Annotated in this window: 59 protein-coding genes and 1 pseudogene (1 of these 60 cut by a window edge); 29 read left to right on the top strand and 31 right to left on the bottom strand. The window is 61.6% G+C overall.

The features are described from left to right. Window positions 1-30: 30 nt before the first annotated feature. The 5 genes from RHE_RS23640 (at window position 31) to RHE_RS23660 (ending at window position 4,055) form a co-directional block, all read left to right on the top strand. Window positions 31-810 carry an ABC transporter ATP-binding protein gene (locus RHE_RS23640; RefSeq protein ID WP_011427785.1) on the top strand — a complete coding sequence of 260 codons (780 nt, stop codon included), beginning with the start codon at window positions 31-33 and terminating at the stop codon, window positions 808-810. Between the two features lie 47 nt (window positions 811-857). Further along, window positions 858-1,631: a transporter substrate-binding domain-containing protein gene (locus tag RHE_RS23645; RefSeq protein WP_011427786.1), complete on the top strand. Its 774-nt coding sequence runs from the start codon at window positions 858-860 to the stop codon at window positions 1,629-1,631. A 12-nt stretch (window positions 1,632-1,643) separates the two neighbouring features. After that, window positions 1,644-2,369, top strand: coding sequence for an ABC transporter permease (locus RHE_RS23650; protein ID WP_011427787.1), 726 nt, complete (start codon window positions 1,644-1,646; stop codon window positions 2,367-2,369). Window positions 2,370-2,380: 11 nt separating this feature from the next. Continuing rightward, complete coding sequence (locus RHE_RS23655) at window positions 2,381-3,070, top strand: ABC transporter permease (protein ID WP_011427788.1); 690 nt, start codon at window positions 2,381-2,383, stop codon at window positions 3,068-3,070. A 76-nt stretch (window positions 3,071-3,146) separates the two neighbouring features. Then, window positions 3,147-4,055 (top strand): homocysteine S-methyltransferase family protein, encoded by a 909-nt coding sequence (locus tag RHE_RS23660; protein ID WP_011427789.1) that lies wholly within the window; start codon window positions 3,147-3,149, stop codon window positions 4,053-4,055. A gap of 91 nt (window positions 4,056-4,146) precedes the next feature. Here the strand turns inward: RHE_RS23660 and RHE_RS23665 are convergent, their stop codons facing one another. Beyond that, window positions 4,147-4,581, bottom strand: a complete 435-nt coding sequence (locus tag RHE_RS23665) for a MarR family winged helix-turn-helix transcriptional regulator (RefSeq protein ID WP_041678964.1) — start codon at window positions 4,579-4,581, stop codon at window positions 4,147-4,149. A gap of 198 nt (window positions 4,582-4,779) precedes the next feature. Between RHE_RS23665 and RHE_RS23670 the strand changes: the two genes are divergently transcribed. Further along, entirely contained in the window at window positions 4,780-6,594 is a 1,815-nt protein-coding gene (locus RHE_RS23670; protein ID WP_011427791.1) for a chloride channel protein, read from the top strand. An 82-nt stretch (window positions 6,595-6,676) separates the two neighbouring features. Here RHE_RS23670 and RHE_RS23675 read toward each other — a convergent pair whose 3' ends face one another. The 5 genes from RHE_RS23675 to RHE_RS23695 all read right to left on the bottom strand — a co-directional run bounded on the left by RHE_RS23675 (window position 6,677) and on the right by RHE_RS23695 (window position 11,799). Continuing rightward, window positions 6,677-7,447 carry an ABC transporter ATP-binding protein gene (locus RHE_RS23675; protein WP_011427792.1) on the bottom strand — a complete coding sequence of 257 codons (771 nt, stop codon included), beginning with the start codon at window positions 7,445-7,447 and terminating at the stop codon, window positions 6,677-6,679. Window positions 7,448-7,456: 9 nt separating this feature from the next. Next, complete coding sequence (locus RHE_RS23680) at window positions 7,457-8,440, bottom strand: ABC transporter substrate-binding protein (RefSeq protein WP_011427793.1); 984 nt, start codon at window positions 8,438-8,440, stop codon at window positions 7,457-7,459. Window positions 8,441-8,478: 38 nt separating this feature from the next. Continuing rightward, window positions 8,479-9,330 (bottom strand): ABC transporter permease, encoded by an 852-nt coding sequence (locus tag RHE_RS23685; RefSeq protein WP_011427794.1) that lies wholly within the window; start codon window positions 9,328-9,330, stop codon window positions 8,479-8,481. Window positions 9,331-9,340: 10 nt separating this feature from the next. Further along, window positions 9,341-10,693: an LLM class flavin-dependent oxidoreductase gene (locus tag RHE_RS23690; RefSeq protein ID WP_011427795.1), complete on the bottom strand. Its 1,353-nt coding sequence runs from the start codon at window positions 10,691-10,693 to the stop codon at window positions 9,341-9,343. A gap of 320 nt (window positions 10,694-11,013) precedes the next feature. Next, complete coding sequence (locus RHE_RS23695; protein ID WP_042119787.1) at window positions 11,014-11,799, bottom strand: IclR family transcriptional regulator; 786 nt, start codon at window positions 11,797-11,799, stop codon at window positions 11,014-11,016. 221 nt (window positions 11,800-12,020) lie between these two features. Between RHE_RS23695 and RHE_RS23700 the strand changes: the two genes are divergently transcribed. Genes RHE_RS23700 through RHE_RS23735 form a run of 8 tightly spaced genes read left to right on the top strand, consistent with a single transcriptional unit; the run spans window position 12,021 to window position 20,207 of the window. Next, entirely contained in the window at window positions 12,021-13,091 is a 1,071-nt protein-coding gene (locus RHE_RS23700) for an ABC transporter substrate-binding protein (RefSeq protein ID WP_011427797.1), read from the top strand. Between the two features lie 22 nt (window positions 13,092-13,113). Then, a complete protein-coding gene (locus tag RHE_RS23705; protein WP_011427798.1) occupies window positions 13,114-14,628 on the top strand; it encodes a sugar ABC transporter ATP-binding protein in 1,515 nt (504 codons plus the stop codon). Then, the gene (locus tag RHE_RS23710; RefSeq protein WP_042119760.1) at window positions 14,625-15,587 is read left to right on the top strand and encodes an ABC transporter permease; all 963 of its coding nucleotides are present in this window, start codon (window positions 14,625-14,627) and stop codon (window positions 15,585-15,587) included. The genes RHE_RS23705 and RHE_RS23710 overlap by 4 nt, the downstream gene beginning before the upstream one ends. Continuing rightward, on the top strand, window positions 15,584-16,525 hold the full coding sequence (locus tag RHE_RS23715) for an ABC transporter permease (RefSeq protein WP_042119763.1): 942 nt from the start codon (window positions 15,584-15,586) through the stop codon (window positions 16,523-16,525). Before RHE_RS23710 ends, RHE_RS23715 begins: the two co-directional genes overlap by 4 nt. After that, window positions 16,522-17,478, top strand: a complete 957-nt coding sequence (locus tag RHE_RS23720) for an amidohydrolase family protein (RefSeq protein WP_011427800.1) — start codon at window positions 16,522-16,524, stop codon at window positions 17,476-17,478. Before RHE_RS23715 ends, RHE_RS23720 begins: the two co-directional genes overlap by 4 nt. Next, entirely contained in the window at window positions 17,471-18,781 is a 1,311-nt protein-coding gene (locus tag RHE_RS23725; protein WP_042119765.1) for an amino acid deaminase, read from the top strand. The genes RHE_RS23720 and RHE_RS23725 overlap by 8 nt, the downstream gene beginning before the upstream one ends. 35 nt (window positions 18,782-18,816) lie before the next feature. Beyond that, window positions 18,817-19,161, top strand: coding sequence for a RidA family protein (locus tag RHE_RS23730; protein ID WP_011427802.1), 345 nt, complete (start codon window positions 18,817-18,819; stop codon window positions 19,159-19,161). 32 nt (window positions 19,162-19,193) lie between these two features. Beyond that, a complete protein-coding gene (locus RHE_RS23735) occupies window positions 19,194-20,207 on the top strand; it encodes a succinylglutamate desuccinylase/aspartoacylase family protein (protein WP_011427803.1) in 1,014 nt (337 codons plus the stop codon). Here RHE_RS23735 and RHE_RS23740 read toward each other — a convergent pair. The 7 genes from RHE_RS23740 to RHE_RS23770 all read right to left on the bottom strand — a co-directional run bounded on the left by RHE_RS23740 (window position 20,204) and on the right by RHE_RS23770 (window position 26,109). Beyond that, a complete protein-coding gene (locus RHE_RS23740) occupies window positions 20,204-21,388 on the bottom strand; it encodes a hypothetical protein (protein ID WP_011427804.1) in 1,185 nt (394 codons plus the stop codon). The genes RHE_RS23735 and RHE_RS23740 overlap by 4 nt on opposite strands. A gap of 94 nt (window positions 21,389-21,482) precedes the next feature. Next, window positions 21,483-22,157 (bottom strand): 4-carboxy-4-hydroxy-2-oxoadipate aldolase/oxaloacetate decarboxylase, encoded by a 675-nt coding sequence (locus RHE_RS23745; RefSeq protein ID WP_011427805.1) that lies wholly within the window; start codon window positions 22,155-22,157, stop codon window positions 21,483-21,485. A gap of 93 nt (window positions 22,158-22,250) precedes the next feature. Further along, window positions 22,251-23,087 (bottom strand): ABC transporter substrate-binding protein, encoded by an 837-nt coding sequence (locus tag RHE_RS23750; RefSeq protein WP_011427806.1) that lies wholly within the window; start codon window positions 23,085-23,087, stop codon window positions 22,251-22,253. A gap of 31 nt (window positions 23,088-23,118) precedes the next feature. Continuing rightward, the gene (locus RHE_RS23755; protein WP_011427807.1) at window positions 23,119-23,883 is read right to left on the bottom strand and encodes an amino acid ABC transporter ATP-binding protein; all 765 of its coding nucleotides are present in this window, start codon (window positions 23,881-23,883) and stop codon (window positions 23,119-23,121) included. Next, a complete protein-coding gene (locus RHE_RS23760) occupies window positions 23,880-24,635 on the bottom strand; it encodes an amino acid ABC transporter permease (protein WP_011427808.1) in 756 nt (251 codons plus the stop codon). Before RHE_RS23760 ends, RHE_RS23755 begins: the two co-directional genes overlap by 4 nt. Further along, window positions 24,632-25,339, bottom strand: a complete 708-nt coding sequence (locus RHE_RS23765; RefSeq protein WP_042119768.1) for an amino acid ABC transporter permease — start codon at window positions 25,337-25,339, stop codon at window positions 24,632-24,634. Before RHE_RS23765 ends, RHE_RS23760 begins: the two co-directional genes overlap by 4 nt. After that, window positions 25,336-26,109: an SDR family oxidoreductase gene (locus tag RHE_RS23770; RefSeq protein WP_011427810.1), complete on the bottom strand. Its 774-nt coding sequence runs from the start codon at window positions 26,107-26,109 to the stop codon at window positions 25,336-25,338. The genes RHE_RS23765 and RHE_RS23770 overlap by 4 nt, the downstream gene beginning before the upstream one ends. 231 nt (window positions 26,110-26,340) lie before the next feature. Here RHE_RS23770 and nac point away from each other — a divergent pair, with 231 nt between their 5' ends. Further along, window positions 26,341-27,246 carry a nitrogen assimilation transcriptional regulator NAC gene (gene nac, locus RHE_RS23775; RefSeq protein WP_011427811.1) on the top strand — a complete coding sequence of 302 codons (906 nt, stop codon included), beginning with the start codon at window positions 26,341-26,343 and terminating at the stop codon, window positions 27,244-27,246. A gap of 12 nt (window positions 27,247-27,258) precedes the next feature. Here nac and RHE_RS23780 read toward each other — a convergent pair whose 3' ends face one another. The 12 genes from RHE_RS23780 to RHE_RS23835 form a co-directional block, all read right to left on the bottom strand. Beyond that, on the bottom strand, window positions 27,259-28,461 hold the full coding sequence (locus RHE_RS23780; RefSeq protein WP_011427812.1) for a pyridoxal phosphate-dependent aminotransferase: 1,203 nt from the start codon (window positions 28,459-28,461) through the stop codon (window positions 27,259-27,261). Between the two features lie 61 nt (window positions 28,462-28,522). Further along, entirely contained in the window at window positions 28,523-29,290 is a 768-nt protein-coding gene (locus tag RHE_RS23785) for a 5-oxoprolinase subunit PxpA (protein WP_011427813.1), read from the bottom strand. A 21-nt stretch (window positions 29,291-29,311) separates the two neighbouring features. After that, entirely contained in the window at window positions 29,312-30,301 is a 990-nt protein-coding gene (locus RHE_RS23790) for a 5-oxoprolinase subunit C family protein (RefSeq protein ID WP_011427814.1), read from the bottom strand. Further along, the gene (gene pxpB, locus RHE_RS23795) at window positions 30,298-31,005 is read right to left on the bottom strand and encodes a 5-oxoprolinase subunit PxpB (protein ID WP_011427815.1); all 708 of its coding nucleotides are present in this window, start codon (window positions 31,003-31,005) and stop codon (window positions 30,298-30,300) included. Before pxpB ends, RHE_RS23790 begins: the two co-directional genes overlap by 4 nt. Next, window positions 31,002-31,424, bottom strand: coding sequence for an acetyl-CoA carboxylase biotin carboxyl carrier protein (locus tag RHE_RS23800; protein ID WP_011427816.1), 423 nt, complete (start codon window positions 31,422-31,424; stop codon window positions 31,002-31,004). Before RHE_RS23800 ends, pxpB begins: the two co-directional genes overlap by 4 nt. Then, window positions 31,421-32,815, bottom strand: coding sequence for an acetyl-CoA carboxylase biotin carboxylase subunit (gene accC, locus RHE_RS23805; protein WP_011427817.1), 1,395 nt, complete (start codon window positions 32,813-32,815; stop codon window positions 31,421-31,423). Before accC ends, RHE_RS23800 begins: the two co-directional genes overlap by 4 nt. Beyond that, window positions 32,815-33,234, bottom strand: a complete 420-nt coding sequence (locus RHE_RS23810) for an acetyl-CoA carboxylase biotin carboxyl carrier protein (RefSeq protein ID WP_011427818.1) — start codon at window positions 33,232-33,234, stop codon at window positions 32,815-32,817. Before RHE_RS23810 ends, accC begins: the two co-directional genes overlap by 1 nt. 325 nt (window positions 33,235-33,559) lie before the next feature. Then, the gene (locus tag RHE_RS23815; protein ID WP_042119771.1) at window positions 33,560-33,898 is read right to left on the bottom strand and encodes a hypothetical protein; all 339 of its coding nucleotides are present in this window, start codon (window positions 33,896-33,898) and stop codon (window positions 33,560-33,562) included. Window positions 33,899-33,931: 33 nt separating this feature from the next. Continuing rightward, window positions 33,932-34,534 carry a hypothetical protein gene (locus RHE_RS23820; RefSeq protein WP_011427819.1) on the bottom strand — a complete coding sequence of 201 codons (603 nt, stop codon included), beginning with the start codon at window positions 34,532-34,534 and terminating at the stop codon, window positions 33,932-33,934. A gap of 8 nt (window positions 34,535-34,542) precedes the next feature. Further along, window positions 34,543-35,874: a gluzincin family metallopeptidase gene (locus RHE_RS23825; RefSeq protein WP_011427820.1), complete on the bottom strand. Its 1,332-nt coding sequence runs from the start codon at window positions 35,872-35,874 to the stop codon at window positions 34,543-34,545. 95 nt (window positions 35,875-35,969) lie between these two features. Continuing rightward, window positions 35,970-37,844 carry an adenylate/guanylate cyclase domain-containing protein gene (locus tag RHE_RS23830; RefSeq protein WP_011427821.1) on the bottom strand — a complete coding sequence of 625 codons (1,875 nt, stop codon included), beginning with the start codon at window positions 37,842-37,844 and terminating at the stop codon, window positions 35,970-35,972. Window positions 37,845-38,039: 195 nt separating this feature from the next. Continuing rightward, entirely contained in the window at window positions 38,040-39,110 is a 1,071-nt protein-coding gene (locus RHE_RS23835; protein ID WP_042119774.1) for a LacI family DNA-binding transcriptional regulator, read from the bottom strand. 221 nt (window positions 39,111-39,331) lie between these two features. Here RHE_RS23835 and RHE_RS23840 point away from each other — a divergent pair, with 221 nt between their 5' ends. From RHE_RS23840 to RHE_RS23875, 8 genes are all read left to right on the top strand, one after another. Continuing rightward, window positions 39,332-40,285: a sugar phosphate isomerase/epimerase family protein gene (locus tag RHE_RS23840; protein WP_011427823.1), complete on the top strand. Its 954-nt coding sequence runs from the start codon at window positions 39,332-39,334 to the stop codon at window positions 40,283-40,285. Between the two features lie 57 nt (window positions 40,286-40,342). Next, complete coding sequence (locus tag RHE_RS23845; protein WP_011427824.1) at window positions 40,343-41,575, top strand: ABC transporter substrate-binding protein; 1,233 nt, start codon at window positions 40,343-40,345, stop codon at window positions 41,573-41,575. Between the two features lie 102 nt (window positions 41,576-41,677). Continuing rightward, window positions 41,678-42,565 carry a carbohydrate ABC transporter permease gene (locus RHE_RS23850; protein ID WP_011427825.1) on the top strand — a complete coding sequence of 296 codons (888 nt, stop codon included), beginning with the start codon at window positions 41,678-41,680 and terminating at the stop codon, window positions 42,563-42,565. Then, window positions 42,565-43,449 carry a carbohydrate ABC transporter permease gene (locus RHE_RS23855; protein ID WP_011427826.1) on the top strand — a complete coding sequence of 295 codons (885 nt, stop codon included), beginning with the start codon at window positions 42,565-42,567 and terminating at the stop codon, window positions 43,447-43,449. Before RHE_RS23850 ends, RHE_RS23855 begins: the two co-directional genes overlap by 1 nt. Before the next feature lie 7 nt (window positions 43,450-43,456). Next, entirely contained in the window at window positions 43,457-44,539 is a 1,083-nt protein-coding gene (locus tag RHE_RS23860) for an ABC transporter ATP-binding protein (RefSeq protein ID WP_011427827.1), read from the top strand. Between the two features lie 84 nt (window positions 44,540-44,623). Continuing rightward, complete coding sequence (locus tag RHE_RS23865) at window positions 44,624-46,276, top strand: GMC oxidoreductase (RefSeq protein WP_011427828.1); 1,653 nt, start codon at window positions 44,624-44,626, stop codon at window positions 46,274-46,276. A gap of 154 nt (window positions 46,277-46,430) precedes the next feature. Further along, entirely contained in the window at window positions 46,431-47,345 is a 915-nt protein-coding gene (ppk2, locus tag RHE_RS23870) for a polyphosphate kinase 2 (RefSeq protein WP_020922899.1), read from the top strand. 158 nt (window positions 47,346-47,503) lie between these two features. Further along, window positions 47,504-47,695 carry a hypothetical protein gene (locus tag RHE_RS23875; RefSeq protein WP_020922900.1) on the top strand — a complete coding sequence of 64 codons (192 nt, stop codon included), beginning with the start codon at window positions 47,504-47,506 and terminating at the stop codon, window positions 47,693-47,695. Between the two features lie 128 nt (window positions 47,696-47,823). Here the strand turns inward: RHE_RS23875 and RHE_RS23880 are convergent, their stop codons facing one another. Next, the gene (locus RHE_RS23880) at window positions 47,824-48,699 is read right to left on the bottom strand and encodes an aldo/keto reductase family oxidoreductase (protein WP_011427830.1); all 876 of its coding nucleotides are present in this window, start codon (window positions 48,697-48,699) and stop codon (window positions 47,824-47,826) included. A gap of 95 nt (window positions 48,700-48,794) precedes the next feature. On the opposite strand from RHE_RS23880, the gene RHE_RS23885 reads away from it, so the two are divergent. Further along, on the top strand, window positions 48,795-49,706 hold the full coding sequence (locus tag RHE_RS23885; RefSeq protein WP_042119776.1) for a LysR family transcriptional regulator: 912 nt from the start codon (window positions 48,795-48,797) through the stop codon (window positions 49,704-49,706). Between the two features lie 29 nt (window positions 49,707-49,735). On the opposite strand, the gene RHE_RS23890 is transcribed toward RHE_RS23885, so the two are convergent. The 4 genes from RHE_RS23890 to rpsU all read right to left on the bottom strand — a co-directional run bounded on the left by RHE_RS23890 (window position 49,736) and on the right by rpsU (window position 51,340). Beyond that, a complete protein-coding gene (locus RHE_RS23890) occupies window positions 49,736-50,215 on the bottom strand; it encodes a pyridoxamine 5'-phosphate oxidase family protein (protein ID WP_041678968.1) in 480 nt (159 codons plus the stop codon). 61 nt (window positions 50,216-50,276) lie between these two features. Then, complete coding sequence (locus tag RHE_RS23895; RefSeq protein ID WP_011427833.1) at window positions 50,277-50,846, bottom strand: alpha-ketoglutarate-dependent dioxygenase AlkB; 570 nt, start codon at window positions 50,844-50,846, stop codon at window positions 50,277-50,279. Between the two features lie 19 nt (window positions 50,847-50,865). Beyond that, complete coding sequence (locus RHE_RS23900) at window positions 50,866-51,060, bottom strand: hypothetical protein (protein WP_020922903.1); 195 nt, start codon at window positions 51,058-51,060, stop codon at window positions 50,866-50,868. 46 nt (window positions 51,061-51,106) lie between these two features. After that, complete coding sequence (gene rpsU / locus RHE_RS23905) at window positions 51,107-51,340, bottom strand: 30S ribosomal protein S21 (RefSeq protein WP_011427834.1); 234 nt, start codon at window positions 51,338-51,340, stop codon at window positions 51,107-51,109. A 632-nt stretch (window positions 51,341-51,972) separates the two neighbouring features. Between rpsU and RHE_RS23910 the strand changes: the two genes are divergently transcribed. The 3 genes and pseudogenes from RHE_RS23910 to RHE_RS32185 all read left to right on the top strand — a co-directional run. Then, entirely contained in the window at window positions 51,973-52,692 is a 720-nt protein-coding gene (locus tag RHE_RS23910) for an Ig-like domain-containing protein (protein WP_011427835.1), read from the top strand. A 159-nt stretch (window positions 52,693-52,851) separates the two neighbouring features. Then, window positions 52,852-53,040, top strand: a complete 189-nt coding sequence (locus RHE_RS32180) for a hypothetical protein (RefSeq protein WP_073990423.1) — start codon at window positions 52,852-52,854, stop codon at window positions 53,038-53,040. Window positions 53,041-53,362: 322 nt separating this feature from the next. Beyond that, window positions 53,363-53,634: pseudogene (locus RHE_RS32185) on the top strand (ATP-binding protein); the annotation flags it as partial. A 13-nt stretch (window positions 53,635-53,647) separates the two neighbouring features. Here the strand turns inward: RHE_RS32185 and RHE_RS23915 are convergent. Beyond that, a complete protein-coding gene (locus RHE_RS23915) occupies window positions 53,648-54,286 on the bottom strand; it encodes a TetR/AcrR family transcriptional regulator (RefSeq protein ID WP_011427836.1) in 639 nt (212 codons plus the stop codon). Between the two features lie 283 nt (window positions 54,287-54,569). Between RHE_RS23915 and RHE_RS23920 the strand changes: the two genes are divergently transcribed. Both RHE_RS23920 and RHE_RS23925 read left to right on the top strand, forming a co-directional pair. Continuing rightward, window positions 54,570-55,133, top strand: a complete 564-nt coding sequence (locus tag RHE_RS23920; RefSeq protein ID WP_011427837.1) for a TRAP transporter small permease — start codon at window positions 54,570-54,572, stop codon at window positions 55,131-55,133. Between the two features lie 10 nt (window positions 55,134-55,143). After that, window positions 55,144-55,191 carry the 5' end (the start) of a TRAP transporter large permease subunit gene (locus RHE_RS23925; RefSeq protein ID WP_011427838.1) on the top strand. Its footprint extends 1,233 nt past the window's final position, so the window shows 48 of its 1,281 coding nt (coding positions 1-48); it begins with the start codon at window positions 55,144-55,146; the stop codon falls past the right edge of the window.

Raw genomic sequence — 55,191 nt, forward strand, 5'->3', positions numbered from 1 at the left:
TTCGCAAATTCAGTTCAGCCGGACCCATGCATGTCGGATCAACCCTTTCCTGCTCTTCGCGTCGAAGATCTTCATAAAAGCTTCGGCTCGCAACAGGTTCTCAAGGGTATCTCCACTGAGGCCCACAAGTCGGATGTGATCTCCATTATCGGCTCGTCAGGTTCTGGCAAGAGCACCTTCCTCAGATGCATCAATTTTCTGGAAACGCCCGATCGCGGGCGCGTCGCCGTCAACGGCGAAGAGGTCGCGCTGAAAATCGGCCGCAGCGGGCGACTGCAGCCGAAGAGCTGGCGGCAGATTGAACGGCTGCGTACGGGGCTTGGGATGGTCTTCCAGAGCTTCAATCTCTGGGCCCATCGCACCGTATTGGAAAATGTCATCGAGGCGCCGGTGCATGTCATGGGCGTTTCCAGGCGCGAAGCGACCGAAAAGGCCGAAGCGCTGCTGCACAAGGTCGGGCTCTTCGACAAGCGCGACGCCTATCCCGCCTTCCTCTCCGGTGGCCAGCAGCAGCGCGCGGCGATCGCAAGAGCGCTCTGCGTCGATCCCGCCGTCATGCTGTTCGATGAGCCGACATCGGCGCTCGATCCCGAGCTGGTTGGCGAGGTGCTGAAAGTCATCCGCGATCTGGCTGAAGAGGGCCGGACCATGCTGATCGTCACGCATGAAATGCGCTTCGCCCGCGACGTCTCGAGCCGCGTCCTCTTCCTGCACCAGGGACGGATCGAGGAGGAAGGCCCGCCGGAACAAGTCTTCGGGGCGCCCGTCAGCGCCCGCTGCCGGGAATTCACTCGTCTCACCGCCCACTGATCCCGCATCGAGCCATCACCCACACACGAACCAGGAGAACCCTGAGAATGAAACTGCTCCCCACGCTTTTCGCCGGCGTCGCATTTGCGCTTTCCGCCGTCGCGGCACAGGCCGAAGTCCGCTTCGGCGTCATGAACGAATCCTATCCGCCCTTTTTCGCCAAGAACGCTTCGGGTGAGTGGCAGGGATGGGAAATCGACCTGATGAATGCCGTCTGCGAAGAGATGAAGGAGAAATGCTCGATCGTCGAAATCTCCTGGGATGGCCTCATTCCGGCTCTCCAGAGCAAGAAGTTCGACGTGATCTGGTCGTCAATGTCGAACACGGCGGAACGCTCCAAAGTCATCGACTTCACCGATAAATATTACAACACGCCAAGCACCCTGATCGGTCCCAAGGACCAGAAGCCGGGCGCCACGGCCGAGGATGTGAAGGGCAAGACCATCGGCATCCAAGTGTCGACGATCCAGTCTGAATATTACAAGAAATACTTTGCCGAGGCTGCCGACGAAAAGACATATCAGACGCTCGACGAGGCTTTCCAGGATCTGGCCTCCGGCCGCATCGACTACGTCTTCGGCGATTCGCTGGCGCTCGACGCTTTCCTGAAAAGCGACGGCGGCAAGGATTGCTGCGCCAAGATGGGTGACGTCGCCGACGACAAGGAAGTTCTCGGCGCCGGCGTTTCCGGCGGCCTGCGCAAGGAAGACACGGAGCTGAAAGCTAAGCTGAATGCGGCAATCGCTGCCGTTCGCGCCAACGGCCAGTATGACGCCATCACCAAGAAATACTTCGACTTCGATATCTACGGCGCGAAGTAAGCAATCCCGACGATGGCGACTGCGCAACAAGGCATCCTGGACCTGCTAGCCCCCTATCCTCCGGGGTGGGGCGGCGTTCTCTTGACAGGTGCGGTCTCCACGGTCGCCATCTCGGCCTGCGCCTTCGCCATTGGACTGTTGCTCGGGACGGGAGGTGCGCTCGGGAAGCTTTCTGGCAATCGCGCGCTACGCCTCATGCTCGATCTCTATACTACGCTCATCCGCGCCGTTCCGGAGCTGATCCTGATCGTCGGCCTTTATTATGCCGGCACAGACGGCCTCAACCGGCTGCTGGCGGCACTGGAGCTGCCGCCGGTCAACGTGAACGGCTTCGTCGCCGCCGTCGCGGTGCTCGGCTTCGTGCAGGGCGCCTACATGACCGAGGTGCTCCGCGGCGCGATCCTTGCCATTCCCACCGGTCAGATCGAGGCCGCCAAGGCCTTTGGCATGGGGCCGGTGCTGCGGTTTCGCCGCGTCCTGCTGCCGGCGCTCTTGCCGAATGCGCTGCCGGGACTGGCCAATCTGTGGATGTCGGTCACCAAGGACAGTGCGCTGGTCGCAGTCGTCGGCTATCAGGAACTGGCGCTCGCCACCCGCCTCGCCGGCGCAAGCACCAAACACTATTTTATCTTTTTCCTCGCTTCGGCCCTTCTCTATCTCGCTATCACGCTCGCTTCCAATGTCGTCTTCAAGCTGATCGAAGGGCGGGTGCGGCGCGGACAGCCGCGTCTCGCCTGAGGCCGCGCCCCATGAGTTTCACCTGGATCTCTTCCTATTGGCCGCTGCTTCTGACCGGCGCCTGGCAGACCGTGGCGCTGCTGGTCATCTCAGTGGTGTTCGGTTTCATCATCGCCATAGGCCTCGCCTTCGCGCAGGTCAGCGGCGGCAGGCTGACGCGGCTGCTGGCCCGCGGCTATTGCACCTTCTTTCGCGGCACGCCGCTGCTGATCCAGCTATGGCTTCTCTATTACGGCGTCGGTTCGTTGCTGCCGATGGTCCCTGGCATCCGCCAGAGCCTGTTCTGGCCGATCCTGCGCGAAGGCTTCTTCTTTGCCGCCGTCAGCTTCACGCTGAATTATGCGGCCTATGAAGCTGAGGTCTTGCGCGGCGCCCTGCTTGCCGTTCCGAAGGGGGAGCTCGAAGCCGGCCGGGCCTTCGGTCTGTCGCCCTGGAAGCTGACCCGACGCATCTGGCTGCCGCGCGCCATCCGCATCGCCCTTCCGACCATAGCCGGAGAGATCGTCATGCAGCTGAAGGCGACGCCCCTCGCCTTCACGGTGACGGTGATGGATCTCTATGCCGTGGCCAACAAGGTTCGCCAGGACACGCTGCTGGTCTATGAGCCGCTGCTTGTCGTCACCCTCTTCTATCTCGCCCTGACCGCTGTCATCGCCCGTGTCCTTCGAGGTCTCGAAGCGCAAGTGCCGGTCCGGCGTTAGGCGGACGGACGTTCCTCACTTTGTTTTTAAAGCCCGCCGCCGGTAACAGCGCGACAGACTGAATGGAGATCTTTTCATGAGCACCACACGAATTCTCGATGGCGGCATGAGCCGCGAATTGCTGCGGCTCGGCGCCGAATTGAAGCAGCCGGAATGGTCGGCGCTGGCGCTGATCAATTCGCCGGATATCGTCCGCGAGGTGCATAAGGAATTCATCGCCGCCGGCTCCGAGATCATTACGACGAACAGCTATGCGCTGGTGCCTTTCCATATCGGCGAGGACCGGTTTCGGAAGGAGGGTGCGGCGCTGATCCGTCTTGCCGGTCGCTTAGCACGCGAGGCGGCCGATTCTGTCACCGGTCGCAAGGTGCTGGTTGCCGGTTCGCTGCCGCCGATCTTCGGCTCCTACGAGCCGCAGAATTTTCGGCCTGAGCGGGTGCAGGATTATCTCAAGGTGCTGGTCGAAAACCTCGCCCCCTTCGTCGACATATGGCTCGGAGAGACGCTGAGTCTGATCGCCGAGGGCGAGGCCGTCCGCGAGGCGGTGGCGGCATCGGGAAAACCGTTCTGGATTTCCTTCACGCTGGCCGATGACAAAGCGGATATCGAAAGCGGCGAGCCGAAGCTTCGCTCCGGCGAAAGCGTCGAGGCGGCGGCGTCCTGGGCCGCGTCATCGGGCGCCGAAGCCTTCCTGTTCAATTGCAGCAAACCGGAAGTGATGGAGGCGGCCGTCGCGACGGCAGCAGCAGTATTCCGCAAGATGGATGCCGGAATCGAAATCGGCGTCTATGCCAATGCCTTCGAGGGCGAACAGGGCGAGTCGGCTGCAAATGAAGGCCTGCACGAGACCCGCGACGATCTGAATGATGACGCCTATTCGCGTTTTGCCTGCTCCTGGGCCGAGGCCGGCGCGACTATCATCGGCGGCTGCTGCGGCATCGGTGCTGCCCATATCCATCGTCTGGGCAAGACGCTTCGAAGCTGAGGTTGAAGCTTGATCGTCCGAGAGGGAACTGCCGGCGCTCACGCAGCGGTTGGGTTCTTTCTGTGGCCTCGCCTGCGGGCGACGAAACCAATTACTCCGCCTTCGGCGCCGTCTTCTGAAGCTCGAGCAGCAGCTCGATCAGTTTCGGTGCCATCACCCGGATTTCCGACAAGTGGACGGCGCTCAGCCTCGTCAGAAGCTCGTCGGCCTTGTCGGTCAGCAGCAGCGTCTGACGGCGCCTGTCGGTTGGGTCGGCATGGCGTTCGACCAGCCCGGCATCCGAAAGCCGTCCGACGAGCTCGGTTGCCGTATGCGGCGCGATGATCAGCCGCTCGGCCAGCATGCCGATAGTCATCGCTTCGCCGCGTTGTCCCTTGATCGCCAGCAGCGCCTGATGCTGCTGGACGGGCAGTCCTTCCGACTGGGCGGCTGAGGCGCTGAAGTCCATGAACTGGCGAAGCGCGAACCTAAGGTCGGCGAGCGCCTCATAATCCTCCTGTCTCAGCGGCGGCAGGGTTTTCTTCACACTCGTTCTCCTCTGCCGCTTGGTTCGCAGGAGGCGATCCTTGCGCGCACTATTGCCGATCTCGAATAGATGGGCAGACGCAAGCCGGTCAAGTGAGGCACCCGGCGAGACATTTTCGCCTTCCCGTATTCGTCCATTGATTTATATCGTACTACGATATAATGACGCTGCACAAACCGACCCGCTTTCGAGGCTTCCATGGCGCAGCACCAACACAGCAACCGGCCGCACGATTTCACGGGCGGCCTTTCCCGGCGCGAGGCCGGAGACTTCACCACCGACAGACGGGTCCTCCTGCTTGTCGGGATGGCCGTCATCGTCGGCACCGCAGGCGCCTTTGCGGCCTGGTGTCTCGTCAGCCTGATCGCTCTGGTAACCAATGTCATCTGGTTCGGACAGATCGGCATTCAGCCGGCTTCCCTGGCCGCCGTGCCGCGCTCGCTATGGGTGGTACTGGTGCCGCCGCTCGGCGGGCTCGTCATCGGCCTGATGGCCCGTTTCGGGTCGGAAAAAATTCGCGGCCACGGCATTCCCGAGGCGATCGAAGCGATCCTGATCGGCGGCAGCCGGATGTCGCCGAAGGTCGCGGTGCTGAAGCCGCTGTCATCGGCGATCTCGATCGGCACCGGCGGCCCGTTCGGCGCCGAGGGGCCGATCATCATGACCGGCGGAGCGATCGGCTCGCTGTTTGCGCAGTTCTTTCACATGAGTGCGACCGAGCGGAAAACGCTGCTCGTTGCGGGTGCCGCTGCCGGCATGACGGCGATCTTCGGCTCGCCGATCGCCGCCGTCATGCTGGCGGTCGAACTGCTGCTATTCGAATGGAAACCGCGCAGCTTCATTCCCGTCGCGGTCGCCGCCTGCGTGTCAATCTGCTGGCGCCCGCTGCTCTTCGGCGTTGGCCCGCTGTTCCCGACCCATTTCCAGGTGACCCTGCCCTGGTGGGGGATTTTCGCCTGTGCGGCGATGGGCATCATATCGGGGCTGCAATCAGGATTGCTGACGACGCTGCTCTACCGGATCGAGGATCTGTTCGAGGCGCTCCCGATCCACTGGATGTGGTGGCCGATGCTCGGCGGTCTCGTCATCGGCCTCGGCGGCCTGATCGAACCGCGAGCGATGGGCGTCGGCTATGACATCATCGACGGCCTGCTCAACAACCGGCTATTGGCGCCGGCAGTTCTGTCGATCCTGCTGGTGAAGACCATCATCTGGCTGTTTGCCCTTTCGTCGGGCACCTCCGGTGGCGTGCTCGCTCCGCTTCTCATCTTCGGCGGCGCTCTCGGATGGCTGGTCGGCATCGTCATGCCTGGCAATGATCCCGGCTTCTGGGCGCTGCTCGGAATGGCGGCGATGATGGGCGGAACCATGCGCGCGCCGCTCACCGGCACCTTCTTTGCGATGGAGATTACCGGCGACGTCAGCACGCTGGTTCCCCTGCTCGCCGCAACGGTGGTCGCCTATGCCGTCACGGTTCTTCTCTTGCGCCGCTCGATCCTCACCGAGAAGATCGCGCGTCGCGGCCAGCACATCACCCGCGAATATGGTGTCGATCCGTTCGAGCTCTCCCGGGCAAGGGAGATCATGATCAGCGAGGTCGACACACTTCCCGTTACCATGACGGTCGGGGAAGCATGCGATTTCTTCGCCTCACGGCCGAAGACCCGCCGGATCTATCCGGTCGTCGATGCGGCAGGCAAGTTGACTGGCATCGTATCGAGGGCGGATATCCTGCTCTGGCAGGGAAAACCTGATATCGCGGCCCACACGCTTGGTGAAACCGTCACAGATGATTCCGTTCCCGTCGGGCATCCTGACGATACTGTCGCCTTCATTGCCGATTTGATGCTGTCGACGGACAATGGGCGTATTCCGATCGTCAATCCGGCATCGGGCAGACTGTGCGGCTTGATCGCGCGCAAGGATCTGCTGCGGCTGCGCAGTTCCCTGAGGTCCGCAGAACTGGACCGTCGGCCTTACCTCGCCGCAGGGCCCAGGAGCAGGTTGCAGTAGCGCGGCTTCTCCGCATCGCTGCCGCAACTGCCGCGCGTCGCATGATCAGGTCCCATGCGGCGCGCGCTTGCGTCTGCGGCCCTCAATGCAGCCCAAACAGGTTCAGCAGCTGTTCGCGATAGCGGACGAATTCCGGCGCGCTGCGGTCGCGCGGGCGCGGCAGATCGATGTCGATCAGGCGCGGCTCGGCGCCCTTTTCCCGCGGCAGAATGAGGATCCGGTCGGCGAGATAGATCGCCTCCTCGAGATCGTGCGTGACGAGAATGGTCGTCACATCCTCGTCGCGCCAGATCCGCGCGAGCTCCTGCTGCATGCCGATCTTAGTCATCGCGTCGAGCGCGCCGAGCGGTTCGTCGAGCAGCAGGATTTCCGGCTGCACGGCAAGCGCCCGGGCGATGCCGACGCGCTGTGCCATGCCGCCGGACAGTTGCCGGGGATAGGCCGCCTCGAACTGCTTCAGGCCGACGAGCTTAACGTAATGGCGCGCACGCGCCCTCGCCTGCTCGCGGGTCAGACCTCTCGTTTCCAGCCCGAAAGCGACGTTGCCGAGGACGTCAAGCCAGGGAAGAAGGCGCGGCTCCTGGAAGATGACGGCGCGTTCCGCGCCGACGCCGCGGATCGCCTTGCCGTCGACCAGCACCTCGCCGGTATCGGACTCCTCCAGGCCGGCCAGAACCCGAAGCAGGGTCGTCTTTCCCGAACCGCTGGCGCCGACGATCGCGAGGCTTTCGCCGGAGCGGATGTGAAGGTTGATATCTTTCAAAACCTGCAGATGGCTGCCGTTCAGCTTGTAGGATTTGGAGAGGTGACGGATCGTCACCTCTCCGCGGCGAATGTCCTGGGCGAGGCTCATTGCAGTTCCTCAGTTGCTTGCCGGCTTGGTATCGGCCGTATAGATGATGTCCTTGGCCGCCAGCTGCCCCTGCTTGAGCTTGCCTTCGCGAACCAAAACGTCGATCCAGAACTGGATGTCACGCTCGACCGGCAGGCCGCCGGCGCGGACGCCGTAGCCGCGGAAATACTGCGCGATATCAGGGTTCTCGCCGCGTTCGCTGAGCGCCTTTGCCAGGATCTTCTTGGTTTCCTCCGGATGTTCGCGGGCATAATCGAGCGCACGGGCCGACTGCGCGACAAAGATCTTCGCAGCCTCGGGATGCTGCTGAATGAAATCGCGGCGCAGGACCACGAAGCCGCCGGCGATGTCGCCGAGAACGTCGGTATCGTCGAAGACCGCGCGCAGGCCCCCATTCTTCAGCGCCGCACCCTCGAAGGTAGTCTGCCAGTAGCCGAAAGCGGCGATATCAACCTGCTTGGAGCGCAGCACCTGCTCGAGCTGCGGCCCGGGAACGACGACCTGGTTGGCGGAGTCGCTCGGCAGGCCGACCGAATGCAGGGCTTCACGGATGGTGTAATCGAGATGGGCGCCGAGCGTATTGACGGCGATACTCTTGCCGACAATGTCCTTGATCGTTTTGATCGGACTGTCTTCCAGCACGTAGAAAGTCGACTGCACCTCGTCATTGATGCCGTTCGATGGGTAGGCGGCGACGAAATCATTGCCGCCGATGATCGAATTCAAGACGGCTGAGGTGGCGGCGCTGCCAATCTCGACGTCCCCGGACGCAAGAGCGATGAGAGAGGCCGGGCCACCCTGGGCATAGCCGACATTCTCAAACGTGATGCCGGTGTCCTTGAAATAGCCGAGCGCGTCGGCGAGTTCATGGGCGGCAAGACCGCCTTGGCTCGCGAGGTAGCGCAGTTTCACCGTGTCGGTGGCGGCGGCCGGCGTGGCAAGACCGAGCGCGATCACGGCCGGCAGGAGAAGGTTGCGGGGATGGAAGGTCATGGAAAGTCCTTTCGGAAGGGGAAAATCTAAGGAAGAGATCAGGCGTTCGGCTGCGACCAGCGGCAGAGGCGGCGCTGCAGGAGAACGAGCAGGGCATTGGCGGCAAGCCCGAGGAAGGCGAGCAGCAGGATCGCCGCGAACATCAGCGGGATCTGGAAATTGTACTGGGCGTTCATCACCTGGAAGCCGATGCCCTTGTTGGCGCCGATCATCTCGGCAGCGATCAGCAGCAGAAGCGCAGTCGTCGCAGAAAGACGCAGGCCGACGAAGATCGCCGGGACGGATGCCGGCAGGATGACGCGGCTGAAGACGGTCAGCGGCCCGGCGCCATAGGTGCGCGCCATCTCGATGAGCTTCTTGTCCACTTCCTTGACGCCGCCGATGGTGGAGAGCAGCACCGGAAACAGAGTCGCCCAGAAGATGACGAAGATCTTGGAGGTTTCACCGAGCCCGAGCAGGAGGATGAAGACCGGATAGAGCGCCAGCGCCGAGGTCTGCCGGAAGAGCTGCAGGATCGGGTCGAGCGCCTGTTCGACCAAGCGAAACTGGCCCATGAACAGGCCGAGCGGAATGCCGACAACGACGGCAAAGGCAAAGGCGGTTCCGGATCGCTGCAGGCTGATGGCTATGTCATCGAGCAGCGCGCCATTGGCAAGATTGGTCCACAGAGCCGACAGGATCACGTTCAAGGGCGGGAAGACGGCGGGATTGATCCAGCCTCTGGTGCTCGACACCTGCCAGAGCACGAGGAAGCTGATGAGCAGACCGTAGCGCGGCAGAAACGCCGCGAGCACTCCGCGCATATGGGAGGCCAGAGGGGAACTATTGCTTTTGCTGCTTTTCAGCCGGCCGAAGCTTCTCGGGAGAGCTTGATTGATTTCGTAGGCCATGGGTTTCTCCTCACTCCGCTGCCTCAAGGACGGCGCGTCCGGCAGCCCAACGGTTTGTCGGGAAAGGCAGGCCGAGGTTTTCCCGAAGCGTCCTGCCTTCATAGACCGTGCGGAACAGGCCGCGACGCTGGAGTTCCGGGATAACGAGGTCGACGAAGTCGTCGAGCGCCGTCGGCAGCCAGGGCGGCAAAATGTTGAAGCCGTCGGCCGCTTCGTTTTCGAACCATGTCTGCAGCGTATCGGCGATCCGCTCTGCCGTGCCGACAATGGTGTAGTGCCCGCGGGCCGATGCGATCCACTGGTAGAGCTGGCGGATGGTGAAGTTGTTTTCGTCTGCGATCTGGCGGATGAGGGCCTGGCGGCTCTTCATGCCTTCGGTCGGCGGTGCAGGCGGAAGAGGCCCGTCGAGATCGTAACCGTGCAAGTCGAGCGTGCCGCCGGTGAGACCGTTGAGCAGGCCGATCCCGTCTTCTTCAAGGATGAGCGAGGTCAGGCGGTCATACTTCTCGCGTGCTTCCGCCTCGGTCCTGCCGACGAAGGCGGAGACGCCGGGCATGACCAGGATATGATCGGGATTACGGCCGAGGCCGCGGGCGCGCGCCTTGATGTCGCGGTAGAACTCCTGGGCGGTTTCGATATGCTGTTGGGCGGTGAAGATGACTTCGGCGGTTGCTGCGGCAAGTTCGCGGCCGTCCTCGGACTGTCCGGCCTGCACGATGACCGGATGGCCTTGCGGCGAGCGCGAGACGTTGAGCGGGCCGCGCACGCTGAAATGCTCGCCCCGGTGGTTGGTGTCGTGTAGCTTTGCCGGATCGAAGAAGACGCCTGTCTCCTTATCGCGGATGAACGCGTCATCCTCGAAGCTCTCCCAGAGTTTACGGACGACGTCGACATGCTCAGCGGCGCGGCGATATCGTTCGGCATGCGGCAGCTGCGTTTCACGGTTGAAGTTCTGCGCCGTGAGGTCACCCGTTGTGGTGACCACGTTCCAGCCGGCACGGCCGCCCGAGATCAGATCCAGCGAGGCGAACTTGCGGGCGGTTGTATAGGGCTCCTCATAGGTGGTCGATGAGGTCGCTATAAAGCCGAGATGCGTGGTGAGAGGCGCAAGAGCGGAGAACAAGGTGACGGGCTCGAAGCCGGCCACGCGGGCGTTGCCGCCTTCACGCGCTCCACCGAAACCGACGGCCAATCCATCGGCCAGAAAGTAGGCATCGAAGAGACCGCGTTCCGCCGTCAGGGCGAGTTGCTTGTGAAATTCGAAACTGGTCGCGCCGTCTACCGGCTGGTCGGGATGCCGCCACGATGCAACATGCTGTCCGCCGCCGGGAAGAAATGCCCCAAGCCTGATTTTCCGCGTCATTTGCGTCCTCTCCGTTCACCGGCGACAGCCCGTCTTGCCGAGGTATCTGTCGCTGAGGACATCAGAATACGTACTCTATAAATTTAATAGAGAAACTTTATTCCGTAGTTTCGGGAGAAGGGTGAATAGATTTGCGGGATTGGACTGAATCTCGAAATCAACGTCGAAGCGCGCGACAAGACATAGCCCGTCCCGCGGCGGCTCTTCGATGTGCACGAGCAGAGACTAGCGCGAGTGTATTATACTTAAGGAAGCATGTTGCTCGGCTCGAGTTCCCGCAGGAAGTGTCGCCGGCGATCAATTTGTGTCGTGTCTGAGTATCAGCCCCGCTTAGGCCGGGCCGGGGCATGCTCCAGGCCGGCGGCGGCCTTCTTCAGGCAATCGAGGTAGCGGACGCGGTTCGCGATACCGTCGTCGCGCGGGGTGACCAGGCAGAGCGTCGCGGCCGCATGGCCCTCCTCGCCCCGCACCGGCACGGCAAAACAATGGGTAAAGCTGTCGACGATGCTGTTGAACGTGAAGAGACCTTCTCGCTCGGCCTGGCGGACCTCAATGATGAAGCTTTGCGGATCGAGCCATTCGCCGTTCGGCAAACGAAAATCCTGCGATGGAATGAAGTTCAGGATTTCTTGATCCGACAGATGCGCGACGAGCAGACGTCCGGAGGCTGTCCACGGGATTGGAACCGACTGGCCGATATCCGTCGAAATACGGAATGGCCGTGCGCCTTCGCGCATGCGAACGACCGTATATTTGTTTCCGTCCAGCATGCAGAACTGCGCCGTCTCCCGTGTCTCGTCAGCGAGCTGTTCCAGCGCGGCCTCGCATTCGCGGGTGAAATCGAAATGGTTTTCATAGGCAGCGCCGAGGAAATAGAGCTTGCGGCCGAGATAGACGCGCCCCTCGCCGCCTGTGAATTCGAGAATGCCATTGCTCAGCAGCAGGTTGACGAGCTCGTAAACCGATGAGCGCGGGGCGCCGATCTGCGCTGCGATTTCATTCGGCTTCAAAGCCTGCCGTTTCTGGCGCAGGAAATCGAGGATTTCGAAGGCGCGGTCGAGCCCTCGGGCACGCTTGCCGATTGCTTCGACCTGAATTGCGTCCATTGCTGTCGATCCCAATTTCTGTTCGGCCAAGCTTTTCAAACCCTCTGCCGCATCTGTCAACCGATCCTGCTGTTCGCGGCCTGCGAAAATTTTTTTCATCCCCCTTGCGAGGCATAAAAATCGGCATAAGATCGGCGCGTCCGGTATTTAGATCACATGTACATTATATTGGACAAAAACAGATGGCAAGCGCTAACGCTGCCACACAAAAGGGGATCGACATGAAAAATTCTAAGAACAGCATTTCCGCATCGCGTCGCCGCCACCTTCTCGCCGGCGCTGCCGCTGCTGCCACCCTGCTCGTCTTTTCGCCCGGCACGGCCTCGGCCGCCGCCAATTGCATCAAAGGTGACAGGAAGGCGCCATACACGATCGGCTGGGCCAACATCTATTCGGTGCCGACCTGGATGAAACAGACCGAAGGCACGATCACGGCTGAAGTAGATGAGTTGAAGAAGGCAGGCCTGGTCAAAGACCTGAAGATTACGGATGCGCAGGGCAACGCCCAGACGCAGATCCAGCATATCCAGTCGATGATCGATGCCAATGTCGACGCCATCGTGGTGATCGCCGGTTCCTCCACCGCCCTCGACCGCGTCATCTCCGACGCCTGCGACAAGGGTATCGCGGTGGTGAATTTCGACAGCCTGGTCAATACCGACAAGGTGACGGCGAAGATCAACACCGATTCCAACGAATGGGGCGCGACGGCTGCCAAGTGGATGGTCAGCCAGCTCGGCGGCAAGGGCAAGATCATCGTCATGAACGGCCCTGCCGGCATTTCGGTGAGCGACGACCGCCGCAAGGGTGCCCAGCCGGTTCTCGATGCCAATCCAGGCATCCAGGTGATCACCGAGACCAATACGGAATATAATGTCGCGCCGGCACAGGAAGCGATGACAAGCCTGCTTTTCGCCAATCCGGAAATCGATGGCGTGCTGTCGCTCGGCGGCGCCTTGTCGGCCGGTTCCGTTCTCGCCTTCGAGCGTCAGGGCCGCGATCAGGTGCCGACGACAGGGGAAAATGCGCGCCAATTCCTCGAACTGTGGAAGGAGAAGGGGCTGAAGGGCTGGGCGACGATGCAGCCCAATTGGCTCGGCGCGCTTTCCGTCTATACCGCCGTCCAGGCGCTGCAAGGCAAGGATGTCCCTGCCTTCGTCAAGGTGCCGCTGCCGGTCATCGACGACAGCTCGATCGGCAGCTATCTCGCGCGCGCCGACAAGTTCCCGGCCGACGGCTATATCTACTCGGACTACGACAAGGCGCTCTTCGACAAGCTGCTGACCAAGTAATCCGCGTCTGGGGAACGTCGTCATGACGGAAGAAAACCCGCTGCTGGAAGCCCGGCAGGTGTTCAAGGGATTTTTCGGCAATCCGGTTTTGAGGGGCGTCGACATCACCCTTCTGCCGGGCAGGGTTCACGCCCTGCTCGGTGAAAACGGCGCCGGCAAGTCCACTCTGATCAACCTCCTGTCCGGCGCCCTCCAGCCCGACGGCGGGTCCATCCTTGTCGACGGGAAACCCGTCGGGCGTTTCAGCCCGGCGGCGGCCCGCAAAGCCGGTATCGCTGTGGTTCAGCAGGAGCTGAGCCTGACGGCCAGTCTCTCGATCGCCGAAAATATCGGGCTCGGCGCCTTTCCGCGCCGCTTCGGTCTCATCGATTACCGAGCGCTTCATCGCCTGGTGCAGGAGGTGTGCGGCATGGTGGGGCTCACCGAACCGCTCGACACGCCGGTCGCCGACCTCGCGCTCGGCCGCCGCCAGATGGTGGAGATTGCGAAGGCGCTGTTCCGCAAACCGCGCGTGCTGATCCTCGACGAGCCGACCTCGTCACTCTCGGCCCATGAAGCCGGCATCCTTGCTCGGCTGATCGAGACGCTTAAGGGTCGCGGCATCGCGCTCCTCTATATTTCCCACCGTCTCAACGAGGTGCAGGCGCTCTGCTCGCATGTCACAGTGCTGAAAGACGGCGGGGTCACTGCGGATCAGTCGCTCTCCGGCATCGACGGCGAAGGGTTGGTGCGTCTCATGGTTGGCCGCGAGACCGGCGACCTGTTCCCGCCGCGAGCGGCCACGGCGCCCGGTGTCATGCGCATCAGCGTCGAAGGTTTTTCCGCCGGCATGGTTCGCGACATCGCCTTCTCCGCCCGCGCCGGCGAGATCGTCGGCATCGGCGGGCTCGTGGGGCAAGGGCAGGAAGACCTGCTGCTTGGCCTCTACGGCGCCATTCCGGCCGCAGCCGCCCGAGCGGAAATATCCGGCAAACCTGGCCTGCCCGCTGATGTCGCCGAGGCGAATGCGGCAGGGATCGTCTATGTCCCGGCCGACCGCAAGCATGAGGGGCTGGTGCTGCCGCATTCCATCGCCTCCAATCTCATCCTGCCCTCGCTCGGGCGGCTCGCCGTCAAGGGCCTGCGCGACCGGCCGGCGGAAAACGGCTTGGTCGCCGATCTCGCGCACCGCCTGACGATCAAAGGTGATACGGCCCGCCCGGTACAGGCGCTTTCCGGCGGCAACCAGCAGAAGGTGGCGCTTGCCAAATGGCTGCCACTCGATCCTGCCGTTCTGCTGCTTAACGATCCCACCCGCGGCGTCGACATCGAGACCAAGCGGGAAATCTATCTCATGCTCCGCGCCTTCGCCGCCGAAGGGCGGCTCATCATCCTTGCCAGCTCCGATACGCCGGAACTCGTGCATCTCTGCGATCGTGTCGTGGTTCTGCGCGAAGGCCGCGTCGCGGCGGTGCTGTCGCAGGATGACATCAGCGAAGGAGCGATCGTCGGTGCGGCCATGGGCGTCACCGCCGCGGCGCAGGGAGAGGCGGCATGAACACCAATTCCTCATCCCGACTCTATCCCTCGATCCAGATGCGCCGCAATCGCGGCCTCTCCGGCCTCTATCTTGTCGTCGCGGCCTTTCTCATCCTCTATGCGATGCTCTTCCCGGGCATCCTTTCGATCGGCGGCTTCTCGAAATTCACGCAGAACTGGTTCCCGCTCGCACTCGTCACCATGGCCCAGGCGCTGCTCATGCTGAATGGCGGCATCACGCTGGCGATCGGTCCGCTCGTCAGCCTCGGCGCGGTCATCGCCGCGACGACGATGGAAGGGGCGCTCGGCGTGTCGGGCGGCATTCTCGCGGTCGCCGCCGCCGGCCTTGCGGTCGGCGCCGTCACCGGCGCCATCGTCACCTATCTGAGGCTTCCTGCGATCATCGTCACGCTCGCCGGCTCCTTCATCATCAGCGGTGTCGCACTCATTCTGCTGCCGCGGCCGGGTGGCACCGTTCCCGACTGGCTGTCGACGGTGCTGGCCGGCCACACGGCCGTTGCCTTTCTGATGCTCGTGGTGATCCTGGCGCTCTGGAAAGCCTTCCTGGCGACGCCGCTCGGTCTCGGCATCTATGCGGCCGGCGACAACCCGGTCGGGGCGTTCCGTTCCGGCGTTCCCGTCGAACGGGTGAAGGTCGCGGCTTTCGCGCTCTCCGGTCTGCTGGCTGCGCTGACCGGCCTCTTCGTCGCCGCGCAGACCGGCTCCGGCGATCCTGTCATCGGCACGCCCTTCACGCTAAACTCGATCGCTGCCGCCGTGCTCGGCGGCGTCGGCTTCCTCGGCGGCAAGGGCACGATGCGCGGTGCGATCTGCGGCAGCCTGCTGCTCTCGGTCATGATCAACGTCATGTTCTTCCTCGGCTTCCCGCCGGTGGCGCAATATGTTGCTCAAGGCTTGATCATCGTCGGCGCGGTTGCCGTTCCGGAACTTCTCGGCGCGTGGAGGGCAAGACGTTGAACATCGTCAGATCAGCATTCCGCAACCCGCCGCTCCTGACCTTTCTTCTGGTGGCGCTCGTCTGGATCGTCGCAAGCTTCACGCTGCGCGGCTTCGGCGCCTACGGCCATTTGCGCTACCTCCTCGAGCTCGCCGCCGTGATCGGCATCGTCGCCGCCGGGCAGACGCTGGTTATTCTGATGGGCGGCATCGACCTTTCCGTCGGCGCGGTCATCACGGTCACGGCGATCCTGTTGCCCCTGATTTCGCCGGCATGGGATCCGACCGGCCTTGCCGGCATCGCGGCGGCCCTCGCCATCGCCACCGGCATCGGCTTGATGAACGGCGCAGGTGCCACCTATCTCCGCGTCCCACCGATCATCATGACGCTTGCCATGGCGACCTTCCTGCAGGGCTTGCTCATCATCGTCGCCGGCGGCAGCGCCGTCACCGTCAGCAATCCCGCAGTCATCATGCTCGGGCAGGCGCGGCCGCTCGGCATTCCCTCGGGCATCATTCTGTGGGTCGCCGTCGCGGTCGTCGTCTTGCTGCTCGTCCACCGCATGCCGATCGGCGCGCGTTTCCTCGCGCTTGGAGCGAACCCGCTGGCCGCCCGGCTTTCCGGCGTCAGCGTCACGCGCAACACGGTGATCGCTCATACCCTGTCGGGCTTTTTCGCGGGGCTTACCGGCATTCTCGTGCTCGGCATGAACCGGCAAGGTTACGTCGGCATCGGCGATCCCTATCTGCTGACCTCGATCGCCGCCGTCGTGCTCGGCGGCACCTCGATTCTCGGCGGCCGCGGCACTTATGCCGGGACCATTCCGGGAGCGATCCTGCTTGTGACGGCGACGGCGCTGATCACCGTCGTCAACGCTTCGCCGGGCTGGCGGTCGATCATGTTCGGCACGCTGATCCTCGCCCTTCTGCTCGTTTCCGGCCGCGAGGCGCGCCGATGACGGGACGCTACGATGGGCCGGTGATCGACCCGCACCACCATCTCTGGGACCTCGGCCTGCAGCGTCATCCCTGGCTTCAGAAAGCGCGGGCATCAGGCGAAGAGATGGTGTTCGGGAGCTTGGCGCCGATCCTGCGCGACTATGGCATCGACGATTATCGCGCCGACGCCGCGCGCCAGAATGTGGTTGCGACCGTCCATGTCGAGGCCGGCTGGTCCGTCGCCTACCCGCTGGAGGAGAGCCGTTGGCTGGATGGGCTCGACCGCAGCTCCGGTGTGGCGCACCGTTATGTCGCTGGCATTACCCTCGACCGGCCGGACGCCCTGCGCCTGCTCGAGGCGGAAGCGGAACGTCCCAACGTCGTCGGCATCCGCGATATTCTGAGCTGGCATCCCGACGCGGCCAAGAGTTTTGCGTCGCGTCCGGATCGCATGAGCGATCCTGGCTGGCGGGCGGGTCTTGCCCATGTCACGCGGCTCGGGCTGGTCTTCGACCTGATGCTCTATCCCTGGCAGATGGCTGAAGCGCTCGAGCTCGTACAGGCTTTTCCGGCGACGCTTTTCGTACTCAACCACGGCGGAAGCCCTGCCGACAGGACGCAGGAGGGCATGGCGCTCTGGCGCTGCGGCCTGCGGGCGCTCGGCAGAGAGCCCAACGTGCGGCTCAAGATTTCCGATCTCGTCGCCTACGACAATGACTGGACACTCGAAAGCCTGCGGCCGGTGATCGAGCATTGCCTCGATTGTTTCGGGCCGGCACGCTCGATGTTTGCGAGCGATTTTCCGGTCGCCGGCTTGCACGCCTCTTTCGACGAGATCTATCAGGTGTTCCGCACGGTCGCCGCCGAGCTCTCCCTCGATGAGCAGCGCGCTTTGTTCTTTGCCACCGCCAACGACACCTATCACCTCGGCATCGCTGATCCGGCCGAGACCGGGAGAGGCGCCCATGTCTGATCTTCATGCCGCGAACGAAAACATGCTGATCGACGAGCGGATGCGCGGCTTTCCGCCAGACCATCCGCCGCTTTCGCCTGCTGCCATCGGTCAGCAGGGGTGGAAACCATATGACGGCAAGATGGCACTGCCACTGCTCTCGCTCGACCGGCAGGCCTTCGCCGGAAATGTCGAACTGATGATGGCCTTTGTGAAGAGCAATGGTGCCGAGATTGCACCGCACGCCAAAACGCCGATGTCGACGGCGCTGGCGGACATGCTTCGTTCGGCCGGCGCCTGGGGAACGACTGTCGCCGATATCCGCCAAGCCGCCGTGCTGCTTAGGGCGGGGCAGCGCCGCCTGATCCTTGCCAACGAGATTGGCGGGGCGGCCGCCGCCCGACGGCTCGCGGCGCTGCTTTCGGAATATTCCGACGCGGAAGTTCACGTCTTCGTGGATTCGACGGCGCTGGTCGAGGCTCTTGCCTCCGCCTGGCTGGAACGCGGAGATCTGCCACCGCTCGGCCTGATGGTGGAATTCGGCGCCGGCCGCGCCGGTCTTCGCAGCGCTGATGCTGGCGCGGCGATTCTCGATGCGATCCTTGCCGTGGAGACGCCGACCTTCCGGCTGACCGGCGTTGCCGCCTATGAGGGTGCGGCGGCGACCGCCGATCCGGAGGAGACCAGACTTCGCATCGACGCCCTGATGGCGATGACATCAGATTTCCTGCCGAAGCTGCGCGCCCGCATTGGAAGAGAGCGGCCGCTTCTCGTCACAGCAGGCGGTTCGGTGTTTTTCGACATCGTGGTTGCGCGGCTTTCAGCTGCCGTGGCCGCCGATCCCGCCTGCCGTCTCGTGCTGCGCAGCGGCGCGATCTTCTTTCATGATCATGGCGTCTATGAACGTGGCCTTGCCGGTCTCGATGCGCGCGGCGGCTTTCGCATCGGCGGCGAAATCGTTTCGGCGGCGGGGGGTTTCCGTCCGGCGCTCAGGGTCTGGGCCGAGGTCCTGTCGCGGCCGGAGCCAGGGCTTGCGATCTCAGGCATGGGCATGCGCGACGTGGCGATGGACCAGGACTTGCCGCGGCCCCTGGCGCTCTATCGCAATGGCGTGCACCTCGCCGATCTCGAAGGCGCGAGGGTTTTCCGCCTCAATGATCAGCACGCCTTCATGGCGCTTGCCGAGGACAGCGACGTCGCCGTGGGCGACGTCATCGAGTTCGGCATCTCACATCCCTGCACCTGCCTTGACCGGCATGCGATCCTTTATGGCCTCGATCCGGATCATTCGGTGACGGCGGCCTATCTGACCAGCTTCGGCTGAACTGTGACTGTAAAACAAAGAAAAGGAAAACCTGCATGATCCAGCGTTATCAGAAGGGCTCGCGCATGAGCCAGGCTGTCAGCTATGGCGGTCTCGTTTATATTGCCGGTCAGGTTGCGGATAATCGCAAGGCTGATATCGAGGAGCAGACCCGCGATGTGCTCGGCAAGATCGACGCCCTTTTGAAGGAAGCCGGGACCGATCGCTCGCGTCTCCTCGCCGTCAACGTCTTCCTGCCGGCGATCACCGATTTCGAGGCGATGAACGGCGTTTATGACGGCTGGATCGATGTCGAAAACCCGCCGGCCCGTGCCTGCACCGAAGCTCGCCTTGCCGACCCGGACCTGCGCGTCGAAATGACCGCGGTGGCGGCGCTGTAACTGCGCGGCGACCGCCCCGTACTGGAGGGACCATGCATAGCGGCCTCGTCAATCCGATCGACTTTTCGCGTGAGGGCCGGCAGGCAGGCCATCTCGCCATTCCCTATTCGATCGACCTTTCGCCCTATTATCAGATCCGCATTCCGATCCTTCGCCTCAAAAATGGCGAGGGGCCGTCCCTGCTCTTGATGGCCGGCAACCATGGCGACGAATATGAGGGCGAACTGCAGCTCGGACGGCTGATGCGCCTGCTTGACGTCGCTGCCATTAGTGGCGCCATCACCATCCTGCCGGTGGCGAACCTGCCTGCGGTGATGGCGGCCAAACGCTGCTCGCCCTTCGACGGCGGCAACCTCAACCGGGCCTTTCCCGGCGATCCCGCGGGGGTGCCGACGGCGCGTCTGGCGCATTTCCTCGAACACGAACTCTTCCCGCGCCATGACGTCATGCTCGACCTGCATTCGGGCGGCACGTCCATGGCGCACCTGCCCTGCACGCTGATCGAGCGGCAGGCCGATGCCGCCCGTTTCGAGCGGTCGGTCGCGCTGATGCGGGCAATGGGCGCATCGCATGCCTTCATCGCCGACAATGGCCCGGCGGCGCCGACATCGATGGGGGCTGCGGCTAGGGCCGGCATTATCGGTCTTTCCGGCGAGTTCGGCGGCGGCGGAACCGTGACGCCTGCGACGATGTCCTTCACTGCGGCGGCGATCGACCGGCTGCTTGTGGCGCTCGGCATTATCGGGCGTCCGGTCCTCTCCCGCGCTCCACTCGCGGAGCCCGGGCCGCTGCAGCTCCTGTCGCTATCCCGGCACAGCCAGGGCATCTATGCCGATCGCAGAGGCTGGTTCGAGCCGGCCGCAGCCCTTGGCGCCACCGTTTCGGTCGGCGATCTGGCCGGATGGTATCACGATTTGGAACGCCTTGAGCAGCCGGAGGAAGAGCTGCGCTTTGCCGAGGGCGGCATCGTCATTTCCCACCGGCTGCATTGCGACAGCCAGGCCGGCGATTGCCTGATCCAGGTCGCCGAACCGATTGCCGCTTAGCAAATCCCGTCGACCGCCGCCCTGACCCAGTCGAGACGTTTTGCCGGGATCAGGCCGTAATTGTAGAAGTTTACGCCGTCGGCGCCGGCTTCGACGGCCGCCTTGGTGCGGGCCGTCAGCACCGCGGCTTCACCGACCTCTGGATAGAAGACGCGCAGGCCGACGCCGAGGAATTTCTCCGTCCCGATCGCCGCCCGGCCGGCGCGGATGACATCGCCGATGGCATCCGGCGTCATGTCGTAGCAGCAGAGGATCGCCCCGTCGCAGGTCTTGCCGACGGCTGAGAGATCGACGCCGCCGAGCCAGCCGTCCTTCAGGTCGATCAGCACGATCCGGCTCGCCGGATCGGCCGCCGCCTTGATCTCGTCGATCAGGCTGATCACCGGTTCGCTGCGCCAGGCGAGATAGGCATGCAGATCGGGATGGTGGCGGAAGGCATCGATGCCGGCTGCCGGGAAATCCGGGAACTGCCGTTCCGGCACTGCCCGTTCGCAGAGTTCCGCAATGAAGCGCGCCGCCGATCGGCGCGCACCTTCGACCGGCACGGCGGCCTTCGCGGCGCGCGCTGTGCAATGGTCGCAGAAGCAGAGCGACAGCAGGAAATCGTCTTCGGCATTCAGGCCGACGCCATCCTTCTCGTGATGGTATTCATGCGCGAAGCCCATGAAGTTCGGGCTTTCGAGCTCCACCATGTCCGGCCGATAATTCACCGTGATGTCGCGGACAAGGGTGACGGCATAGGCGCGCGCCGCCGGGCTGGAGGGGCAGAGATTATAATAATTGCGATTGCCGAAGGCGTTTCGCGTCACGTGGTCAGGATGCAGCATGCCGAGACGGCTGTTGTGGAGGCAGACCGTCCAGCAGGAGACCCGCAGACCGGTTTCGTCGCGTCCCCTGGTCAGCGCCTCCAGCATGTCGCCGCGCTCGGTGACATTCCCCGCCATCAGCGGCCGGATCAGCCTGTCCTGCCACAGGCTCTCGTCTGGCCGGAAGTAGACCGTCCCGTCCTCGGGAAAATAGGCCTTCTGCTGCGGGCTGCGCGGCTGCAGGAAACGGCCGGCATGATAGGAGGTCGCCATGCTGATCGTGTTGAGACCGGCGCGATTGCGAAGCTCGGCGGCAATCACATCGAGCCCCTGGTCCTGGATATCCCAGGGGTAAGTCCACATGGAAAGGTGCATGGCGCGCTCCGCTCAAGTCTGTCCACTTTATAGAACATGTGTCCATAATAGTGTCCAGAGTGCCGTGCGCGCTCCAGCTTTTCGCCGCTCCTTGTCAAATCTCGACGACAAGGCCCTTGGCTTTCAGCACCGGCGCCAGATTGCTGACCTCGATGACCGATTTCCCCGCCTTGTAGGCGGTGATATAGCCGGCTTCGGCATCCTCGCGAGCCTGCGAAAGCCTTGCTGCTTCCTGCGCTTCCTGCCTGCGCACGACCACCAGGCCGTCAGCATCGCCGACGATGATGTCGCCGGGATTGATGGTTTCGCCGCCGACGATGATCGGGTCGTTCACCGCCGCGATGGTTTCCTTCACCGTGCCCTTGATGCAGACGCTGAGCGAGAAGACGGGGAAACCGAGTTCCCTGAGCTGCAGCGTGTCGCGCACGCCGGTATCGGTGACGAGTCCGCCGATGCCTTTGGCAAGGCAGGCATTGGCGAGCACATCGCCGAAGGACCCGGCTTCCTCGTACTCGCCCGCCGAGACGACGATGATATCGCCGGGCTTTGCGTAGTTTATGGCGAGCTGCAGCATGATGTTGTCGCGCGGCGCGCATTTGACCGTAAAGGCCGGACCACACAGTTTCATGCGGTAATCGACGGGCTTGAGGCGGGAGGAAAGCGCGCCGCGGCGGCCCTGGGCCTCGTGGATCGTTGCCGGCGAAAATTTGGAAACGGCTTCGATGGCGGCTTTGTCTGGCCGTTCGGGGATATCTTTTATATGGATCATGGATGCCTCACATCGTTGACCGACGGCGGGGCATGTCCCGCCGTCCGAATGCGTTTGGGAATGATCATCGGAGAATGCCGAGGCCGGCTGGCCTTACGGGATCGGCTCGAATTTCAGCTCGGAGAGCGGCACGACCTTGTCGGTGCGGGTCATCTTGTATTCGGTATTCGGGCCGAGCCATTTGTCCCAGATCTTGTTGATCTCGCCTGATGCGTCGAGCTTGTGCAGGATTTCGTTGATCTTGGCCGTCAGCTTCGGCTGATCCTTGGCCATGCCGATGCCGATCGGCTGATAGAGCATCGGCTCCTCGATCATCCGCATTTCCTTGCCCTTGCTCTTCGATTCATTGACGAACTTAGTCGTCGTCATGGTGTTGGCCACCATGCCGCGCGCCTTGCCCTGCTGAACGGCGAGATAGGCCGAGGCGGTATCCTGGAAGGTCAGCGGCTCGGACTTGTTGAGCTTGATCGACATTTCCGAGGTCGAGCCCTTGGTCGAGGCGATGCGCTGGCCGGCGTAATCGGCCTTCGACTTGCCGGCATCGTCGGCCGGCACGATCAGCATCTCCTTGGCGAGATAATAGGGATCGCTGAACTGGATCTGTTCGGCGCGGCTTAGCGTATAGGCAAGGTTGGCGACGGTGATGTCGACGCGGCCGAGCTTGACTTCGGGCACGCGGGCTTCGACCGAAACCGGCTTGATCTCGGCCTTGACGCCCAATTCCTTGGCGATGGCGCCGCAGAGGTCGACGTCGAAGCCGGCCATTTCGCGGGTCTTCGGATCGGGAGAGGCGAAGGGAGGAACGTCGGCGAACGTTGCGCAGCGCAAGGTCTTCGCCGACATGATGGTGTCGAGCTGATCGGCCTTTGCGGGCACGGCGGCCGCCATGCCGGCAAATGCGACCGTGAGGCTCAGGTATTTCCAGTTCATTGCTGTTCTCCTTTGTTTTTGATCGTTGGTATCAGTGCCTGAGATCAGCGAGGAAACGCTGAGCCCGGGGATGGCGCGGATTGCTGAAGAAGTCTTCGGGGGTCGCCGTTTCGATGATCTGGCCGGCATCGATGAACCAGATCCGGTCCGCGACCTCGCGCGCGAAACCCATTTCATGGGTGACGCAGAGCATGGTCATGCCTTCGGAAGCCAAACTCTTCATGACGGCGAGCACTTCGCCGACCATTTCCGGATCGAGCGCGCTCGTCGGCTCGTCGAACAGCATCACCGGCGGTTCCATCGCAAGCGCACGGGCGATCGCCACACGCTGCTGCTGGCCGCCCGACAACTGACCAGGATAGGCCCGGGCCTTGTCGGCAAGGCCGACCCGATCGAGCAGCTTGAGGGCTTTTTCATGCGCGATACCAGGCGCCACGCCTTGCACCCGGATGGGCGACATCGAGACGTTTTCGGCGACCGAAAGATGCGGAAACAGGTTGAAGTTCTGAAAAACGAAGCCGATCCGGCTGCGCATCGCGTTGAGTGCCTTCGCCCGCATCGAGGCGTGAATGTTCTGCCCGTCGAGCGTGATCGATCCGCTGTTGATCTCCTCGAGGCGATTGATCGTGCGGATCAGCGTCGATTTTCCCGAACCGGATGGACCGCAGATGACCACCACCTCGCCGCGCGCCACCTGCGCATCGATGTCCTTCAGGACGGGATAGTCGCCATAGCTCTTGCAGACTCGTGAAAGCTGGATCGTCTGCGATTCCTGCCTTGAAGCGGACATGGTCATAGCTGCTCCGATACGATTTTCGACGGCGTGACCACGGCGGCGGGGACGTTGAGGAGCCCCGCACGCCGCCGCGTGATGCGCCGCTCGAGGCGATTTGCGAAGTAGGTCAGCGTCCAGCAGATGGCGAAGTAGACGATCGCCAGGATGAGGAAGACCTGGAAAGGCTGCGTCAGCAGCTGATTGTTGACCTGGCTTGCGGCAAAGGTCAGGTCCGGCACGTTGATCACATAGCCGAGCGTTGTGTCCTTGATCGTCGAGACGAAGGTCGAGAGGATGCTCGGGATCATGTTGTAGAGCGCCTGCGGCAGGATGATGTAGCGCATGGCGCCCACGTAACTGTGGCCGAGCGCCCGCGACGCATCCATCTGGCCGGGTCCGAGGGCGACGATGCCGGCACGGACGACTTCGCTCAGGAACGCGCTCTGATAGACCACCAGCGTCGTCAGCATGGTGACGAAGCTCGGCACGTCGGCGCCGGTCAGCAGCGGCACCAGGAAATAGCTCCACAGGATGAGCATCAAGAGCGGCACGCCCCGGGTGAAATAAACAAGGGCGGTGACCGGCCAGCGCAGCAGTGGCGCTTTGGAGAGCCGCGCCATTGCAAACAGGATGCTGATCGGAAAAGCGAGAGCGATGCTGAGCGCCGAGAGGATCAGCGTATTGGCGAGCCCGCCGAGCGGTCCGTTCGGATATTGGCCGATCAGGAGCAGCAGCCAGTAGTCGCGGACGATGGCGATCATGTCGTGGATCATGCGCGCGCACTCCTGGCAGGATCCGCGCGCATCGACAGATAGGCGCCGATGCTCATGATCACGAGCGAGAAGAAGAGGTAGAGAACCGTGCCGATTAGGTAGATCTCGAAAGTGCGGAAGCTGAGGTTTTCGATTTCCTTGACGGCATGGGTCAGTTCCGACGCGCCGATGACGACGGCGAGGCTGCTGTTCTTGAACAGGGAGACACTGTGATTGATGAGCGGCGGCAGCGCGTTGCGCACGCCCTGCGGCATGATGACGAACCGCATCGCCGAGACGTAACCGTGGCCGAGAGCGCGGGCTGCCTCCATCTGGCCGGGACCAACCGAGCGCACGCCCGAACGAAGGTCTTCGCTGAAATAGGCTGCCTGGCAGAGCCCGAGCCCGATCACCGCGAAGATCGCCTCGGCATTGTGGCTTGCGAGCCAGGTCGCCACCCCGTTCGGCATCAGGGTGAAAATCCCGAAATACCACAGCATCAGCTGAACCAGGGTGGGGACGTTGCGGTGGTAGGATACGTAAGCGGCGACCAACGGATCGCCGAAGCGGAAGGGCGACAGGCGCACAGCCAGCAGCAGAAGTGCGAGCGCCATCGCCAGCGACCAGGACCCGGCATAGATGATGAAGGTCATCTCGATGCCATGCAGCAGCATGGCGGCATATTCGGGATTCCCCAGGATTGCCGAAAGGTCGAAGCCGCTCACGAGCCTGGCTCCCCGGATGGATCCGCCTTCGGCTGCGGCCTTGCGGTCTGCAGGCCGCCCATGACCTGCAGCGTGGGCGTGATCTCCATGTGTCCGATGTTGACGGCGACGGGCGCCGATATGGCGAAGGCGATCGCGTCGGCGATATCGGCCGCTTCAGGCAGTTCGAAACCGGCGATGAATTTTTCCCGGATGCTCGGATCATCGCCGTGGACGTGATTGAAAATATCAGTGGCGACCCGGCCGGGGCAGATTTCGGTGACCCGCACCCGCTTGCCGAACGCGTCGATGCGCAGCTGGTTGGACAGCATGCTCACGCCGGCCTTGGTGGCGTGATAGGAGGAGTTGCCGCCGAAATTATAAGCGCCGGCGATCGACGAGATGTTGATGACATGGCCGCGGTCGCGCGCCACCATGCCCGGCACGACGAGGCGGCAGATGTGCAGAACCGCCCGCAGATTGACGTCGACGATGAGATCGATATCGCCCTCGTCGGCTTCCAGGAACTTCTTCGGCCGGTCGACGCCGGCATTGTTGACGAGAATGTCGAACTCGACCCGACCTGCGAGTTCGGCCATCGCCTGACGGTCGGTCACATCGATAGCATGGGCAATGCAGCCCGTGCGTTCTGCCAATTGCTGCAGCGCTTTGGCGCTGCGGGCAACGGCATGGACCTCGATATTCTCCCGGCGAAGCCGCTCGACAACGGCTGCGCCGATTCCGGAGGATGCGCCGGTTACCAGTGCGGTCTTGTAGTCGGAGAATGGCATTGTCGTTCCCTTGTTGTTGATCGAGAGAGTAGCGAAGCTTTAACCCCTTGCCTAAGACCGATTATCTCTGGAGCAATAAGCAACAGTTATGGAGCAGGCGCGGCCTGCCGAAGAAGAGAAAGCGGCGATTTTGGTATCTCTCGCGGCCTCGCTTCAGGCCGTGTCGCGTTGCAAAAGCAATGCGCCTCTGCAAACATGCCATCCGCAGATCAGAATGGTACCCCGATCCCCATGGACATCAGACGCCTCAAATCTTTCATCGTGATCGTCGACAGCGGCAGCATCACGCGAGCGGCGGATCTTTTGCATATCGCCCAGCCGGCTCTGAGCCAGCAGCTCGCGGCGCTGGAGGAGCATTTCGGCCATAAGCTGCTGATCCGCAGCCAGCAGGGCGTCAGCATGACCGATGCCGGGCACGCGGTATATCGCCATGCCCAGATCATCCTTCGGCAGATGGAACAGGCGCAGGCCGATGCATCGGCGGCGGGCAATTCGCTTGCCGGGCGCGTCTCGGTCGGTCTCGTGCCGTTCAGCAGCGCGGCGACGCTTTCCGTCGACCTTTTGGCGGAAACCCGCAAACGGCATCCCGGCATTCTGCTGCACCTGACCGAAAGCGTTGGCCAGACCTACAGCCAGATGATCATGAACGGCCGGCTGGAAATGGCGCTTCTGCATGGAACCGGACCGATCAAGGGCGTGCGCTTCGAACCGATCCTCAGCGAAGAGTTTTTCCTGGTCGCCCATCGCGACTTTGCCATCGAAGCGGATGCGAAACCCGTTCCGGTCCACGCTCTCGACGGAATACCGCTGCTGCTGCCGCCGGCCTATAATTTCGTCCGCCGGGCGGTCGATACCGCCTTCAGCCGCACGCGCACCAATCTGAAGGTCGTGGCGGAAGTCGAAATCGTCCGCACGCTCGCCCGCGCGGTCGGTAGCGGCCTCGGCGCGACGATAATGCCGAAGGCGATTGCCGATCGCATCGTCTCGGAATCGAGCGAGCCGCTGATCTGCCGGCTCGTCTCGCCGCGTATCGATGAAACCCTGTCGCTCTGCGTTTCCGAGCAGAACCCGCTGTCGGAGCCGGCGCTTGCCGTTCGCGACATCCTTCTCGAGTTGACGGCGCGGCTGAAAGCTTGAGGTAGCTGCCGGTCAGCGCATATCCTTGCAGAACTGAGCGATGCGCGCGCAGCCTTCACTGAGTTTTTCCATGCTTGTCGCGTAGGAAATACGGAAGAAGGGGCTCATTCCGTAAGCCGCGCCTTGCACGGTCGCGACGCGATGTTCGTCCACCAGCGCCATGACGAAATCGATGTCGGTCTCGATCTTGCGCCCGCCCTTGCTGGTCCTGCCGATCAGCCCCGATATGTTGGGGTAGATATAGAAGGCGCCGTCGGGCCGGTGACAGCGCAGCCCTTCCACCTCCGACAATTTGTCGAGGACGAAGTCGCGTCTTTCCTTGTAGATCGCCGCACGCTCCTTCAGGAGGTCCTGAGGTCCGTCGAGTGCCGCGGTTGCCGCCGCCTGGGTAAGCGTCGCGATGCCGCCGCCATTCTGGCCGTTGACGTTGCTGACAGCCGAGATCAGCTCTTTCGGCCCGGCGCAAAAGCCGAGCCGCCAGCCGGTCATCGCGTAAGCCTTGGAGACGCCGTTCATCGTCAGGACGCGATCGTACAGTCTCGGCTCGACTTCCGCGATCGTGCAGAACTGGAAGTCGTCATAGACGAGGTGCTCGTAGATGTCGTCGGTCATGATCCAGACGTTGGGGTGTCGCAGCATGACCTCGGCGATGGCGGCCATCTCCGCCCGGGAGCAGGCTGCTCCGGTCGGATTGTTCGGGAAATTTAGGAAGAGCCATTTGGTGCGCGGCGTGATCGCCGCCTCCAGATCCTCCGGGCGAAGCTTGAAGCCGGTCTGCTCGTGGCAGGGGACGGCAACCGGCACGCCGCCGGCGAATTTGACGATGTCGGCATAGCTGACCCAGGAGGGCGTCGGGATGACGACCTCGTCGCCCGGATTGCAGGTCGCCAGCATGGAGTTAAAGATCACCTGCTTGCCGCCGCCGGAGACGACGATCTGGCTGGCATCATAGTCGAGATTGTTGTCGCGCTTGAACTTTTTGATGATGGCGGATTTGAGCGCCGGCGTGCCGTCCATCGGTGGATATTTCGTATCGCCGGTAAGCGCTGCCGCATGGGCCGCCTCGATCGCGTGCGCCGGAGTGGGGAAATCCGGCTCGCCGGAGGAGAGGCTGACGACCTTGATCCCTTTGGCGGCCAACTCGCGGGCGCGCTGGGTCATGGCGGCGGATGCTGAAATGGAGACGTTTTTCAGGCGGTCGGCGATGACGGACATCGGTATGGTCCTTCGATGAGGGATTGAGACGAGAGACCGCCCGCAGGCGATCGGGATTGCGTTATTCAGCGAGTTCGGCGGCAGGTGCGAGGGTGGCGCCCGTGGCTTCGATTTCACCGCGCACGATGCCGGCAAGCTCGAGGGCGCCCGGCGTGTCGCTGTGAACGAGGATGGAGCGCGCCGGCATGGCGATTACGCCGCCGTCAATCGTCTCGACGCTGCCGTCGAGGAGGAATTTCCGCACACGGGCGCGTACGGCGGCTTCGTCCTTGATGACGGCACCCGGCAGTCCGCGCGCTACAAGCCTGCCGCCGGCGTCATAGGCCCGATCCGCGAGGAAAAGCGCCAGCGTTTTGAGGCGCGCGCGTTTCGCCGCCTGCTCGATCTCGCTGCCTGACGTGACGAAGACGACGAGACTGGGATCGACGGTTTCGATCGCATCCATCATCAGGTCAGCGAGGACAGGGTCGCGGTTGACCATATTGCCCATGGCGGCATGGAAGCTGATATGAGAGACGGTGACCTGCTCGACTTTGGCGATCGCCATCAGCGCACCGAGTTGGTAGAGCATCTGCTGGCGAAGCTCGTCCGCCTGGAAGGGTATTTCACGCCGGCCGAAGCCCAGCCGGTCGGGCAGGCCGGGATGGGCGCCGATGCCGACGCCATTCTGTTTTGCCAGCCGTACCATACGCCCCATCGTTTCGGGGTCGCCGCCGTGGAAACCGCAAGCGATATTGGCCGAGGAGACGATTTTCATCATCGCTTCGTCATCGCACAGCCGGTAGGGACCAAATCCTTCGCCCATGTCGGAATTTAGATCGATCTTCATCCGTTCCTCCTTTTGCCTCCCTTAGGCCATCGCCTTCAGGGCACGCTTGACCATCCCGGATGTCAGCCTGACATCCTCGACATAGCGGGTGACGGCCTGTTCGATCGCGCGCGCTTCCGCATGCGTCGAGCGGACGAATTTCAGGCGGGCGCCGATGCGAGCCTGACCGAGCCGCCAGAGGTCGCATTCGATCACGCCGGCGATCTTCGGATAGCCGCCGGCGGTATTCGCATCGCTCATCTGCACGATCGGTTCGCCGCCGGGCGGAACCTGGATCACGCCGGGCACGACGCCATGAGAGCGCATCTCGATGGTGGCGGTCGGCGTGATCGGCTCGCCGGAGAGGCGGTAGCCCGTGCGGTCGCTGCGCGAGGAAATCCGCCAGATCTGGCTCCAGAAGGCTTCACCGTCTCCGGCGAAAAGACCATGCTCGCCGGCAGGCAGGGCGCGGATCGGCAGCACGCCATCGACGGGCGCCGGGAAGACCTCATGCAGTGCCACGGCCGGCTCGATGACGGCGAGGCCCGGCAGCATGGCAATCTCCAAGTCCTCGCCGACCGCGATCCGATCGCCCTTCGCCAGCGGCCGGCCGGCATTACCGCCGAAGCCGCCGCGCAGCGACGTGCTTCGCGACCCCATGACGACGGGAATGTCCAGCCCGCCCCCGACCGAAATATAGGCGCGCGCCAGCCGCGGGGGCTGCTTCAATTCGAGAACCTGTCCGGGCTCTGCCACATAGGCGCACCAGGGAATGAGTTCCGATCCATTAAGGTGAGGATTGCCGTCTGTACCGGTCACGGTAAAGACGGTGCGGCTCTCGAAACGCAGGCTGAACGGGAAGGTCTGCACCTCGATAACCGCGGCATTCTCGTCATTGCCGACGAGAATATTACCGATCCTGACCGCAAGCGGATCCATCGCGCCGCTCGCCGACACGCCGATATCACGATAGCCGGGGCGTCCCAGATCCTGCACCGTGTTGAAGGGCCCGCTTTCCAAGATCTCGATCATAGCTCGATCCTCGCTGGCAGGAACCGCACCGTGTCTCCGGGCGCCATCATGGCAGGGTTCGGCGCGGTCGGATCGAACATCTCAAGCGTCGCGAAGCCGATGGAATTCCAGCCATTGGGGCCGGTCAGCATGGCGACGCCGGTTTGCATGCCGCCGATGGTCACGCAGCCCTTCGACATCTTCAGCGACGGCACGGTCTTTCGCGGCATGTAGATGCGCGGATCGAGGCCATGCAGATAACCGAAACCCGGCGCGCTGCCCAAGGCGAAGACACGATACGTGGCTTCATGATGGATGCGGACGACCTCGTGATCGCTCAAGCCGGAGAGATCGCAAAGGGCCGGAAGATCGGTCGCATGTTCGCCGCCGTAATGGACGGGGACCTTAATGGTCTTGCCGTTGAGATCGATGCTCTGCGCATTCTCCCATGCCTCCAGCAGCCGGGCGACCACCGCATCGGGATCTTCGGGCGTCTCCTTGAAGATCACCAACAGATTGGTCATCCCGGGAATATTTTCGGCAAGGTCATCCCAACCCCTCACCGTCCGGGACAGCGCCCAGATCCGCCGCTGCGCGATGAGATTGAAATCGCCTGGCGCCTCCAGCAGGAAGGATCTAGCGCCGATCGAGGAAACGCGCGCCCGGCTTCGGGTGGCCGGAACGATTTCGCGTCGCGATGCAGGTCTGTTCGTCGTGGCGATCATGATGGCAGCTCGATTTCGAACAGAGGGTCACCGAAGCCGACCAGGTCGTCGGGCTCGACGAGCAGCCTGGTCAAGACACCGGAACGGCCGCCGCGAAGCGGAAGCAGCACATGCCCTACCCTGATGAAGCCGAGCACACTGGCATCGGATACAAAGCGCGGCAGAGTTTGAGGCGTGACGGCCGCGGGATGTTCGGCGCAGAAATGCCCTGCCATCGGCGCCTTCACGACTTCAGGTGCTGAGCCGGAAGCGCGGGGTGTGCGTTTCTGTCCGCTGATCCGGGCGCCGCCCTCCCGTGAAATGACGATACGAAGCTGCCCGTCCGGCCGGGAAATTTCGACGCCCGCCACTCTGGCGGCCGTCAGCGCGTCGGTGAGGAATGCGACGGTTGCGGGATCGCTGAAGTCGATGGCACTCATGCCGCCGTCCTCCGCAGCTTCAGCCACTGCTCGAGATAATGGATATCGGTCTCACCGCGCGCGAATGCGTGGTCCTCGAACAGGGCGCGCAGGAAGGGGATATTGGTGGCGATGCCCTCGATCTCGGTGCCGGCAAGCGCCTCGCACATTCTGGCCATTGCTTTGGGCCGCGTCGGCGCGTGGACGATCAACTTGGCGATCAGCGAATCGTAATAGGGCGACACCTTGTAACCGGGGTGAATATGGGTATCGACGCGGATGCCGGGCCCCTGCGGCAAAGCCAGATGCGTGACGACACCAGCCGACGGCAGGAAGGTGTCGGGATCTTCGGCGTTGATGCGGCATTCGAAAGAATGGCCTTCGCAGATCACCTCGCTTTGGATGAGGTTCAGAACCTCACCCTGGGCCGCCTTGATCTGCGCCTGAACGATATCGAGTCCGCTCGTCATTTCGGTGACGGGATGCTCGACCTGAAGCCGCGTGTTCATTTCGATGAAATAGAAAGCGCCGTTCTCATAGAGAAATTCGAAGGTTCCAACGCCCCGGTAGCCGATCTGCCGGCAGGCCTCGACGCAGGCCATGCCGACCGGCCGGATGATGTCGGGCGCGATTCCAGGCGCCGGCGCCTCCTCCACAACCTTCTGGTGGCGGCGCTGCATCGAGCAGTCCCGATGCCCCAGCCATACGGCATTGCCGTAGTCGTCGCAAAGAACCTGTATCTCGATATGGCGCGGATGCTGGAGGAACTTCTCCATATAGAGCGAGGGTGAGCCGAAAGCCTTGCGGGCTTCTTCCCGGGTCAGTGCGATTGCTTCATGCAACTGGTCGGCCTTCGGAACGACGCGCATGCCGCGCCCGCCGCCGCCGCCTGATGCCTTGATGATGACGGGATAGCCGATCTCCAGCGCGAGCCGCTCGACCGATGCGGGATCATCGGGCAGCGCCGTGTCCGGCCCGGGAACGCAAGGCACGCCAGCCGCCATCATCGCCCGCTTCGCCGCGATCTTATCGCCCATCGTTGCGATCGACGAAGCCGTCGGACCGATGAAGACCAGTCCTGCCTTTTCGACGGTGTCGGCGAATATCGCATTTTCCGACAGAAAACCGTAACCGGGATGAATGGCGTCCGCACCGGTCAGGCGCGCCGCGAGAAGAATGGCATCCTGATTGAGATAGCTCTTCGTCGCACTCGAAGGGCCGATGCAGAGAAACCTGTCCGCAGTTTTGCCATAGGGTGCTTGCCTGTCCGCCTCGGAGCAGATGGCGACCGTCTTGAGGCCGAGCTCGCGACAGGCGCGCTGGATCCGTGCTGCGATCTCGCCGCGATTGGCAATGAGGACAGTATCGAAGCGGCGCCCAGAGACAGCGGATTGTTGAGATGTTTCCGGCATCAGACAATCTCCGCCAGCAGGTCGCCGGTGTCGACCTCGCCCCCGTCTTTTTCGGTCAGGCGCATGATGCGCCCGGCCCGCGGTGCGGTGATCGTGTTGAAGACCTTCATCGCCTCGATGATGAAGAGCGTCTGCCCCTCCTCCACCACGTCTCCGATCGCGACAAATGGCGGTTCTCCGGGCGCCGGGGCCTTGTGCAGAACGCCGAAAACAGGCGCCGTCACCGCATGCGAGGTTTGCTCGACGCCCGAGGGCGCACTAGCGATCGGTCTCGGCTTTTGCTCGGGTTCGGCGACAGCCTCCTGGCCCGCCGCCGTTCGGAAAATCCGAACCGTCACGTCCTTTTCCGTCACGGTCAGCTCGGTAATGTTCGATCGTCCGACAAAATCGATCAGCGTCTTGATCTTCGAGAGGTCCATGTGCGTGCCCGGAATTTCAAAATTCCACCGCGCATAGCCGAAGTTTCAGATCGCCCGGTGTAGTGATTTCGTAGCACGACGGGCGGATTGATGGGGTCAGACGAAGTTTTGATGGAGCGCAGTCCGCGCTCTGTAAGCGATATCGCCGTACGTTCTTATGGCAGTCGACGCCTGCGCAAAGCGTTTTTGAAGGCGGCGCCTCCCCATCGCGCCTTTGTCACAGCCTATCTACCGGTCGCACCCGTTTGAAGGCGCGACTGGCAGACAGACTGCCAAGACAATGCTGGCCAATTGATCAACTCGGATTGAGATGATCTCTCAAGACTCAGACGATCAAAAATCCTTGTATGGCGCTCTTCTGGCCATTCAGTTTTATCACAACCCACAAGGGTGGGTCGGGTTTATCTTTGGTGGTATCGGTAGGTGGAGCGCCGAGCGCCGGCTTGGCGACGACTGGCCATACCTTGTCTGTGCTCGTAGCAGAGTCATCCCGAAGGACTTCGACGTCAACTCTGTCGCTGCCGTCCTGCTTGGTAGATACATATACATCCATCCCCTCACCGAAGCCGTGGCCTATGAGCGTGAACGGCGTTCGTGTGCGGAGCGGAGCTTGCACAGGCTTGGGGTCCAACCGGACAATTTGAAGAGTAGTTTTCGCGGGCATGTTAACCTCCCGGGTCCATCCCTATCCGTAAAATCAATCACCATCGCCCGATCTGCGAGGGATGAATCCACCTGATCTCGACATGACGCCGCCGGAGCGGGACAAGGCGCCGCCCGACCTGGACAATCCACCGCTCGCCATTCCTCGAGGATCTGTCGAGGCCTCAGCCGCGAGCAAGATTTGCTCTAGACTTCCCGTTTGGGCATCAAGCCTCATCGAGATATCGTCCTTCTCATAGATCCAAACCTTCATATCCCTGGCGAGAGCCCCGATTTGGGAGCCGAGACCTGTTCGTGCACTCGATCCTGGGGACCGAGACAACCTGTCGTATTCAATATCGCCATCGACATTCCGCGGAGGGGGATCGTCGGGATTCAGGCCGCTGCCGTGGACAACGAAGATAGCGGGTCGGCTCAATTCAACGAAAGTTCCCTCGAAAGAGAAAGCGTAGATTCGCGCGAGAGTCGCGTCGTCCGTGCTGAGTTGGCCCCTCAGAAAACCATTCGCGCCTAATGGATTTCCCATCAGCGGCTGATAAACGTCGCCTCGCAAAAGAAGGTCACTCAGTTCACGGCCGAAGAGATACACTGCTGATACGCCTAATAAGGTTTCATTGTCTGCCACGTCTGCCTCCATCTACCTGGTTATTGACCGATACCTGATCTCGACAGCAGAACTTTCTCGCGATAGCTCATCTTCGGAAGCTTCAGATGATCTCTCGGCAGCAAGATTCGCGCAGAGTGAAAATGGCTGTGATGCTCACCGCCCTTGAGGTGTGCGCCGGCATGCAGCTCGCCGATCGCTCGCCGCCCGAAGTTCCTGCTGATGATCCCGGCGAATTGGCCGCTACTTTCCTTCCGATCAACTGCAAGCATCGTTTCCGCGACGTCGCCGTAGTCCAGAAAATCGGGAGCAAGAGCCCACAAGGTTTCCGCCAGATACGTGCCGGCGATGTCTCGTGCATCGAGCAATGCTTCGACAAATCCATCCGGGTTCCGCGCAAAAGCGCGGTCGAAAGCGAGCTGTACCGGCGCCTCGGCAGCCGGGTCGAACTCGGCAATATCCGAGAGATCTTCGACGTTCCGGGAGATAAGGCCTCTCGCTACCAGGCTCTCGTGAAAAATATCGACGAGTATATCGAATATCGCACCGGTGAGTGGCTGGGAGAGCTCGTGTTCGTCCTTCCAGCCACGCGCGAATTCGGCCATCGTCCGTTTGTTGTTTGCCGAACGAATCTGACGATGCGGCGAGAATTCCGAAAAGCGCGCGAGGCGATTTGCCCGGTAAAGGTTGCCGCACGTCTCCTCGAGTACATTCTCGATCACCGACGGAAAATGCATGGCCGCGATCAGCGACACGCAGTCTGAGAAGGACTCCTGGAAGCCGAGATATTCCGGATACTCGGTGCCCGGGCGCGGTACCCCGAGGATGCTGAAGATGATCGCGTGCCCCACCTCATGGGCGATGACATCGAAATCCAGGCTGAAGGGAAGGATGCGCCCATCCTTCTCGAACTGGCTGCCGACTTCAAGGAAGCCGTAGCCGTACTGGGCATTGTCCCACTGTGGGAAAATGGAGATTTCCAACCGGTCATAGTGATCGCGAAAATGCCACGTAAGCGGCTGGCCGAGATAGCGCTCCCACACATCGAGTGTGAACCGTACGCAGCCGAAGACATGCGCGGCTTCGAAACCGGGCATCGAAGGTCGGAGATAGTCAAAATTGCCGCGCTCATCGGGATCGGCCGGCTCGAGGATTTTGCCGGTCCAAGGCGGAAGGGACATATAAGGCGTTCCGAGCGGGCCCCGGTTTACGCCATAGGGATAGATTTTGCCGACTGGTTCGACAACAAACATGCAATCGTCGGCCGGACCAGCGGTCAGGCTGCCCAACGGAGACGACACTTCGACAATCTCGGGACTTGATCGAGCATCTTCAAATGGAGGCTGCACAAAAAGTCTGAACCGGGTGCCCATTCGCTCCCCCCTCAAAAGACTTTCATGATTGCCAGTTTAAGTTGACATTCGGCGCTCGCGGCGGATTTATCAAGTAATGAAATAGTATTATTGGCTTATTCAGACAGTGAAACCAGTTTCAAATAGCGCGGGTGACTACGGATGGGATCGAGATCGGAATCATTCTTGAACCATAGCCGCATTTCGATGCCGACTTGCGGCATCCAGACTTCAAGCAAGTCTATCGCCCGATCGATCTCGCCAAGAAGTGCATAAGTGCAGGCGGCGTTGTACTGAATGTTTATATCGTCGGGATCCGTCGCCAGGGAGCGCGCCAACCATTCCAGCGCCGTGTCGCGAACACCAAGGAAGGCCAGCGCCGTCGCTCCCAGGCAGGCAACATTGGCATTCTCCGGATGGAGCCGCAGTTCCTCCTCCGCCCTTTTCAATGCGATCCTGGCATAGCTGCTGGCCTTATCTATTTGTCCGAGTGAACGTAAGACGTTCACAAGCATGATCGGTGCACCGTAGTCGGCAGGTTTGATTTCCATCGCCCGCTGAAAGTGCGTAGCCGCGAGTTCGAACTGACCTTCGGTGACGCAAAATTCGGCATAGTAGCGGTTCGCCTCGTGGCAATTGGCGTCGAGCGACAAAGCTTGCGCGAATGCGGAAACTGCCTCGGTGCGATTGCCGGCCACCGCCAATGCAAATCCCTTGGCCGCATAGGCCTCCGCCAGATTGGGATCGATAACGAGCGCCGTCGCCGTGTTTGCAAGAATATCCTCCACCGGAATTTCAGCTCCGAATTGAGACCGCAGGCGCGCATCGCAGACCGCGATGCCGGCATAGGCGCGGGCATAACCCGGATCCAGTTCGATGGCTCTGGCGAAGCTCTGCCTGGCCATCAAATGGTTGGAGCGTGAGGCAATATGGTAGTATTCGCGCCCCCGGAGGAAATGCGTGTAGGCCTCAACGCTCTCTGTCGGCGCCTGCTCGATTGCCCTCTTCTCCTCCGGCAGCAGCTTGACCTTGAGCTGCCCGACGATTGCCTTTACGATCTCGTCCTGCATTTCGAAAATGTCCGTCAGGTCGCGGTCGTAACGCGCGGCCCAGACATGGCCGTCGCTGGCTGCTTCAATCAATTCCGCATTGATCCGGACCTGATTGCCTGCCTTGCGGACGCTGCCCTCCACAATATAGGCAACGCCGAGTTCCGCAGCGATACGTTGCAGGTTTTCGCTCCGGCCCTTCCATGTAAAGACGGTGTTGCGGCTTAGCACGAACAGGCCTGAAACATTCGACAGATCAGTGATGAGATCTTCGGTGATGCCGTCGCTGAAGAAATCCTGCTCGGGATCGTTGCTGATGTTGGCGAATGGCAGAACTGCAACCGACGGCTTGTTGACCGGCGCCCGTGTGTGTCCGCCTGCGGTAAGCGGGACCTCTTCACTGGAGGGGGCATTGCCCCAATCGGCAAAATAGACATGGACCGGTCGGGATATATTCTTGACGGTCATGGCGCCCTGGTCTGCGAAACCGAGGTCGAGCTTGTTGGCGACTTCGTGGCGCACGGCCGCCGAACAGGCAATACCGCCGGGGGCTGCAAGAGCCTGCAGCCGGACCGCGACATTAATGCCGTCCCCATGAAAGTCATCCTCGTCGAAAACGATGTCGCCGAGATTCAAGCCGATGCGGAACGCAAAGTGCCTGTCCCCCGGAATCCCTATGTTGCGCTCCAGCATGCCGCGCTGGATTTCGACAGCGCAGCGTGCCGCACTCAGCACGCTGCCGAACTCGACCAGGAAACCATCGCCCATGACCTTGATTATATGTCCGCCATGGATTGCGACAGCAGGATCGAAGAGCTCTCGGCGATGCTGACGAAGGGCGTTGAGCGTCTCCTCTTCGTTGGCTTCCAGGAGGCGGCTATAGCCTACCACATCGGCAGCCAGAATAGCCGCCAGCCGACGTTCAACAAACTCTGCGCACATGCCCGTCTCCCAACGCGCTGGTGGCAATACTATTCAGTTCAAGAAGCTAGCCAGTAATGTTGCCGGACGATTGTATTACTGACAACTAAAATCTCCCTCTCGGCTGTAAGAACCGCCGGAGCCACTTGAGAATTTGAGTGGAACTTCAGAATTGATGGTGCGGCCCCTCATCAGGGGGGCGCCGATTCCGGCGCGTCAAGTCTTTGCAACGGCGATGCTCTCCCGCAGGATAAGCCTGCTGCGGATGACGGTGCGCAGCGTTGCCGGGTTATGCGCCCGGCCAATGGCGTCGAGCAGAAGTTCCACCGCCGCGCGGCCCATCTCTTCCACGGGCTGCTCGATCGTCGAGAGTGGCGGCGCGGAGAATTCGCAGACCGGAGAGCCGTCGAAGGAAACAACGGACAGATCATCGGGAATACGCAAGCCTACACGCTTGATGCGACTGATGAATGAAATGGCCATGTCATCGCTCGTGGCGATAACCGCCGTCGGTTTCTCGGCCAGCTTCGTGAAATCATCCGCCGCCTGAACGCCGATGTCGAAGCCGTGCTGATAATCGAGGCGACCGCCCGAGCGACGCACCGCCTGCCGCGGCAAGCCGGCTGCATCGAGCGCCTCGAGCACGCCGCCATAGCGCTCGACATCGTGATAATTGCCTTCAGGGCCTGCAAGATAGAAAAACCGCCGATGCCCCAGACGAACGAGCTCGGCCGTGACGTCGCGCACAGCCTCGCGATCGTTGGTAACGACGCTCTGCAGGCCCGCATCGCTCATGTCGAGCAGCATCGACACGATGGGCAGGCCGGAATTTGCCAGCGAACGCCCGTCGACCTCCGGAAGCTTCGACGACAGAATAATGGCGCCGCGCACGCTGCCGCCGAAGGCGAGATCGAGAATGTGCCGCTCGGAGGCCTCGTCGCGATCAAGGTTGGCGATCATCAGATTATAGCCGCCCTGGATCAGCGTTTTGTTGATGCTCTGCAGGACCTGAGGAATGATCTGGGAGACGCCATAATAAAGCGATCCTGGCAGGATGATCATGATGATGTTGGATTTTCCGATCCTCAGTCCGCGCGCCATCGCGTTCGGCGTGTAGCCGAGTTGCCTGGCGGCCGCATTGATCTTGGTGCGGGTCTTCTCGTTGACCCGTCCGGGATTGGCAAGCGCCCGGCTGACCGTCGATATCGCGACACCGGCGAGCCGCGCAACGTCAGCCATCAGCGCCCCGGACGGCTCCTCTCCCGCCACATCTTTGTTTTTATTCACCTTTAATTACGTCTCCGGGATGCTTCGATTTGCAATTCTAAGGCAGGTGACGGTTTATAGCAAACGTTTGCCAAAAATTGCTTGCTAAAAAAACCAGCTTGGCTATCATCTAAGTATGGCAAACGATTGCCATTTTTAATACGTTGAAAATGCACAACTTATTGAATGCGGAGCCGCTGTTTCGCATGCAGGCGGGTCGTGCCCGTGAGAATGGATAGGTTATGGCCAGTGACGACAGACTACGCTTCGGCGTTGATCTTGTGACGTTCTTCCATCCCGGCTTCTGGGGCGTCGACAGCCATGATGCGATTGTCGGCCGTGCACGCGCCGCGCCGCGCGCCTTCTGGGACAAGATCCTCGACAGCGTCCAGGCTTCCGGCGTCACCGGCGTCGAGTTGACCTTCTCACCCTTCAACTGGCAGGACGCTATCAAGACCTATGGTTCGATCGATGGGTTTGCCGCCGAACTGGCAAGGCGCGGACTGACGCTTTGCAGCGGATTCTTCGCAGAGCTCGAGGCAGCGGGAGACTTTACCGCCCCTGAAGCCCAGCGCGCGCTGATCGACAAGGCGGAACGATATGCCGATTTCCTGAAAGCCTGCGGCAGCGACATCATGGTGATTGGCGCCCCGTTACGCCAAACTCTCGGCGCCCAGCCGGTGCAGTTCCACGATTTCGACCGTGCCAAGGCAATCGCCGATTTCCTCAATCGGCTTGGCGCGACCCTCCATGCCAGAGGCGTCCGGCTCGCGCTGCACACGGAGGCGCACTCGATCTTTGCCGCCGCGCGCGACGTCGACCTGATGATGCTGCTGACCGATCCGGCCTATGTGCATATGTGCCCGGACACCGCCCATATCATCGTTGCCGGCTCCGACCCCGTCCAGTTGGTTGACCGTCATCACGAGCGCATGATCATCGCCCACTGGAAGGATGCGGTCGGCCCGATGCCAGCCGATACCCCGATCGACAAGCAGATCCATGAACGCCACCAGCCCTATTTCTGCGGCTTTGGCCTCGGACGCGTCGACTGGCCGGCCTGGATCCGGCTGTTGCGCGACAAGGCCTATGAAGGCTGGGCAATCCTCGAACTCGATGCCGCGCCCGATCCCGTCCGCGACATCGCCAACGGGCTCACGCTCGTCCGGCAGGCGCTCCTGCCGATTTATCGCTGAGATCATTCCGAAGACGACAAACGCCCCGCCAAGAGGGCATTTTCAAGAGGTGGAACAATGAAGACCATGATGAAGCTCTTTCTTGCCGGTGTGGCTTTCGCCGGTCCCATCGCCGCGGCGCATGCCGAGGACAAGCCGACGATCGAGATCATGTCGTCCTGGACGTCGGGCGGCGAAGCGGCAGCCTTGAACGTCATCAAGACGGAATTCGAAAAGCGCGGCGGCATCTGGAAGGATTCCTCCATTGCCGGCTTCGGCGCTGCCGATGCCGCCTTCCAGAACCGCATCGTCGCCGGCGACGCGCCCGGCGCCAAACAGGGCGTCATCGGTCTTGCTGCCGCCGATTTCGTCAGCCAGGGTCTTTTCAACCCGATCGACGACGTTGCTGCCGCCGGCAAATGGGCCGACGTCTTGCCGAAATCGATCAGCGCTCTCATTTCCTATGATGGCAAGGTCTATCTCGCGCCGACCGGCGCCCATGGCGAAAGCTGGGTCTTCTATTCCAAGGAGGCCTTCGACAAGGCCAGTATTGCGCAGGAACCGAAGAGCTGGGACGAGTTTTTCGCTGATCTCGACAAGCTGAAGGCCGCCGGCCTTATCCCGGTCGCCTGGGGCGGCCAGCCCTGGCAGCAGACCAAGGTCTTCAACATGATCCTGCTCTCGCAGGTGGGGAGCGACGGCTTTCTGAAGATCTATGCAGACAAGGACAAGAGCGAGGCATCCGTCGACGGCGTAAAGAAGACTCTCGAAATCCTTGGCAAGCTGCGCGGTTATGTCGACGCGGGTGCGGCGGGCCGCAACTGGAACGATGCGACAGCCATGCTGATCACCGCCAAAGCCGGCGTGCAGTTCATGGGCGATTGGGCCAAGGGCGAATTCACCGTTGCCGGCAAAGAGCCTGGCAAGGATTATGGCTGCATGATCGCTCCCGAATCCAGAGGCATGGTCTATATCGCCGACTCCCTGTGGTTCCCGAAAACCGGCAATGCCCAGGCCGACAAGGCGCAGAAGCTTCTCGCCGAAGTCGTCATGGACCCGGCGATCCAGGTCGAATTCGCCCTTAAGAAGGGCTCTATCCCGATGCGCTCCGACGTCGACAAGTCTAAACTCGACGTCTGCGCGCAGAAGGGCGTCGAGCTGATGAGCGCCGGCGCGATCGTGCCCGATCAGGCGATCGTGCTCACGCCGCAGCAGGTCGGTTCGCTCGACGATTTCGTCGACGAATATTGGAGCGGCGGCTCGAACGACGCGGCGGCTGCGGCCGAGAATTTCTTCGCCATCTTCGAGTAGGATCGTGTCCGTGGCGTCGGACTGTCTCCGACGCCACGGCTTCCGCGCTGCGTGCTCCGCGGCGGCGCGTGTTCCGCTTTCCATCCGACAACGAGCTGGCCGATGTCCGTCAAACGCAAGCGCAATCTTTCCGCGATCATCGCCCTCTTGCCGACATGGTTTGCCGCGGTCGTGGTCTTCATCGGCACCATGGGCTGGTCGATAAGGCTGTCCTTCACCAATTCCACGCTCTTTCCGTCTTCGACCTATATCGGCTTCGCGCAATATTCGAAGCTCTTCGCCTCGGCCAAATGGCTGGCCTCACTGCAAAACGTCTTGATCTTCGGCGTCCTCTATGTCGCGGGCTGTCTGGTGCTCGGCTTTCTTCTGGCCGCCGCACTCGACCGCAAGATCCGTTTCGAAAGCGCCTTCAGGACGATCTTCCTCTATCCCTACGCCATGTCCTTCGTGGTGACCGGGCTGATCTGGCAATGGATGCTCAATCCGACGCTCGGCATCCAGGCGAGCGTGCGTTCGCTCGGCTGGGAAAGCTTCGTCCTCGACTGGGTGGTCAATCGCGACATGGCGATCTATGCGCTGGTGCTCGCCGGCGTATGGCAGGGCGCGGGGCTGGTCATGGTCATTGCGCTTGCCGGCATACGCGGCATCGAGGCCGAGCAATGGAAAGCGGCGCGCGTCGACGGCATCCCCGTCTGGCGCATCTATGTCTCGATCATCCTGCCCCAGCTCGGGCCGGCACTCGCCGCTGCCGGCATGCTGCTCGCCATGGGCGTGATCAAGACCTACGACATCGTCGTCGCCATGACCAATGGCGGCCCCGGCAATGCCACCGAGGTGCCGGCGAAATTCATCATGGACAATTTGTTCGGGCGCCAGAATCTCGGCCTTGCCACAGCAGGCGCAACGGTGCTCGTCCTCAGCGTCATCATCGCGGTCGCGCCATTTCGCTATGCGATGCACATGCGCAACCGGGCGGAGGGAGCGGCGTGATGAACCAGCCTCACCCGAACGGGCCGAAGCCGGCGAGGATCACGGCGGGACGCATCGGCCTTTATACCTTCCTGGTCGCCGCCGCACTTTTCTTCCTTCTGCCGCTCTATACGATGGTCGTCACCTCGCTGAAGTCGATGGACGAAATCCGGCTCGGGCAGATCTTTGCCCTCCCCGCCACGCTCGATTTCTCCGCCTGGGTGACCGCCTGGTCGGGCGCCTGCATGGGAACCGTCTGCGTCGGCATTCGCAGCGGCTTCTGGAATTCGGTGGCGATCACCGTTCCCGCGGTCGCGATCTCGGTCTTCATCGGTGCCGTCAACGGCTATGCGCTGTCGCTCTGGCGGCCGCGCGGGGCAAATGCGCTCTTTGGCTTGTTAATGGCCGGCGGTCTCATCCCCTACCAGATCTTCCTCTATCCGATGGTTCGCGCCATGGCGAATATCGGCCTCTACAATTCACTCGCCGGCATCATTATCGTCCACGTCATCTTCGGCCTGCCGCTGGTGACACTGCTCTTCCGCAACTATTTCGTCAGCGTGCCGGAGGAGCTCTGCAAGGCGGCGCGCGTCGACGGCGCTGGCTTCTGGCGCATCTTCTTCGAAATCATGCTGCCGATCGCCGTGCCTATGGTCGTCGTAGTCTCCATGCTGCAGTTCACCGGCATCTGGAACGACTTCCTGCTCGGTCTCGTCTTCGCCGGGCGCGACAACCTGCCGATGACCGTGCAGCTCAACAACATCGTCAATACCACGATGGGCGAGCGCACCTACAATGTGAACATGGCGGCGACGATCCTCACCGCCATCCTCCCTCTCGCCATCTATTTCCTGTCCGGCCGCTGGTTCGTGCGCGGCATCGCGGCCGGCGCAGTCAAGGGGTAACGCTTCCATGCAATCCGCCGTCTCCGTCAAGGACCTGAAGATCGCCTATGGCCACCATACGGTGATCGAGAAGATGTCGATCGACGTCGCGCCCCGCGAGTTCCTGGTGCTGCTCGGCCCTTCCGGCTGCGGCAAGTCCACGCTTTTGAACGCTATTGCCGGCCTGCAGGACATTACGGCGGGCGAGGTGTGGATCTCCGGCAGGAACGTCAGCTGGGAGGAGCCGAAGGATCGCGGCATCGGCATGGTCTTCCAGTCCTACGCGCTCTATCCGCGCATGTCGGTGCGCAAGAATCTCTCCTTCGGGCTCCGTGTCGCCGGCCTGCCCAAGGCCGAGATCGAAGCGCGCGTCACGCGCACCGCCGCCCTCCTCCACCTCGATACGCTGCTCGATCGGCGCCCTGCCGAACTATCAGGCGGTCAGCGCCAGCGCGTCGCCATCGGCCGGGCGCTGGTGCGGGAAGTGGATGTGTTCCTCTTCGACGAACCGCTGTCAAATCTCGACGCCAAGCTGCGCAACGAATTGCGCGTCGAGATCAAAAAGCTGCATCAGAGCCTCGGCAATACCATGATCTATGTGACTCATGATCAGGTCGAAGCGCTGACGCTCGCCGATCGCATCGCCATCATGCGCGACGGCGTGATCCAGCAGCTCTCCTCGCCGGCGGAGATCTACCGCCGTCCGGCCAACCTCTTCGTCGCCGGCTTCATCGGTGCTCCGGCGATGAATTTCATCGAGGGCCGGATCGAACGCGACGGCGCCTCGCCGGTCTTCCGGAGCAACGGGCTCGTCGTCGATCTCTCGGGATATGCTTTCCGGGCCGCGACGGCGGAAGGGCCTGTTACGTTAGGAGTTCGCCCCGAGCACCTTGTGCTCGACGGGGCGGTAAGCGGGCTGCCCACCATTCCTGGCCGCGTTTCCGTCGTCGAGCCGATGGGATCGGATACCGTCGTCTGGTTCGACTGGACGGAGCAGAGCCTCTCGCTTCGTTTTATGGGCGACATCGACGTCAAGCCCGGCGATGCCGTGGCTCCGGGCCTAGATATCGCCAAGGCGTCGCTCTTCGCTGCCGATGGGTCGCGGCTTTGACGCACCATCCCTTTGCTTTCCCGCAATTTCGGATGCGCTTTGCGCTGCTTTGAGGAATTGCCCCAGGACAGGAATTGAAAAGACATGTCTGAGATCGTTTATGATGCGCTCGTGATCGGCTCCGGCGCGGCGGGTTCCTTCGCGGTCAAAGAGCTGACGGCCCAAGGGCTGTCGGTGCTGCTGCTTGAGGCCGGGCCGGCCGTCGGCCCCAGAGATTTCGACCCGGCGCGCAAGAAGGCGCCGGCAAGCAGCATCAATATCTGGGAGCGCGCACGCGCCACCCTGAAGGGCCAGCCGATCCAGGCGCGCGCGGCCTTCTTTACCGAACGTTTCAGCCACTTCTTCGTCAACGACCGCAAGAACCCTTATACGACGCCGAAAGGCGAGCCATTTCTCTGGATTCGCGGCCGTCAGGGCGGCGGACGTCTGCACAGTTTCGGCCGCGTGCTGCTGCGCTGGACCGACGATGATTTCAAAATCCGATCGCGTACCGGAAAGGGCGTGGACTGGCCGGTTTCCTATGACGAGCTCACGCCGTTCTACGAAGAGGTGGAGGCCTATCTCGGGCTCTACGGCAACAAGGACGATGTGCCGACCTTGCCGGACGGCCTTTATGCGAAACCGGCCAACCTGACGCCGGCAGAACAGATCTTCAAGCAGGCTGTGGAAAGCCGTTGGCCGGAACGGCACGTCGTCTCCTGGCGTTATATCGCGCCGGACGCCGAACGCATGCCGCGACCGCTGCGGGATGCCAAGACGACCGGCCGGCTGAGCGTCCGCTATGACGCCGTCGTTCGCCGCATCACCACGGACGAAAAAACCGGCCGCGCCACCGGCGCGCAGTTTGTCGATCGCAATAGCGGAGAGGTGTCGACGGCGCGTGCCGCGACGGTGGTGCTCTCCGCCTCGCCGATCGAGAGCGTGCGGCTGCTGCTGAATTCGGCATCGGCAAGACATCCTCATGGGCTCGGAAACAGCTCGGGCGCACTCGGACGCTATTTCATGGATCAGCTTCCATGCCTCGCTTTCGGCTCCTTTTCCAAGGCGAAGGGTTGGGCTGTTGACGGTTCCGCTCCCGTCGATCCCTTCTACAATCCGTCCGGTGGGATCTTCATCCCGCGCTTCGGGGAGGGTGACGCCGCCCGCGGCGATTTCGACTATCAGGGCAGCATCGGCAGGGCGCCGGTTTCAGAGGAGACCGATGCGCGTCTCGCCTTCTTCGGCTTCGGCCGCATGCTGCCCTATGCCGACAACCGCATCACCCTGGATGGCAAGCGAAAGGATGCCTGGAACATTCCGGTGCCGCACATTCGCTGCGTCATACAGGAGGAGGAGCGGCGGCTGCTCCGCCGGCAGGAGGAGACGTTGATCGCCATGATCCGGGAGGTCGGCGGCGATCTCGAATGCATCGGCTCGCCCACCGGGCTCAAGGAGATGGGCAGGGGCGCCTTTCCCGACGCCGATGCCTTCAGCCGCTTCATGTTCCGCACATGGTTCCGCAAGACCATGTGCATGGGCGCGGCGATCCATGAAACCGGCGGTGCGCGCATGGGCGAAACTCCGGAAGCTTCCGTGCTCAATTCCTACAACCAGGTCTGGGATGCCCCGAACATCATCGTCACCGACGCCAGCGCCTTCCCGGGCAGCGGCATCGCCGGCACGACGCTCACCGTCATGGCGCTGACGATCCGCGCCTGCCGCTACCTCGTCGACCGCTACAGGACGGGACTGCTCTAGACACGCCTCCGCCTCGGTGCGACCGGGGTCGAAACGATCTCCGGCATACGGAATGATGAAAGAGGCGAACAAGTGAACGAGCTTGGGGTTATTCAACCGTCACACAAAGTTTGCAGTGACATGCTCCTTTCAAATGAGCAGGAAGGGAAAGCCCATGTCTAAAACACATCAGGACCAGCTCAGCCGGATAAAGGCCGAAATCGCTGACAGCTTCGATGAGGAGCTGGAAATGCAGATGGAGGAAGACCGGCTGGACGATCTGGTCGTCGAAGGAATGACCGAACCGGCGGAGCAGACGCTCGATCGAAAGATCTATTTCCGCGAGCTGTTCCGGCTGCAGCATGAGCTGGTGCGGCTGCAGGATTGGGTCCAATACAAGCAATTGAAAGTGGTCGTGCTCTTCGAAGGCCGGGATTCGGCCGGCAAGGGCGGCGCGATCAAGCGCGTGACCCAAAGGCTCAACCCGCGCGTCTGCCGAACCGTGGCACTGCCTGCGCCGACCGAACGGGAGCGCCATCAATGGTATTTCCAGCGTTATGTCCCGCATCTTCCCACCGCCGGCGAGATCGTGCTCTTCGATCGCAGCTGGTACAACCGCGCCGGCGTCGAGCGCGTGATGGGGTTCTGCACCCCTGACGAACTCGAGGAGTTCTTCCGCTCGGTGCCCGAATTCGAACGGATGCTCGTCCGTTCCGGCATCGTACTGATCAAATACTGGTTCTCGATCACCGACGAGGAACAGGAATTCCGCTTCAAGATGCGCATCCACGATCCGCTGAAGCAGTGGAAGCTTTCGCCGATGGACATGGAAAGCCGCGTCCACTGGGAGGAATATACCAAGGCCAAGGAAGAAATGTTGGCGCGCACACACACCAAGGAGGCGCCCTGGTGGGTGGTGCAGGCCGTCGACAAGAAGCGGGCGCGGCTGAACTGCATCGCCCATCTTCTCGACCAGATTCCCTATGAGGATGTCCCGAAGCCTGAGATTCAGCTGCCGGATCGTATCCGCCATGCCGACTACATCAGGGCGCCGGTTCCGCCTGAAATGCACGTACCGGAGCGATATTGAAAGCATAGCCGCAACAAGTCGGCTGCCGAAGCGTTGAAACCGAGACCGCATGGTCACTGGACCGTGCGGTCAATGCGTGTTTCCCAACGGCTGCATCGTGAAGTATAAAGACTGGGCGTCCCATCGGCCGATAATACGGAGATGACAGGAGGTTGGTCATGACGGGTTTTTGGAGATTAATCGTTCAGGAGATTGTGCTCTCCGCGATTCTGGCGGCCGGCGCTGTCCTCGGCCTTCCCAAGCTTACCGATCCGAACACTAGTGCCAATTATCCGTTGGCAATCGTGGTTTTTCTGGCGATGTCAGGGGCCCTGGTGGCTTATGAGCTTCTGACACGGAAGCCTTCCTGATGCTCTCGTTTGCCGGCCCGTTGGCGCAGCCAACAAGGTGCGGCCGACCTGCAGATTGCGCTACCACGTCCGGCAAGATCGCCACGCCGCGCGAGAACACGGCGTAACGATCGCACCACCGGCAGCCGTCAGGCCGCGATGTCAGCCATATGGTTCAGTTCCTCGACGGCATTATCCGGCAGCGCCAATCCGGCGGCGGCGAGATTCTCCCTGAGATGGCCGAGCGAGGCCGTGCCTGGGATCAACAGGATATTGGGTGCGCGGCGCAACAGCCAGGCGAGCGCCACCTGCATCGGCGTGGCGCTCAGGCGTGCGGCGACATTGGAGAGCGTGGACGATTGCAGCGGCGTAAATCCGCCGAGCGGAAAGAACGGTACATAGGCGGTGCCGTAACGGGCGAGATCGTCGATCAGCCGGTCGTCATTCCGATGCGCCAGATTGTACTGGTTTTGCACACAGATGATCTCGGTGATCCCGCGGCCCTGGGCGACCTGTTTCGGTGTGGCGTTGCTTAAGCCGACGTGACGGATCAGGCCCTGCCGCTGGAGATCGGCAAGCACGGTCAGAGGTGCTTCTATAGAGCCTTCGGCTGGGCCATGCACGTCGAACATGATCCTGAGGTTGACGACGTCAAGCACGTCAAGGCTGAGATTGCGGAGGTTGTCTTGGACGGCCTGGATCAGCTCATCGCGCGAAAAAGCCGGAATCCAGGACCCGTCCGTGCCGCGCCTTGCGCCGACCTTGGTGACGATGACGAGATCATCGCGATAGGGGTGGAGGGCTTCGCGGATGATCTGGTTGGTGATGTGCGGACCGTAGAAATCGCTGGTGTCGATGTGATTGACACCGCTTGCGACCGCCTCGCGCAGCACCGCAAGCGCGGCGTCATGATTCCTGGGCGGGCCGAACACGCCAGGCCCGGCGAGCTGCATGGCCCCATAGCCAAGTCGCCTCACCTTGTGGTCGCCGAGATTGAATGTGCCAGACTGATCTATGATGGACATGATTTCACTCCTTTGAATAGGAGGTCGAGCTTACGCCGTAGCGGCGCGTATGATAATTGGGTACAATGTGCACGGGCTGTGCGGAGTGGCGAACAGTGAAAGCAGACCTGAGTGATCTCAACGCCTTCGTCGCAGTGGCGCGGGCGGGTGGTTTTCGCGAGGCAGCGCGTGCCAGTGGCAGCAGCGCTTCCTTCTTGAGCGAAGCGGTGCGTCGCCTGGAGGCCGATCTCGACGTCAGGCTCTTCAATCGCACGACCCGTAGCGTCGTTACGACCGAAGCGGGCAAGGGTCTGCTGGAGCGGCTTGGCCCTGCTTTGACGGAGGTGGAGGCCGCGCTCGACGTGGTCAACCGTTTTCGCGACACGCCGGCTGGTTCGCTGCGGCTCAACGTTCCGGTCAGCGCTGCGCGCCTGGTGCTGCCCGCTATCGTCCCGCCATTCCTCGCCGCCTATCCCGACATTCGCATGGAGATCGTCGCCGATGAGAGCTTTGTCGACGTGCTCGCTGTCGGGTGTGATGCCGGCATCCGTTATGACGAGCGGCTGGAGCAGGATATGATCGCGATTCCGATCGGTCCGCGCCACCAGCGCTTTGCCACTGCGGCATCGCCTGCTTATCTCGACAGCCACGGGCGGCCGCAACATCCGAGTGAACTCCTCGATCATGCCTGCTTGCTGGGCCGTTTTGCCAGCGGTGCGCTGACGACCCCCTGGGAATATGAGCGGGACGGCGAGGTGGTGCGGATCGAACCGACCGGCCCATTGATCGTCAGGGTCGGCGGGGCGACCGATCTTTCCGTCGATGCGGCGATAGCGGGCACAGGAATCGTCTGCATTTTCGAAGATTGGCTGCGCCCGCATTTCGACAGCGGCGCACTTGAGCCCATCCTCGAGCCGTGGTGGCAGCGCTTTTCCGGACCGTTCCTCTATTATCCCGGCCGGCGCCTGGTGCCTGCGCCGCTCAGGGCATTCATCGACTTCGTCAAGGCATCGGCCAACCGGGCTTGATGTCCGTCGGCGAGCCTCCGCGCCTTTTGTCAGAGCGTGACCTCGGCATTGTCGCCCATATCCGGTTTGCTGTTTGTCACCGCTGCGGCCGCCATTTTGATATAGCTGATGATGGTGCCGGGGCTGTCCCAATATTCAGCCGAAGACGGGGTGACCTTGAGGATGCGGATGGAGGGATCGTCGGGATTGTCCCACCATGCCTTTGCCGGCGTTGCCCACAATTCACGGATCTTCTCGCGATCGTTCTGCACCTCGGCCGTCCCTGACACGGAAAGATATTTCTGCGCCTTGGTGTCGGCAAAGGCCAGGCAGACGTTCGGCCAGCGGGCGACCTCGTCGTCCTTGTGACTGGCGAGATCGGTCAGAAAATAGACCGCGTTTTCAAGTTGCGCGCTATAGGCGGACATCGGCCGGGCGCGCAGATTGTCGCCGTTGCGGGTCGTCAACATGCAGAACCCTATTCTGTCGATCAACTCCCATACCCGTGTCGCGTCATCCTGCTCGGCCATCGTCATCTCCATTTGTGCGAAAGACGGAGTAACCATCTGCTGGAGCCGATGTTCCCGTGGTTTACGTGGCCAATTCTCGGAAGGTGATCGAATAACGCAGTCGATCGACAGGCGGGATGGAATGCTCCCAGAGCGTTCTTGAGGCGCCGGCCAAGATATAGGCGGAGCCGGGTTCAAGCACGAGCGATCGCCGCTGCCACTTGTCGCCGTTCAGGCGCCTCAGCCTGAAGGTGCAGGACGAAAGCAGAGAGATGCCGATGACCCGGCCGAACACGAATTTATCCTTGTGCCAGCCGATCGGCGCGCCGGGTGCGTATTCCGTCACGAGAGCATGTTCGAACGCCTCCGGCATGATATCCGCGAAGCGTGCGGCGATCTCGCGAATGGGGAGCAGCCATGACGGTATTTCCTCTGTTTTTCTCATGCGCTGGCTCTCGAAGTCGTATCTCCAGCCGAAGGAGACGGTCCTGCGTTTGCCTTCGAACCCATGGAAGTCGAAGGCTTTGAACGGCAGGACAGGTATCGCTTCGAGGGCCGAGCTCTGCAGATCGGCAGGCACAAAATCCCGCGAATATCGGAAACCCTCGGGAAAGCCGTCGTCGGCCCCGCCAAAGAGATCCTTCTGTTCCATCATGGTCACCGCGTGTTCCTCAATGCACGCTCGGGGTTTCCATGACCATCGCGAAATCCTCCGCAACCAATTCGCTGACTGCTATGAGGATTTCCTCCCGTGAAAAGCCCGACGTCAGTGCGCGCTGGATCAGCTCCTGCAAATCCGGCTCCACGACATCGCGACAATCATCGAGGCGTTCCTCCGAAATGGTGAGGCTATTCAATTCGTCCATTGTCTATCCTTTCGGGAAATATAATCGCTGAGACCGGGGCAGGATTCTAACGCGCGGCCGTCCGCTTGCGTCCGACCAGCAGTCCTTCGCGCTGCATCTTCTTGCGTGCAGCCTTTCGCTGCCGGCTGATCGCCTGCGCTTTTTCCCGCACGCGGCGTTCGGACGGTTTTTCATAGGCGCGACGTTCCTTCATTTCGCGGAACAGCCCTTCGCGCTGCATTTTCTTCTTCAAGGCCCTGAGAGCCTGATCGACATTGTTGTCTCTGACGAGTACCTGCATGTCGAATCCTCCTTGTTGGATGATATGTCGACCGTCCTTTCAGCCGAACTGCGCGGCTTAGGCGCTGCGGCTAAAGAGGCAGTGAAATGCCCTTCAGCCCCCAGCAGTTTGAGGGGGCATGCCGCCCTTGCGCCTGCCGGCCCGCGACCGCCATTGCAGTCGCTGCGATCGTCGTTCGAAAGAAATCCTCTGCCGGCCGCAGCCGGCATCATTCGGTTGTTATTGGGATTGCTCATAGCGCGCCGGCTGGCGCCCACCACGATCCCTAGCCTTCGTCGACGAGTCGGCACCGCCTGAGTGTCCGATGGGATCGGGGTCGGCTTTAAAATAGGTGCCGGTGTCAAGGATTGCAATGGCGTGCAGGCACCATAAAGCAGCGCCAGAAAAGTGCTGTCGTAACGTGGTCGCCGCAGAGCTTCTTTCAAGTTTACCGCGTGTAAATTGGTCGAAATTGCTTCAAATTTGATTGAAGCGGAGAGCGTAATAGGAGTTTTACAAGCGGCCACACACGTTAAAGATGAATGTTAACCTTGCGTTAAATAACCCATTGACTTGTAGTATTAATAAGTTGTTAAAGGAGCGGCTCGCTAAGGTCAAATTGGCCCGCTGATAAACAATTTTAGGAGTAACTAATGGCTTCGCCGATTCACGCAACTGATGATAGTGCAACATTTCAAGAAACTGATGTAATTTCCGGAAATCTGCTTTCCAACGATTCGTCCGACAACGGCCACCTGTTTCTGCGCGCCTTTGACGGTGCGAGCGTTGGTGCCAAGGGCGGCATGAGCCAGGTCACCGAAATCCAGGGTGAGTACGGCACGTTCTTCGTCAAGCCGGACGGCAGCTATACCTATGTTCTGAGCGATGCAGCCAAGATCGGCTTCACCAACGGCGAGCTGCTCCAGGAGAAGGTATCGTACAAGATCTCCGACGGTAACGGTCACACCGATGTTGGCCTTTTCACGCTCAACATTCAGGGCGTCACCCAGGTCAAGCCGATTGCTGTCGACGACGTCTACAGCTTCACCGAAGGCAGCCCCATCGGCGGCAACGTTCTCGACAACGACATTGCCGGCGACAACGGCAAGATGTTCCTGCGTCAGTTCCTGACCAAGCAGGTAGACGCCAACAATGGCGCCGTTACCGATGTTCAGGGCACCTACGGTACGTTCCACGTCAAAGCCGATGGCTCCTTCACCTATGATCTGACGGCCGATCTGGATGCAGGCGTGACCTACACGGAAGTTCTGCGCTACTACAAGATCTCCGACGGCGAAGGCCATACGGACACTGCCAAGGTGACGCTCAACATCCTCGGCATGGACGCTCATCCCGACAGCGTCGGTGTTTGATCTGCAGCAATAGATCAGTGAGATAAGACGCCCGCCGCGCAATCGGCGGGCTTTTTTGTAGATGCGCCGCTCTGGGAGTAAGGGCTGGTAAATAATCCTTTTTAGCTAGTTCTTATAAATGAGAGGCAGGCGTAGTCTCGATGTTCGGAGGACACGCCCTTGACCGAACACATCGAACCTCAGCAAATCGAAACGGCCGATCTGACGAAAGTCTGGTCCGTAACCGAGTTCTGCGCTCGCCATCGGATAGATGTGGAGGAGCAGGCGTTGTTGCTCAAACTCTTCGGACCATTCGCGACAGCCTGCGAGTTACTCCATAATGCTAGGCGTGCGCCTCGATACCGATGAGTTTCTCGCTCGCCGACCGGCGATATTTCCCGCGTCCTTAGTTGATCTCGACTTCCCATCCCCGGGAACCGGCAGAAGCACCGCCTGATCGGGTGACGTTCGTTGTCGTGCTTCCGAGGGATTGGTGAGTTCCCATCCGCCGTCGCGCCGGCTGTGAGCTGGAGCGACCCTCCATGACCTCCCGGATCGGACAATCTCCTGAATTGCTCCTCACTCTCTGCACAAAATCTGCAATCCGGCGCGGCATCTTCCCGTCATGAGCAAAAAACGACATCCCGCCGCGCCTCACATCGCCTACCTTGCCGGATCGCCTGCGAAAGGAGGCGCCGCGCTGCTTGAATTCACAGTTTCGGCAGACGCCCGAACGGGCCTCATTTTCGTCCGTGACGACGGCAACGGTATTTCCGAGGCAAACCGCGACCGCATCTTTCCGCCATTCTTCTCGACCCGCCGTGAAGAGGGGGCACCGGCATGGGGCTCGGCATCGTCCATGCCATGCTGAGCTCTCACGGCGGCACGATCCGCCTTCGGCAGACGACCGGCGCCGGCGCTGAATTCGAAATTGCCATACCCTTGCTTTCCCAGCGTGGCTGAGGAGACCGCGCAGTCAGCTTTTCAGATAGCTGACGACGGCATCGGCGATCATTCCGCGATGGCGTTCGATGGCTTCACCGTCCGAGAGATTGCGTCGGAAGATCGTGCCGAACGTATAGCGGTTAGAGACGCGAAAGAAGCAGAAGGCGCTGATCATCATATGGATGTCGATCGGGTCCGCCCTCCGCCGGAAGACGCCCTGGTCGAAGCCGCGCTGCAAAATGCCGGCGATGGTTTCGATGACGGAGACGTTGAGATCGCGGATCGCCTCGGAGCGAAGCATATGGGCGGCATGATGAATGTTCTCGATGCTGACCAGGCGGACGAAATCGGGATTGGCCTCGTCGTGATCGAAAGTCGTTGCAATTAGTGTTCGCAGCGCCTCTTCCGGTTCCAGATCGGAAAGATGCAGATCGGATTCCAGCGAGCGGATCTTGCGATAAGACTGCTCAAGGACTGCAAGGTAAAGACCCTCTTTGCTGCCGAAATAATAATAGATCATCCTCTTCGACGTGCGCGTCTTTTCCGCAATTGCGTCGACGCGGGCGCCCGCCAAGCCGTGCGTCGAGAATTCCTCAGTCGCGACGAGCAGGATGTCCTCCTTCGTCTGCTGTGGATCATTCTTCCGGCCGTTTTCGCCCCGTTCCGCCATAAGCCTGGTCGCTAGCCTTCTAAACTATTGCTGCAGATATGGAATTCTGCCCACAAGCAGCGTTCGAAGCGAACGCCTCGATCTCCCCTGGCCGTCAGTCTTATTCATGTTGGCGGCATGTTTCAATAGATCGAGCTTGACATACGAACTAGTTAGTACATTTTGGAAGCGCGACCAGTGGAGGAATTGATCGCAACAACGGCATTATCCGCTGACGGCAGCTGTTCGGATCTCTAGCGGACGGTCGACGGCCAGCGCAGCAGGCCGCGCTTGGGAGGAGCGAATGACCCGTATCATCGGTTTTTATTTCTTCGCGCTGAAGGTAACGATCGCCCTGCTGCTGGCGGGCATGGTGGTGCTCGTCTTCGGCAATGTCGTGCTTCGCTATGCCTTCAACCGGGGCATTACCTCCTCCGAGGAGCTGTCGCGCATCTTTTTCATCTGGCTGACCTTCCTCGGCGCCGTCGTCGCAATGCGCGAACACGCTCATCTCGGCGTCGACTCACTGATCACCCGCCTGCCGAAACCGATCGCCAAGCTCGCCGTGCTCCTCGGCTACGGCATGATGCTGATCGCCACGTGGCTGATGATTAGTGGCAGTTGGGCCCAGACGGTGATCAACCTTCACGTATCAGCCCCGGCGACCGGCATTTCGATGGGCGTCTTCTACGGCGCCGGGCTCGCCTTCGGCGTGCCGGCATTTTTCATCCTGCTCTGGGATGCCTTCGCGATCGCGACGGACCGCATCGATGTGACGACTGCCGCACTCGTGCGTGACAGCGAGGAACAGGCTGCACTCGAAGACCCCGCGCAGACCGCGTTTCCCGTTCTGACGCCGAAGCACTGAGGAGGCCGTCATGACCGTCACCATTTTCCTCGGCGCTCTTCTCGGTCCGATGGCGCTC

It is taken from the genome of Rhizobium etli CFN 42 (assembly GCF_000092045.1).
In the GTDB taxonomy this organism is placed as follows: domain Bacteria; phylum Pseudomonadota; class Alphaproteobacteria; order Rhizobiales; family Rhizobiaceae; genus Rhizobium; species Rhizobium etli.

Excerpts from the sequence above, each read along its gene's own strand:
- RHE_RS23640 (WP_011427785.1), top strand. The coding sequence starts at position 31 with ATGTCGGATCAACCCTTTCCTGCTCTTCGCGTCGAAGATCTTCATAAA.
- RHE_RS23645 (WP_011427786.1), top strand. The coding sequence starts at position 858 with ATGAAACTGCTCCCCACGCTTTTCGCCGGCGTCGCATTTGCGCTTTCC.
- RHE_RS23650 (WP_011427787.1), top strand. The coding sequence starts at position 1,644 with ATGGCGACTGCGCAACAAGGCATCCTGGACCTGCTAGCCCCCTATCCT.
- RHE_RS23655 (WP_011427788.1), top strand. The coding sequence starts at position 2,381 with ATGAGTTTCACCTGGATCTCTTCCTATTGGCCGCTGCTTCTGACCGGC.
- RHE_RS23660 (WP_011427789.1), top strand. The coding sequence starts at position 3,147 with ATGAGCACCACACGAATTCTCGATGGCGGCATGAGCCGCGAATTGCTG.
- RHE_RS23670 (WP_011427791.1), top strand. The coding sequence starts at position 4,780 with ATGGCGCAGCACCAACACAGCAACCGGCCGCACGATTTCACGGGCGGC.
- RHE_RS23675 (WP_011427792.1), bottom strand. The coding sequence starts at position 7,447 with ATGAGCCTCGCCCAGGACATTCGCCGCGGAGAGGTGACGATCCGTCAC.
- RHE_RS23680 (WP_011427793.1), bottom strand. The coding sequence starts at position 8,440 with ATGACCTTCCATCCCCGCAACCTTCTCCTGCCGGCCGTGATCGCGCTC.
- RHE_RS23685 (WP_011427794.1), bottom strand. The coding sequence starts at position 9,330 with ATGGCCTACGAAATCAATCAAGCTCTCCCGAGAAGCTTCGGCCGGCTG.
- RHE_RS23690 (WP_011427795.1), bottom strand. The coding sequence starts at position 10,693 with ATGACGCGGAAAATCAGGCTTGGGGCATTTCTTCCCGGCGGCGGACAG.
- RHE_RS23695 (WP_042119787.1), bottom strand. The coding sequence starts at position 11,799 with ATGGACGCAATTCAGGTCGAAGCAATCGGCAAGCGTGCCCGAGGGCTC.
- RHE_RS23700 (WP_011427797.1), top strand. The coding sequence starts at position 12,021 with ATGAAAAATTCTAAGAACAGCATTTCCGCATCGCGTCGCCGCCACCTT.
- RHE_RS23705 (WP_011427798.1), top strand. The coding sequence starts at position 13,114 with ATGACGGAAGAAAACCCGCTGCTGGAAGCCCGGCAGGTGTTCAAGGGA.
- RHE_RS23710 (WP_042119760.1), top strand. The coding sequence starts at position 14,625 with ATGAACACCAATTCCTCATCCCGACTCTATCCCTCGATCCAGATGCGC.
- RHE_RS23720 (WP_011427800.1), top strand. The coding sequence starts at position 16,522 with ATGACGGGACGCTACGATGGGCCGGTGATCGACCCGCACCACCATCTC.
- RHE_RS23725 (WP_042119765.1), top strand. The coding sequence starts at position 17,471 with ATGTCTGATCTTCATGCCGCGAACGAAAACATGCTGATCGACGAGCGG.
- RHE_RS23730 (WP_011427802.1), top strand. The coding sequence starts at position 18,817 with ATGATCCAGCGTTATCAGAAGGGCTCGCGCATGAGCCAGGCTGTCAGC.
- RHE_RS23735 (WP_011427803.1), top strand. The coding sequence starts at position 19,194 with ATGCATAGCGGCCTCGTCAATCCGATCGACTTTTCGCGTGAGGGCCGG.
- RHE_RS23740 (WP_011427804.1), bottom strand. The coding sequence starts at position 21,388 with ATGCACCTTTCCATGTGGACTTACCCCTGGGATATCCAGGACCAGGGG.
- RHE_RS23745 (WP_011427805.1), bottom strand. The coding sequence starts at position 22,157 with ATGATCCATATAAAAGATATCCCCGAACGGCCAGACAAAGCCGCCATC.
- RHE_RS23750 (WP_011427806.1), bottom strand. The coding sequence starts at position 23,087 with ATGAACTGGAAATACCTGAGCCTCACGGTCGCATTTGCCGGCATGGCG.
- RHE_RS23755 (WP_011427807.1), bottom strand. The coding sequence starts at position 23,883 with ATGACCATGTCCGCTTCAAGGCAGGAATCGCAGACGATCCAGCTTTCA.
- RHE_RS23760 (WP_011427808.1), bottom strand. The coding sequence starts at position 24,635 with ATGATCCACGACATGATCGCCATCGTCCGCGACTACTGGCTGCTGCTC.
- RHE_RS23770 (WP_011427810.1), bottom strand. The coding sequence starts at position 26,109 with ATGCCATTCTCCGACTACAAGACCGCACTGGTAACCGGCGCATCCTCC.
- nac (WP_011427811.1), top strand. The coding sequence starts at position 26,341 with ATGGACATCAGACGCCTCAAATCTTTCATCGTGATCGTCGACAGCGGC.
- RHE_RS23780 (WP_011427812.1), bottom strand. The coding sequence starts at position 28,461 with ATGTCCGTCATCGCCGACCGCCTGAAAAACGTCTCCATTTCAGCATCC.
- RHE_RS23785 (WP_011427813.1), bottom strand. The coding sequence starts at position 29,290 with ATGAAGATCGATCTAAATTCCGACATGGGCGAAGGATTTGGTCCCTAC.
- RHE_RS23790 (WP_011427814.1), bottom strand. The coding sequence starts at position 30,301 with ATGATCGAGATCTTGGAAAGCGGGCCCTTCAACACGGTGCAGGATCTG.
- pxpB (WP_011427815.1), bottom strand. The coding sequence starts at position 31,005 with ATGATCGCCACGACGAACAGACCTGCATCGCGACGCGAAATCGTTCCG.
- RHE_RS23800 (WP_011427816.1), bottom strand. The coding sequence starts at position 31,424 with ATGAGTGCCATCGACTTCAGCGATCCCGCAACCGTCGCATTCCTCACC.
- accC (WP_011427817.1), bottom strand. The coding sequence starts at position 32,815 with ATGCCGGAAACATCTCAACAATCCGCTGTCTCTGGGCGCCGCTTCGAT.
- RHE_RS23810 (WP_011427818.1), bottom strand. The coding sequence starts at position 33,234 with ATGGACCTCTCGAAGATCAAGACGCTGATCGATTTTGTCGGACGATCG.
- RHE_RS23815 (WP_042119771.1), bottom strand. The coding sequence starts at position 33,898 with ATGCCCGCGAAAACTACTCTTCAAATTGTCCGGTTGGACCCCAAGCCT.
- RHE_RS23820 (WP_011427819.1), bottom strand. The coding sequence starts at position 34,534 with ATGGAGGCAGACGTGGCAGACAATGAAACCTTATTAGGCGTATCAGCA.
- RHE_RS23825 (WP_011427820.1), bottom strand. The coding sequence starts at position 35,874 with ATGGGCACCCGGTTCAGACTTTTTGTGCAGCCTCCATTTGAAGATGCT.
- RHE_RS23830 (WP_011427821.1), bottom strand. The coding sequence starts at position 37,844 with ATGTGCGCAGAGTTTGTTGAACGTCGGCTGGCGGCTATTCTGGCTGCC.
- RHE_RS23840 (WP_011427823.1), top strand. The coding sequence starts at position 39,332 with ATGGCCAGTGACGACAGACTACGCTTCGGCGTTGATCTTGTGACGTTC.
- RHE_RS23845 (WP_011427824.1), top strand. The coding sequence starts at position 40,343 with ATGAAGACCATGATGAAGCTCTTTCTTGCCGGTGTGGCTTTCGCCGGT.
- RHE_RS23850 (WP_011427825.1), top strand. The coding sequence starts at position 41,678 with ATGTCCGTCAAACGCAAGCGCAATCTTTCCGCGATCATCGCCCTCTTG.
- RHE_RS23855 (WP_011427826.1), top strand. The coding sequence starts at position 42,565 with ATGAACCAGCCTCACCCGAACGGGCCGAAGCCGGCGAGGATCACGGCG.
- RHE_RS23860 (WP_011427827.1), top strand. The coding sequence starts at position 43,457 with ATGCAATCCGCCGTCTCCGTCAAGGACCTGAAGATCGCCTATGGCCAC.
- RHE_RS23865 (WP_011427828.1), top strand. The coding sequence starts at position 44,624 with ATGTCTGAGATCGTTTATGATGCGCTCGTGATCGGCTCCGGCGCGGCG.
- ppk2 (WP_020922899.1), top strand. The coding sequence starts at position 46,431 with ATGTCTAAAACACATCAGGACCAGCTCAGCCGGATAAAGGCCGAAATC.
- RHE_RS23875 (WP_020922900.1), top strand. The coding sequence starts at position 47,504 with ATGACGGGTTTTTGGAGATTAATCGTTCAGGAGATTGTGCTCTCCGCG.
- RHE_RS23880 (WP_011427830.1), bottom strand. The coding sequence starts at position 48,699 with ATGTCCATCATAGATCAGTCTGGCACATTCAATCTCGGCGACCACAAG.
- RHE_RS23890 (WP_041678968.1), bottom strand. The coding sequence starts at position 50,215 with ATGGCCGAGCAGGATGACGCGACACGGGTATGGGAGTTGATCGACAGA.
- RHE_RS23895 (WP_011427833.1), bottom strand. The coding sequence starts at position 50,846 with ATGGAACAGAAGGATCTCTTTGGCGGGGCCGACGACGGCTTTCCCGAG.
- RHE_RS23900 (WP_020922903.1), bottom strand. The coding sequence starts at position 51,060 with ATGGACGAATTGAATAGCCTCACCATTTCGGAGGAACGCCTCGATGAT.
- rpsU (WP_011427834.1), bottom strand. The coding sequence starts at position 51,340 with ATGCAGGTACTCGTCAGAGACAACAATGTCGATCAGGCTCTCAGGGCC.
- RHE_RS23910 (WP_011427835.1), top strand. The coding sequence starts at position 51,973 with ATGGCTTCGCCGATTCACGCAACTGATGATAGTGCAACATTTCAAGAA.
- RHE_RS23915 (WP_011427836.1), bottom strand. The coding sequence starts at position 54,286 with ATGGCGGAACGGGGCGAAAACGGCCGGAAGAATGATCCACAGCAGACG.
- RHE_RS23920 (WP_011427837.1), top strand. The coding sequence starts at position 54,570 with ATGACCCGTATCATCGGTTTTTATTTCTTCGCGCTGAAGGTAACGATC.